This window comes from Roseovarius pacificus, assembly GCF_900142665.1.
In the GTDB taxonomy this organism is placed as follows: Bacteria; Pseudomonadota; Alphaproteobacteria; order Rhodobacterales; family Rhodobacteraceae; genus Roseovarius; species Roseovarius pacificus.
Map to the genome: position 1 here is coordinate 1 of NZ_FRBR01000018.1, position 53,587 is coordinate 53,587.

At 60.9% G+C, this 53,587-nt stretch carries 53 protein-coding genes and 2 pseudogenes; 19 read left to right on the top strand and 36 right to left on the bottom strand.

Translation table 11 applies throughout. The features are described from left to right. The 4 genes and pseudogenes from BUB53_RS19390 to BUB53_RS19405 form a co-directional block, all read left to right on the top strand. Positions 1-231, top strand: a pseudogene (locus BUB53_RS19390) (type II secretion system protein E); the annotation flags it as partial. Next, complete coding sequence (locus BUB53_RS19395) at positions 228-419, top strand: DUF4177 domain-containing protein (RefSeq protein ID WP_073037280.1); 192 nt, start codon at positions 228-230, stop codon at positions 417-419. The pseudogene BUB53_RS19390 and the gene BUB53_RS19395, both read left to right, overlap by 4 nt. Before the next feature lie 143 nt (positions 420-562). Beyond that, positions 563-832 (top strand): hypothetical protein, encoded by a 270-nt coding sequence (locus tag BUB53_RS19400; protein WP_229709600.1) that lies wholly within the window; start codon positions 563-565, stop codon positions 830-832. A gap of 12 nt (positions 833-844) precedes the next feature. Beyond that, on the top strand, positions 845-1,921 hold the full coding sequence (locus BUB53_RS19405; RefSeq protein ID WP_073037283.1) for a TrbL/VirB6 family protein: 1,077 nt from the start codon (positions 845-847) through the stop codon (positions 1,919-1,921). A gap of 291 nt (positions 1,922-2,212) precedes the next feature. Here BUB53_RS19405 and BUB53_RS19410 read toward each other — a convergent pair whose 3' ends face one another. Further along, positions 2,213-3,649, bottom strand: coding sequence for an alkaline phosphatase D family protein (locus BUB53_RS19410; RefSeq protein WP_229709601.1), 1,437 nt, complete (start codon positions 3,647-3,649; stop codon positions 2,213-2,215). 412 nt (positions 3,650-4,061) lie between these two features. Between BUB53_RS19410 and BUB53_RS19415 the strand changes: the two genes are divergently transcribed. Then, entirely contained in the window at positions 4,062-4,703 is a 642-nt protein-coding gene (locus BUB53_RS19415; RefSeq protein WP_073037284.1) for a hypothetical protein, read from the top strand. Between the two features lie 346 nt (positions 4,704-5,049). On the opposite strand, the gene BUB53_RS19420 is transcribed toward BUB53_RS19415, so the two are convergent. Beyond that, positions 5,050-6,015, bottom strand: coding sequence for a calcium/sodium antiporter (locus BUB53_RS19420; RefSeq protein WP_073037285.1), 966 nt, complete (start codon positions 6,013-6,015; stop codon positions 5,050-5,052). 193 nt (positions 6,016-6,208) lie between these two features. On the opposite strand from BUB53_RS19420, the gene BUB53_RS19425 reads away from it, so the two are divergent. Next, positions 6,209-6,829, top strand: a complete 621-nt coding sequence (locus tag BUB53_RS19425) for an exopolysaccharide biosynthesis protein (protein WP_073037286.1) — start codon at positions 6,209-6,211, stop codon at positions 6,827-6,829. Positions 6,830-6,879: 50 nt separating this feature from the next. Here BUB53_RS19425 and BUB53_RS19430 read toward each other — a convergent pair whose 3' ends face one another. The 3 genes from BUB53_RS19430 to BUB53_RS23075 form a co-directional block, all read right to left on the bottom strand. After that, positions 6,880-7,719: an undecaprenyl-diphosphate phosphatase gene (locus BUB53_RS19430; protein ID WP_073037288.1), complete on the bottom strand. Its 840-nt coding sequence runs from the start codon at positions 7,717-7,719 to the stop codon at positions 6,880-6,882. A 109-nt stretch (positions 7,720-7,828) separates the two neighbouring features. Beyond that, the gene (locus tag BUB53_RS23070; protein ID WP_327213561.1) at positions 7,829-8,212 is read right to left on the bottom strand and encodes a CorA family divalent cation transporter; all 384 of its coding nucleotides are present in this window, start codon (positions 8,210-8,212) and stop codon (positions 7,829-7,831) included. A 23-nt stretch (positions 8,213-8,235) separates the two neighbouring features. Beyond that, complete coding sequence (locus BUB53_RS23075; RefSeq protein ID WP_200797827.1) at positions 8,236-8,616, bottom strand: CorA family divalent cation transporter; 381 nt, start codon at positions 8,614-8,616, stop codon at positions 8,236-8,238. Positions 8,617-8,773: 157 nt separating this feature from the next. On the opposite strand from BUB53_RS23075, the gene BUB53_RS19440 reads away from it, so the two are divergent. From BUB53_RS19440 to BUB53_RS19465, 6 genes are all read left to right on the top strand, one after another. Further along, positions 8,774-9,841 (top strand): lysylphosphatidylglycerol synthase transmembrane domain-containing protein, encoded by a 1,068-nt coding sequence (locus tag BUB53_RS19440; RefSeq protein ID WP_073037290.1) that lies wholly within the window; start codon positions 8,774-8,776, stop codon positions 9,839-9,841. Continuing rightward, positions 9,838-12,066 carry a glycosyltransferase gene (locus BUB53_RS19445; RefSeq protein ID WP_073037292.1) on the top strand — a complete coding sequence of 743 codons (2,229 nt, stop codon included), beginning with the start codon at positions 9,838-9,840 and terminating at the stop codon, positions 12,064-12,066. Before BUB53_RS19440 ends, BUB53_RS19445 begins: the two co-directional genes overlap by 4 nt. A gap of 199 nt (positions 12,067-12,265) precedes the next feature. Beyond that, positions 12,266-12,646, top strand: coding sequence for an IS66-like element accessory protein TnpA (gene tnpA / locus BUB53_RS19450; RefSeq protein ID WP_143163288.1), 381 nt, complete (start codon positions 12,266-12,268; stop codon positions 12,644-12,646). Continuing rightward, positions 12,643-12,990 (top strand): IS66 family insertion sequence element accessory protein TnpB, encoded by a 348-nt coding sequence (gene tnpB, locus BUB53_RS19455; RefSeq protein WP_073037294.1) that lies wholly within the window; start codon positions 12,643-12,645, stop codon positions 12,988-12,990. Before tnpA ends, tnpB begins: the two co-directional genes overlap by 4 nt. Before the next feature lie 62 nt (positions 12,991-13,052). Continuing rightward, a complete protein-coding gene (tnpC, locus tag BUB53_RS19460; RefSeq protein ID WP_073037296.1) occupies positions 13,053-14,648 on the top strand; it encodes an IS66 family transposase in 1,596 nt (531 codons plus the stop codon). Further along, positions 14,648-14,986, top strand: coding sequence for a YnfA family protein (locus BUB53_RS19465; protein ID WP_073037356.1), 339 nt, complete (start codon positions 14,648-14,650; stop codon positions 14,984-14,986). The genes tnpC and BUB53_RS19465 overlap by 1 nt, the downstream gene beginning before the upstream one ends. A 39-nt stretch (positions 14,987-15,025) precedes the next feature. Here BUB53_RS19465 and BUB53_RS19470 read toward each other — a convergent pair whose 3' ends face one another. From BUB53_RS19470 to BUB53_RS19615, 30 genes and pseudogenes are all read right to left on the bottom strand, one after another. After that, positions 15,026-15,490: a pentapeptide repeat-containing protein gene (locus BUB53_RS19470; RefSeq protein WP_229709603.1), complete on the bottom strand. Its 465-nt coding sequence runs from the start codon at positions 15,488-15,490 to the stop codon at positions 15,026-15,028. 33 nt (positions 15,491-15,523) lie between these two features. Then, the gene (locus tag BUB53_RS19475) at positions 15,524-15,775 is read right to left on the bottom strand and encodes a TFIIB-type zinc ribbon-containing protein (RefSeq protein ID WP_073037298.1); all 252 of its coding nucleotides are present in this window, start codon (positions 15,773-15,775) and stop codon (positions 15,524-15,526) included. Between the two features lie 96 nt (positions 15,776-15,871). After that, positions 15,872-16,870 carry a S1C family serine protease gene (locus tag BUB53_RS19480; protein WP_444544462.1) on the bottom strand — a complete coding sequence of 333 codons (999 nt, stop codon included), beginning with the start codon at positions 16,868-16,870 and terminating at the stop codon, positions 15,872-15,874. Between the two features lie 468 nt (positions 16,871-17,338). Next, positions 17,339-19,339: a type IV secretory system conjugative DNA transfer family protein gene (locus BUB53_RS19485; protein WP_073037302.1), complete on the bottom strand. Its 2,001-nt coding sequence runs from the start codon at positions 19,337-19,339 to the stop codon at positions 17,339-17,341. Between the two features lie 8 nt (positions 19,340-19,347). After that, the gene (locus BUB53_RS19490) at positions 19,348-21,681 is read right to left on the bottom strand and encodes a relaxase/mobilization nuclease domain-containing protein (protein ID WP_073037304.1); all 2,334 of its coding nucleotides are present in this window, start codon (positions 21,679-21,681) and stop codon (positions 19,348-19,350) included. After that, positions 21,668-22,249, bottom strand: coding sequence for a helix-turn-helix domain-containing protein (locus BUB53_RS19495; protein WP_073037307.1), 582 nt, complete (start codon positions 22,247-22,249; stop codon positions 21,668-21,670). The genes BUB53_RS19490 and BUB53_RS19495 overlap by 14 nt, the downstream gene beginning before the upstream one ends. A gap of 515 nt (positions 22,250-22,764) precedes the next feature. Beyond that, positions 22,765-22,971: a hypothetical protein gene (locus tag BUB53_RS19500; protein WP_064260176.1), complete on the bottom strand. Its 207-nt coding sequence runs from the start codon at positions 22,969-22,971 to the stop codon at positions 22,765-22,767. A 542-nt stretch (positions 22,972-23,513) separates the two neighbouring features. Further along, on the bottom strand, positions 23,514-24,530 hold the full coding sequence (locus tag BUB53_RS19505) for a nucleotidyltransferase family protein (RefSeq protein WP_268238479.1): 1,017 nt from the start codon (positions 24,528-24,530) through the stop codon (positions 23,514-23,516). Between the two features lie 132 nt (positions 24,531-24,662). Next, a complete protein-coding gene (locus BUB53_RS19510; RefSeq protein ID WP_073037309.1) occupies positions 24,663-25,592 on the bottom strand; it encodes a DUF2493 domain-containing protein in 930 nt (309 codons plus the stop codon). Between the two features lie 719 nt (positions 25,593-26,311). After that, a complete protein-coding gene (locus BUB53_RS19515) occupies positions 26,312-28,765 on the bottom strand; it encodes an AAA family ATPase (RefSeq protein ID WP_073037311.1) in 2,454 nt (817 codons plus the stop codon). Between the two features lie 398 nt (positions 28,766-29,163). Beyond that, complete coding sequence (locus BUB53_RS19520; RefSeq protein ID WP_073037362.1) at positions 29,164-29,745, bottom strand: rhomboid family intramembrane serine protease; 582 nt, start codon at positions 29,743-29,745, stop codon at positions 29,164-29,166. A 146-nt stretch (positions 29,746-29,891) separates the two neighbouring features. Next, positions 29,892-30,428 carry a hypothetical protein gene (locus tag BUB53_RS19525; protein WP_229709604.1) on the bottom strand — a complete coding sequence of 179 codons (537 nt, stop codon included), beginning with the start codon at positions 30,426-30,428 and terminating at the stop codon, positions 29,892-29,894. A gap of 156 nt (positions 30,429-30,584) precedes the next feature. Next, on the bottom strand, positions 30,585-31,313 hold the full coding sequence (locus BUB53_RS19530; protein WP_073037313.1) for a DUF736 family protein: 729 nt from the start codon (positions 31,311-31,313) through the stop codon (positions 30,585-30,587). Between the two features lie 125 nt (positions 31,314-31,438). Next, positions 31,439-31,741: pseudogene (locus BUB53_RS19535) on the bottom strand (hypothetical protein). Positions 31,742-31,841: 100 nt separating this feature from the next. Further along, complete coding sequence (locus BUB53_RS19540; protein WP_073037315.1) at positions 31,842-32,303, bottom strand: DUF6915 family protein; 462 nt, start codon at positions 32,301-32,303, stop codon at positions 31,842-31,844. A gap of 1 nt (position 32,304) precedes the next feature. Next, complete coding sequence (locus tag BUB53_RS19545; RefSeq protein WP_073037318.1) at positions 32,305-32,691, bottom strand: DUF6878 family protein; 387 nt, start codon at positions 32,689-32,691, stop codon at positions 32,305-32,307. A gap of 122 nt (positions 32,692-32,813) precedes the next feature. Then, positions 32,814-37,076: a strawberry notch-like NTP hydrolase domain-containing protein gene (locus tag BUB53_RS19550; protein WP_073037320.1), complete on the bottom strand. Its 4,263-nt coding sequence runs from the start codon at positions 37,074-37,076 to the stop codon at positions 32,814-32,816. 106 nt (positions 37,077-37,182) lie between these two features. Then, positions 37,183-37,458: a type II toxin-antitoxin system RelE/ParE family toxin gene (locus BUB53_RS19555; RefSeq protein ID WP_040884151.1), complete on the bottom strand. Its 276-nt coding sequence runs from the start codon at positions 37,456-37,458 to the stop codon at positions 37,183-37,185. Next, positions 37,445-37,744 carry a type II toxin-antitoxin system RelB/DinJ family antitoxin gene (locus tag BUB53_RS19560; protein WP_008327444.1) on the bottom strand — a complete coding sequence of 100 codons (300 nt, stop codon included), beginning with the start codon at positions 37,742-37,744 and terminating at the stop codon, positions 37,445-37,447. Before BUB53_RS19560 ends, BUB53_RS19555 begins: the two co-directional genes overlap by 14 nt. 104 nt (positions 37,745-37,848) lie before the next feature. Then, entirely contained in the window at positions 37,849-38,505 is a 657-nt protein-coding gene (locus BUB53_RS19565; RefSeq protein ID WP_073037322.1) for a DUF6927 domain-containing protein, read from the bottom strand. After that, positions 38,505-39,098: a hypothetical protein gene (locus tag BUB53_RS19570; RefSeq protein WP_025042408.1), complete on the bottom strand. Its 594-nt coding sequence runs from the start codon at positions 39,096-39,098 to the stop codon at positions 38,505-38,507. Before BUB53_RS19570 ends, BUB53_RS19565 begins: the two co-directional genes overlap by 1 nt. A 74-nt stretch (positions 39,099-39,172) precedes the next feature. After that, on the bottom strand, positions 39,173-41,155 hold the full coding sequence (locus tag BUB53_RS19575) for a ParB/RepB/Spo0J family partition protein (RefSeq protein WP_073037324.1): 1,983 nt from the start codon (positions 41,153-41,155) through the stop codon (positions 39,173-39,175). Positions 41,156-41,310: 155 nt separating this feature from the next. Beyond that, a complete protein-coding gene (locus BUB53_RS19580; RefSeq protein WP_073037326.1) occupies positions 41,311-41,700 on the bottom strand; it encodes a DUF3768 domain-containing protein in 390 nt (129 codons plus the stop codon). Positions 41,701-41,787: 87 nt separating this feature from the next. Continuing rightward, positions 41,788-41,997: a DUF6330 family protein gene (locus tag BUB53_RS19585; protein WP_073037328.1), complete on the bottom strand. Its 210-nt coding sequence runs from the start codon at positions 41,995-41,997 to the stop codon at positions 41,788-41,790. Between the two features lie 23 nt (positions 41,998-42,020). Beyond that, positions 42,021-42,959, bottom strand: a complete 939-nt coding sequence (locus BUB53_RS19590) for an ArdC family protein (protein ID WP_073037331.1) — start codon at positions 42,957-42,959, stop codon at positions 42,021-42,023. 40 nt (positions 42,960-42,999) lie between these two features. Continuing rightward, positions 43,000-43,485, bottom strand: coding sequence for a hypothetical protein (locus BUB53_RS19595; protein WP_073037332.1), 486 nt, complete (start codon positions 43,483-43,485; stop codon positions 43,000-43,002). A 1,205-nt stretch (positions 43,486-44,690) separates the two neighbouring features. Further along, positions 44,691-45,902, bottom strand: a complete 1,212-nt coding sequence (repC, locus tag BUB53_RS19600) for a plasmid replication protein RepC (RefSeq protein WP_040884173.1) — start codon at positions 45,900-45,902, stop codon at positions 44,691-44,693. Between the two features lie 213 nt (positions 45,903-46,115). Beyond that, on the bottom strand, positions 46,116-47,045 hold the full coding sequence (gene repB, locus BUB53_RS19605; RefSeq protein ID WP_073037334.1) for a plasmid partitioning protein RepB: 930 nt from the start codon (positions 47,043-47,045) through the stop codon (positions 46,116-46,118). Continuing rightward, a complete protein-coding gene (gene repA / locus BUB53_RS19610; protein WP_073037337.1) occupies positions 47,029-48,222 on the bottom strand; it encodes a plasmid partitioning protein RepA in 1,194 nt (397 codons plus the stop codon). The genes repB and repA overlap by 17 nt, the downstream gene beginning before the upstream one ends. Positions 48,223-48,356: 134 nt before the next feature. After that, on the bottom strand, positions 48,357-49,238 hold the full coding sequence (locus BUB53_RS19615; RefSeq protein WP_009807472.1) for a recombinase family protein: 882 nt from the start codon (positions 49,236-49,238) through the stop codon (positions 48,357-48,359). Between the two features lie 121 nt (positions 49,239-49,359). Here BUB53_RS19615 and BUB53_RS19620 point away from each other — a divergent pair, with 121 nt between their 5' ends. Together BUB53_RS19620 and BUB53_RS19625 are read left to right on the top strand one after the other, a co-directional pair. Then, positions 49,360-49,605 carry a type II toxin-antitoxin system ParD family antitoxin gene (locus BUB53_RS19620; RefSeq protein ID WP_073037339.1) on the top strand — a complete coding sequence of 82 codons (246 nt, stop codon included), beginning with the start codon at positions 49,360-49,362 and terminating at the stop codon, positions 49,603-49,605. Beyond that, positions 49,592-49,900, top strand: a complete 309-nt coding sequence (locus BUB53_RS19625; protein ID WP_073037341.1) for a type II toxin-antitoxin system RelE/ParE family toxin — start codon at positions 49,592-49,594, stop codon at positions 49,898-49,900. Before BUB53_RS19620 ends, BUB53_RS19625 begins: the two co-directional genes overlap by 14 nt. Positions 49,901-49,903: 3 nt before the next feature. Here the strand turns inward: BUB53_RS19625 and BUB53_RS19630 are convergent, their stop codons facing one another. Then, on the bottom strand, positions 49,904-51,001 hold the full coding sequence (locus BUB53_RS19630) for a tyrosine-type recombinase/integrase (RefSeq protein ID WP_073037366.1): 1,098 nt from the start codon (positions 50,999-51,001) through the stop codon (positions 49,904-49,906). A 158-nt stretch (positions 51,002-51,159) separates the two neighbouring features. Between BUB53_RS19630 and BUB53_RS19635 the strand changes: the two genes are divergently transcribed. The 5 genes from BUB53_RS19635 to BUB53_RS22865 all read left to right on the top strand — a co-directional run bounded on the left by BUB53_RS19635 (position 51,160) and on the right by BUB53_RS22865 (position 53,562). Next, positions 51,160-52,044, top strand: coding sequence for a DUF1403 family protein (locus BUB53_RS19635; protein WP_073037343.1), 885 nt, complete (start codon positions 51,160-51,162; stop codon positions 52,042-52,044). 100 nt (positions 52,045-52,144) lie between these two features. Continuing rightward, a complete protein-coding gene (locus tag BUB53_RS19640; RefSeq protein ID WP_073037346.1) occupies positions 52,145-52,411 on the top strand; it encodes a type II toxin-antitoxin system ParD family antitoxin in 267 nt (88 codons plus the stop codon). Further along, positions 52,398-52,691, top strand: coding sequence for a type II toxin-antitoxin system RelE/ParE family toxin (locus BUB53_RS19645; protein ID WP_073037348.1), 294 nt, complete (start codon positions 52,398-52,400; stop codon positions 52,689-52,691). The genes BUB53_RS19640 and BUB53_RS19645 overlap by 14 nt, the downstream gene beginning before the upstream one ends. Positions 52,692-52,751: 60 nt before the next feature. Next, entirely contained in the window at positions 52,752-53,369 is a 618-nt protein-coding gene (gene scpB, locus BUB53_RS19650) for an SMC-Scp complex subunit ScpB (protein ID WP_073037350.1), read from the top strand. Between the two features lie 49 nt (positions 53,370-53,418). Beyond that, positions 53,419-53,562 (top strand): hypothetical protein, encoded by a 144-nt coding sequence (locus BUB53_RS22865; protein WP_159437878.1) that lies wholly within the window; start codon positions 53,419-53,421, stop codon positions 53,560-53,562. The last annotated feature ends 25 nt before the right edge of the window (positions 53,563-53,587 follow it).

Sequence of the window (53,587 nt, forward strand, 5' to 3'; positions counted from 1 at the left end):
ACTGGCCATGGCGGCTCAATGACCACGCTGCACGCAGAAACCCCGCAACTTGCCGTGCAGCGTCTGGCCATCGCCGCACTCAAGACCGAGATCCCCATGACCTATGCTGACATGATCCAGTACATCGAGAACTCCATCGACGTGATCATCCAGGCCGGGCGTCATGACGGCAGGCGCGGCATCACCGAATTCTACCTCCCCGGCGCAGACCAGATCGGAGCTTCCCAATGAAGACCTTTGAGTATGAAATCCTCAGTTTCCCCATGACCCGTAAGACCAGCCTCGCTGACATGCAGGCCAGCCTGAATGCCAAAGGTGCAGAAGGCTGGGAGGTCGTGTCGATCAGCTCCTCGGAATTCGCGAATGTGGGACACACGGTCTTCCTGAAGCGGGAAACGACAGCTGGTGGCACGGTCTGATGATACGTTGCGGGACCGATATCACTATCGTCACTCTGGCTTTGTTGCTGGCGGGGTCACCCTCCTCAGCCGAGCGCAACTTGGTCCCGAGCCTTGAGCGCAGTTTTGATGTTTGCCCAAACAGACCTTCGGAGCCCGAATGGATGCAAAACATACCATTGCGCCAAGCCTATCAGCGCGTTCTGGTGCAGGACATCTACCGCGCGGAGAACCTTGAACGCATCGTTGAGACAGGTGAATGCGCATGCGAAACCCGCTTCCCCTCATGGAATGAGGCCGAGGCTATCTTCAGTGAATACCACGAAAGCGCCGAACGATGGGAAATGCTGCAAGCCTCTGACGGCTACAACCGCCGTGCCAACGCCGCCCGCCCTGCCGCCAAAGCCATCTGTGAAGCCGCGGACAACTGGTGAGGCTGACCCCCGATGAGCGTCGTCACCTACTTCGTTGAAACCTCCCAGGGCTATCTCGACACCGCCGCCGAAACCCAGTTCGGATCGGTTGCGGCAACGGTGGGCACACTTCTGGTACTGGGAACAACGCTCGTGGTGATCCTCGTCTTCCTGAACATGATCTACCAGTACAAGGCGATGGACGGCCGCACGGCCTTTTGGCTCGCGGTCAAGATCGGGCTCATCGGGATATTTGCAACCAACTGGGTGCAGTTCAACGCCCTCTCCTCCGCCATCCTGGCCGGGATCGACAGCATTGCGGGGGCGCTCGTGGCTTCGGTCGGTGGTGGAACTCCTGGCCCTTCTGGCACCTTTGCAGAAGAATTCGACCGATTGATCGCGGAACTAGGGGACTATCTGAACGCCGCAGGTTCAGAGCTGAACTGGATGGCCGGCGCCATGCTCGACATTGTCGGGGTGCTCTTGCTCTCGATACTCGGCGGGCTGGCCGCCTTCATCCTCGTGGCATCCCGCCTGATGATCGCACTTCTAATCGGGATCGCGCCGGTGATGATCTTCCTCACCCTCTTCGAGGTGACTAAAGATTACTTCGCACGCTGGCTGTCGGCACTGGTTTCCTTCGCGCTCTACCCCATCGTCGTGGCCGGCGTATTCGCGACGATTACCGGCGTTTCCTCCGCTCTGATAGGCGAGCTTGGCGACCCGGAAGGGGCTTCCAACATCGGCGCGCTCATCCCCTTCTTCATGATGGTCCTCATGGCCAAGGGCTTCATCATCGCTACACCCTTCATCGTGCGCGCGATCTCCGGCAACATCATGATGCCCGCACTCTCCGGAGGTCTCGGCGGCGGCTACAGCTTCGCCCGCGCCGCCATGGGCAGCCAGCAAGCCTACAACCGCTACTTAATCGGTGGCGCAAGTGGTGCGGAATTTGCCGCCCTTAGGGCGCGACAGTTCTTCGGGGTACAGCAGATGCCAGTAAGGCAAGGCATGGGGCAGACGGGTTCCGCAGGCGGCACAGGGTCGCCAGGGACAGGGTCGCAGATGCTGGCGCAGCTGGCGAGACTAGGGCGGCTTGGGCGGCGGTGACTGGTCTGATGGCCGCAACGGGGGAGAAACAACTATTTCGCTGCTCTTGCGCCAAGGTTTGGTTCATTACGCTTTGCGATCTTTCAGTTCGAATTGCACACGATTTGCGCATCCTCACTGGTTGCAGCCCTGATTTCGTAGGACTGTCTGACCGTTCCTCCATTCCAGAGCCAGCATTCGTTCTCCAGTAGATGCTGAAGGGAACGGGACTGAGCTCCAACGTTCTCCGGGTCCGCTAGCCCGGCTGAGTTCGGTCAAAGGCAAGAATAACAATTCGAATTCAGTAGGTTACTACAGGTGCAGCGCCTCCGTCATGCCGCTCGCTTCCAGATCCCACAGGGCTGTCCAGTTCCCGGCAGTCCGATCGAGAACCAGATAATTCCGCTCGGCGATGTATCTGCCGGGCTGCCCGGGAAGGCGCTCCACGCGGATCGGGTGCTCGGGCAACGGGTCTTCGCCCAACCACGATAAGGCTCCCAAAAATCGTGCCCAGCCCTTGGGCGGCGCGCGATGGGCGATTCCGGAGGCAACAAGCTGGTTCAGGTGCAGGCCGCCGCCGAGGTCCATGACCGCGCGTGTCGCCAGGTGGATTTCGCCCGAGACCGCCGTGATGTCGTGGCCGTCCCGCCGCGCAAGGTTGCGGACCAGTTGAAGCATCCGGCGCCATTCGTCGCGATGAGCACGGCTCTGCCATTGGTCGCGCAAGTCGTCCTCGTATTTCTGCATCCGCGGAATCACCACCATGAGCGCTTCCAAGAGCGACAGGCGAGGGCCGAGGAGTGGCACGCTCGACATCAGCAGGGTGTGGCCCTCGACCTCGTGCTGCGCCTCCGCCTCCATCATTGCCCAGCCGCCTGGGCCCATGATCTGGCGGCGTGTGCGCTCGGAGCGGAGGTCGGGGGCAAGGATTCGGAGGCCAGGACCATGGACTGCCCAACCCAGATGCTGTCCTTCGGGATCGGCGAAGCGCGTCGGCAGATCGTCATCAGTTGTCGCCTGCTGAAACACCAGAAAGCTTTCGCGTGCGACAGCGAAGAGCGTCTGCCCCACCGGGGAATAGGTGCGGGACCGTCGGAGCGAGCCCCAACCGTCGCAGATGTCGTGATCGTCCCATTGCATGAGTGACGGCACACGGGCGCAAAGCCAGGCGAACTGTGGCGCGGCGTAAAGGGCGGCATAGCGTTCCAGGAACCTTTCGCGCAGGTAATGGCGCAGATCGTCCAGCGCTGCGCGCGACGGATCGTGCGGGATACGCTCCGGCCAGTCATGGCTGAGCTCGTGCCCCTCGGTCACCTCATCGGCATAGACCTGATCGCCGCCGTGCAGCATCAGCGCGAAGGGCCGACGTTGGTGTTCGCTCCTAAGTCTTTCCCACATGGCATTCCGCTCGGACCCTTCGCGGTCCATGTCCCCCACTTCCTCGCCGTTGCAGGACACATACGCCAGACGCAGATCGCCGGTCAGGTCGCCCGCGACCGCGTAGGTCGTGCCGTTCCAGCGGTATTCCGACGGGCGGTCGGCCGGCAGCGTGAACCGCGCTCGCCAGACGGTCGCGCGGTCGTAGTGTGCCAGCGATATAGGGGTAGCTGGGCCACCCGGCGCATCGACCGGTGGCACACTCTCGCCCTGTGCGACGATGAAAAGCGCTGACAAGCGAAGCTGCCCATCTTCGATATCGTCCAGAAACAGGATGGGTCCGACGGTGGGGGCTAGTTGTGTACGCATCATCACCAGCTAATTCAGTCTCCTCAATAGAGCAATTCTGCAAAGGGGAACGTTCACCAATGTTTCGGCAGACCAGCATTGCGTGATGCAGATTTCGAGCGTTGCATTCCCGTCAGAACTCGCACCGGAACACCTTCTGGCTCGGCTCGCCGACTTGGCGGATGTCGCGACAGCGCTGTTGCGCATGTTGTGACCCTAACATGATTTTTGCGAATTTCTCGGTGTACCCTGCTCGCGCAGAGAAGACGGCGATCGTAGCAAGACGGGGTTGAAACCTGTTTCCGGGATTCACAGGTCTATCGTGGCTGAGGGCAAACAGCGGGGCGCGGGCCCCGGCAAGAATGCGTTTTCCCTTGCAAGCCTTAGCTCGTCGAACTGGCGGGCGAAAAACATACGAGACGAAAGGAGAAGCAAGATGAAACATCTGCATATCCTTACGATCACCACCGCAATTGCCACCGCATTCGGTTCTGCCGCTGTCGCGCAGGGGTCCGAGGTCGCCACCGCGAACAACGGCGAATGGATCAGTCTGACGGGCAGCGTCGCGTCCATATCGGCCGATCGCTTCACGCTGGACTATGGCGCAAACGAGCTGACCATCGAAATGGACGACTTCGACAGCTATGACGAGAACCTGCTCATTGCGGGGGATCAGGTGACGGTCTCCGGCATGATCGACACTGATTTCGTCGACAACAAGACGCTCGAGGCGAGTTCTGTCTACGTCGACAACCTCAACGAATTTTTCTACGCCAGCTCCGCCGATGAGGAAGACGGCTATTACAGCTATGCCGCCAATGACTACTGGGATGGCGGCGACTGGATTTCGCTGACCGGTGAGGTTGCATCGGTTGACGGTGAGACTTTCACCCTCGACACTGGGGTCGGCGAATATGTGATCGACGCGGACCAGATGGCCTACAACCCGCTGGATAGCGAGGGTGCCGAGCAGATCGAGGTCGGCGAGCGTGTCGTGGTCTCCGGTGAGTTCGACACGTTCGACTTGTACGGTGACGAAGACATCGAGGCGGAAGCGGTCACAACGCTCTCGGGCTGACACGTTGGCCAATCAACTTCTTGCTTGAATCCAGACCGCCCCTGGCAGCAGCCAGGGGCGGTCATCGTACCGAGCACCGCACGCTCGAACTATAGAAACAGCCGTGGGCGACAAATATAGGTACGGTATAGTTTGAAGAGCTGATCGGGCAGAATGCCAAAGACTCTGAAAATTGAAACCTCGAGGTCGCGCGCGGACAGCCATTCTTTGAACGACCTAAAAACGACCGCCGGCCTGACTCTCAAACAGGCCGCTGTGATTTATTTCGGCGGCCTTTCGCTTTTGATATTCGGGCTGGTGGTTGCTGGTTTCGCGACTTAGCAGGTGTGTCCGACTCATCGGAACGTTATGTCGCCATGCCAGTCAAGAACAGGAACACCATGTAGCTGGCGTAGGCGGCCAGCATCAGACCGCCCCATAGCCTGCCGATCGACTTTGCCGCAAACAACAGCGCAAGCAGCAGCAAGGCCGCGCCCAGCATCACCGGCGTGTCGATCTCGCGGAACCGCGCGCTGACCTCGATGGGCTGGATCACCACCGTCACGCCGAGAATCGCGAGGATGTTGAAGATGTTCGAGCCGATGACGTTGCCCAGCACCACGTCTGAATGCCGCCGGATCGCGGCGACGATGGCTGTGGCAAGCTCGGGCAACGAGGTGCCGATGGCTACCAGAGACAGGCCGATCACGGCATCGGGCACGCCGAAGTCGCGCGCGATGTTCACCGCCCCCTCGACCAGCATGTCCGCGCCGAAGACCAGCGCCGCGATACCGCCCAGGGCCAGAACGGGCGCAAGCCAAGGCCGCGTCAGCGGAATGTCCTCGAATTCCTCGGCCTCGTGCTGGAACGTCCTGGCTTCGCGGTCCCGTTTCTCCAGCCAGTAACTGGAGAACAGATAACCCGCGAGAACGACGAGCATCGCGATGCCCTCGATACGGGTGATCACTTCGCCCTGAACCAGCGCGAACGCCGCCAGCGAGACGAGGGTTGCCACCAGCGCCTCGCGCACTGCTGTCCGATCCCAGCTGACTATCGGCGCGATGACAGCCGCCACGCCGACGATTAGCAGGACATTGGCGATGTTGGAGCCAATGACGTTTCCAAGTGCGATCTCCGGCGTGCCGTCGAGCGCTGCGTTCAACGAGACGAGCAGCTCTGGCGTCGATGTCCCGAAGCCAACAATGACAAGACCGATCAGAAGCTTCGAGATGCCGAGGCGCTCGGCGATCGCAACCGAGCCGCGCACGAGCCCTTCGCCGCCAACAAACAGAAGAACAAGGCCCGCGGCCACGAGAAGGAGATCATGAAGCATTTTTATTCTTTTCCGAAAGTTTCTGCAGTGAACGCTCGCGCGTATTCACGATCTAGTGTGGCTCAGGCAAAAAAGGAACCGCAGGCCCTAAATTCTGCCTCGGTTTTGGAAAATTCAACCGATTTCCGGGACTTGCGATTGTAATAATCGGTCTTCCATCCGATATCCCCTACACGCTGTGAACGGGGAACGGATGCAACGAGGGGATGGACAGAGACGAAGACCCTCGTTGTCGTTGCCCATCCTGCGAACATCCCGAAACCAGCACAGGGCCGGAACATTGACCCTTGGAAACCTGCTGTCCGCGCTCGGCGAGGCATCCTTCGGGTGGGCGATCGTGGTGTTCTCGCTGCTGACGCTGCTTCCCCTCCCGCCCGGATCATCCTTGATCACCGCCCTCCCGCTTCTTGTGACCACAGGCCAGATGATGTTGGGCCATCCGCATGTGAGGCTTCCCGGACCCCTCGCGCGTCTGCGGCTTGATCCGGACAAGTTGCGACGCACGGTCTTGCGCCTCAGGCCGGTGACCCGACGCCTCGAACGCATCCTGACCCCGCGCCACGCCGCTCTTTTCGCGCCCCGACACGAACGCCCGCTGGGTCTGTTCCTGTTCATCATCGCCTTCGCGCTTTTCCTGCCGGTGCCCCTGAGCGGCTGGTTTCCGGCGATCTCGCTCTTCATCTTCGGCGTTGGTCTGGTCGAGCGCGACGGGCTGGTCGCGACCTTCGGTCTCGCCTTCGGCGCTGCGTCTGTCCTGTTGACGGCGACGATCCTGATATCGCTTGGCATCGGCGCTGATGCGATGATCAACTGACTTTGGGACGAGCTCCACGCCGGAAGTCGGGTGCCAACCTGACGGGAAGATCAAGCGGCCGGTAGCCAGCCGAGTGCCAGCATGGCAGCCAATACCCCCGCCAGCACGAGGCGATAGATGACGAAGGGCGTGAAGCTTGCCCTGCGGAGCCAGGCCATCAGTCCGGCGATCGCTGCGAGCGCGCTCAGGAAGGCAAGTCCACCGGCGATCAGCGCGTCCGTCCGCAGCGCGGCGTCCTGCGTGCCGACAAGGTCCATCGCCCCGAGAAACCCTGCCGCCGCGGTGGTCGGGATTGACAGGAGCAACGAGAAGCGCGCCGCCTCGGGACGGCGCTGCCCCAACAGCAGGGCGACCGTCATCGTGATGCCGGAACGGCTGACGCCAGGCACCAGCGCCAGCGCCTGTGCCGCCCCGATCAGAGCCACGTCGCGCCAGGTCAACCCGTCGATGGTGCCCTCGGCGCGGTCAGCGCGACGGTCGGCGGTCCACAGCAGCACACCGAACGCCGCCGTCGTGACCATGATCAGGACGGGGCTGCGCCAGTCGCTTTCGATCCGGTCCTTGAGTAGAAACCCTGCCACGACGACCGGCAGTGTCGCCGCGATGATCTGAAGGGTAAGCCGGGCTGCGGGCGTGGACCGGCGGCGGGCAACGTCTACCGCGCCTGTCAGCAGCATCGCCACGTCGCGCCGGAAATAGAGAACCACCGCAACCAGCGTGCCGATGTGCATGGCCACGTCCAGCGAAAGCCCCTGATCCGCCCAGCCGGTGAAGACCGGCACGAGGATCAGATGCGCCGAGGAACTGATCGGCAGGAACTCCGTGATGCCCTGCACGACCGCGAGCACGATGAGGTGAAGAAGTGGCGTGCCGCCCTGAAAGTCTGACATTAATCAGACCCGTCACACTCTTCAGCCGCGATTTTGGCGGTCTCGACCCACGAGGTCTGCGTAGGTCCGCTTACGGACCTGAATTGTTGGCCTTCCGCCTTCCGTCCGCTCACAGCCAGCCTTTCCGCTTGAAGAACAGATAGGGCAGCACCGCTGACAGAATCATCAGGCCGATGGCGAAGGGATAACCGACCAGCCATTCCAACTCGGGCATGTGCTCGAAGTTCATGCCGTAGATCGAGGCGATCAGGGTCGGCGGCAGGAAGACGACGGCCGCCACCGAGAAGATCTTGATGATCGCGTTCTGCTCGATGTTGATCATGCCGAGCGTGGCGTCGAGCAGGAAGGTGACCTTCTGCGACATGAACCCGGAATGGTCGGAGAGCGAACGGATGTCGCGCGACAGCGTCTTGATCCGTTCGTGCGTGTCCTTGCCGCTTTTCTGCTGCAGCGTCGCCTGCCCGAGATACCCGGCCAGCCGTTCCAGGGTCACGAGGCTGTCGCGGACGTTGGAAGTCAGGTCTCCCTTGCGGCCGATCGACTCGATGATGGTCTGAAGGTCCGGAAAGCTTGCGGCTCGTGGTAGCGCACGGTGATCAGATGGGTGGGTGTGAGAACAAACGTGACGGGTTGCATGTCGACGTCGTCGCCATCGGCATTGGCCGGCAAGATCGCCGTCATGAAGGACGCGCCGCCCTCGGTGTAGAGACGCGAGGAAACCTCGATCTCCTCCATCTCCTCTTTGGTCGGCACGTCGATGCCGAGCAGCGACTCGATCTGGGCTTCCTCATCGCCTACTGGGCTGAGAAGATCTATCCAGACAGCGGTCACGTCGGGTTTCGTGAGCCCCTCGTGCCGGACGAGCCTGCCGCCCTCATGCACATATGCTGTAATCATGCGCTACGCCTCCCCTCGGTCCGGCGACTGCTTAGGTGTCGCGCGCACCCCGTTTCTGATTGCCAATAAGCTGTCAGATCGGAGAATTACAAGGGCGCGTTGTTGTTTTGTGCTCCCAGCGGGGATATCTGCCGAAACACTATGCGAGGGGCATCCAGTGCAGGAAGAGAAACAACAGCGCCAGAATGGCCAGGCGACCCTCTGGGGCAAGCCATCGGCCTGGCTCGCTTCGGCGACCTTGTTCATCGGCCTGACAGCGACCGGCTTTGTCTTGGTCTCATCGATGTTCGGAGGCGAACTTCCAAGTTTCGACGCAAGGTTGGTCCAACCGCAGGCTTTGGCCCTGATCCTCGGTTTTCTGGTGGTCTACTTTATGTCTGACGGGCTGAGGCTCTACTTCGTCCTGCGCACGATCGGAGCCGGGGTGAAAATTCGTGAGATCTTCCCCCTTGTGTTCATCAACATCCTTTTCTCGAATGTGACACCCCTTGCGACGGGCGGTGGTTTCGCGCAGGTCTGGTATCTGCAACGGCATGGCGTGCCCGTCGGCAGTTCGGCCGCGGCGACGACGATCCGGACCATTCTCGCAATGCTGGCGATCTTCCTTGTCGCCCCGCTCTTTCAATTTTTGCACCCGGGATCTTCGCCGAACGGATTTGCAAGGATCACCCTGCAGTCGCTGTCAGGGTTCATCGTGCTCTATCTCGTTGGCTTCCTGATTGTCCTGCGCCGCCCACACTGGATCGCAACCCTACTCGGCCGACTTCTCGCGCTTGCGTCTCGCATGGGTATCCTGGGCACAGATAGACGGGACCGCTGGACCAATGCGGTGCAACGCGAGACGGCGGAATTCTCGGCAAGTTTTGCACGCTTCGTCCGGGGATCGCGTCTTTATGCCCTGGCGGCGGTAGCTTGCACGCTCGTGTTTCTACTGACGCTTTTCGCTTTTCCGGCGCTCTTGTTGGAACTTCTCGATTATGACGTGGATTGGTTGACGGTCATCGGGACGTTGTCGGTGGTGACGTTCCTGATGTATTTCGCACCGACCCCGGGCGGTGCTGGATTTGCGGAATTGGCCTTCGCCGGGTTCATGGCAGGCCGCATGGCCCCCGATGATCTTCTGCTTGTCATCTTCGCGTGGCGGTTCCTGACCATTTATCTCGGCATGGCGATCGGAACGATCGTCTCGATCCTCGTCCTTCGGCGGAAAGCGCAGCCAGGATGAACCGTGCCCTACTCTCTCTCTTCTTCTATGCAAACCTTGCAATCGTACTGACAATCGCGGGATACCGCGTCTATCTCTACGCATCGGCGCCGGACGCCAGCGCTCTTCTTGTCGGGCAGATTGAAGCGATCGAGGCGGAGGTCGCGGCGGATCGTCCGCTCAGGTTTGCAGTGGTGGGAGAAGGCAACAACTCGATCGGTGTCCTTGAGCGGCAGATCATCCCTCGGGTCAACTCGTCCGGTCTGGATTTCGTCGTCTCGGCCGGCAATCTCGTGAGCGGGGGCGGTGAGGACAAATACCGGGCGCTCCTGGGGACTCTGTCGCATCTCGATATTCCTTATCTTCTGACATTCGGGGAGAACGAGTACGAGGAGTTCGGAAGCGCTCGGTTTTATCAGCGGTTCGGGCCACACTTCTATTCCTTTGCCCTGCCGCAGGCACGGCTCGTGTTTCTCGATGCCACCGGGCGCACGCCGACAGACTGGCAAGAGCGATGGCTCCGCGACATCCTGCAGGCGGATAGCCCTACACCGGTGCTGGTCTTCGTCGGTCATCCTCTCGTCCCCCCTGCGCAGGAGACGCTTTTCGAACCGGATGTTGGTGCCTGGTCGGAAAGTACGAACCGTGACCGGCTCCTTGCCCTGCTATCGGAGCTCGGCGTCGACATGGTGGTCTCGGCGGGGGCTGCGACATTCTCCGATCAAACCGTTGGCGGGGTCCGACATGTCGTCACCGGAGGAGCTGGCGGATTTGTTCTCAACGACGATGCGAGCTTTTACCACTACCTCGAAGTGTCGATCAGCGAGGGCAACATCAGTGTTGAGATGATGCGGGTCGATACCGCGCCCACCCCCCTCATGCGACAGCTCGAGGGACTCTGGTTCTTCGTGTACTCGCTCTTCTACGTCGGCTGGCTGAATTTCCTACTCATCTTTTCGGCTTTCGTCATCGTCGGTATGTATCTCTACAACCGCCTGTTCCGGGAACGGCACTACTATCCCGATTACGATAGCCATGTCGCCCTCGACCTTGGCCGCCCGCTCAAGGTGGTGATGTTCACCAATACCTATCTGCCCTTCATCGGCGGTGTCGCGATCTCTGTAGATCGCCTGAGAAAAGGTTTGGAGAAGCTCGGACACGAGGTGCTGGTGGTCGCTCCCGCCTACGACCAGCACGTCGAAGAGACCGGAGTGTTGCGCGTTCCGGCACTGATTGAAGCAGGCGGTCTTATCCGTGTTGCCAATCCGCTGCATCCTAGGACGTGGCAGGTGGTCCGGCAGTTCGGGCCGGACGTGATCCATCTTCATCATCCATTCTGGCTCGGCTCTCTGGGGCATCGCATGGCGCGTCGGCTGAACGTCCCGGCGATCTTCACCTACCACACGAGACTGGAACAGTATGGGCATACGATCCCCCTGCCTGGTGTCCTCTTTCGCAACGTGATCGCGCACTGGCTCGTGCGGCGCTTCGCGAACAGCTGTGACGAGATCATCGTTCCGACGCCGGTGACGCGGGATTATGTGCGGCTGATCGGGGTGGACCGGCCCGTGCATGTTCACCCGACAGGAGTAGAGATCGAGCGATTCCTGCCACAGGAACCTTGCCAACTTGCTGCGCTCCGGTCCCGACACAACCCGGACGGTCGGAAAATATTGGTCACCGTGTCGCGGCTTTCGAAGGAAAAGAACCTCGACTTCCTGATCGCGGCGATGCGGGAACTCAAGGACCGCCACGCGCCCCCCTTTCGTCTTCTTGTGATTGGGGATGGCGAGGAGCGGGCGCATCTGACCCGGACCATCCGGGACAAAGATCTGACCTCGGAGGTGAGCCTGGTTGGGTCTGTCCCGGAGCATGATATCCCGGACTATCTCGGTCTAAGCGATCTCTTCGTCTTTGCGTCTACATCAGAGACCCAGGGCATGGTCATCTTGGAGGCCATGGCGGCGGGATTGCCCGTTGTTGCCGTGAATGCCAGTGGCGTGGACGCCTTCGTCCAGAACCGAAGGACCGGGGTGTTGACCGAAGAGAATATCGAGGTTTGGACCGATGTCGTTCATGCGCTTCTCGTGAACCGCTCCGAGCGCCATGCGATGGCGCGGGCTGCATTGGAAGAGGCCCGGCAACACTCCGTCGAACGGTTCTCGACTGACATCGCGCGGGTTTACCAGACCGCGATTGGTGCACGCTCAAAGTCCAAAAGAAACGGGGCCCTGCGTTCCAGTTGAACAGCATCACCTTTGCGCTAGGAGCTGGTGGATCAACGCTCGCAGCGCTCGGCGCCTATTCTCGGGAGTGCGTTAACAGTTTCAAACGTGCAGCATGACTGTAACCACGCCATTGGCACCGCCTGCCTGATCAAGGGGCAATGATCTAAGACACGTCAATAAAGACGTCGTTAACGACGTGGATTATACGGGGTCTGCGATGCGTGGAGAAATTCTCGGGGTAGAGCGGCGGCGCTTTTGGCGCGACGATGACAAGCTGGAGATTGTCGCATCGGTTGGGATTGATGGGGCGACGGTGACGCAGGTGGCACAGCGCCATGAGGTGACCCGGCAGCAGATTTACGCATGGCGGCATGTCCTCAAGAGAAAGGGCCTGTGGTCTCCGGATACGGGGGCGCTGTTCTTTCCGTTGGATTTGCCGGTGTCGACCGGAATGCCTGTGGCGCAGACTCCGGTCGCTGAGGCACCGCCACCTATTGCGGTTGAAGTGCGTCTGCGTGGCGAGCGCAGTTTGCATTTTGAAAGCACGATCGCCCCGGCCACCCTGACAGCCCTGATCCGTGCGGTGGAAGCTGCATGATTGGGCCTGGCACTGGTGTTCGTGTGTATCTGGCCTGCGGCGTCACGGATATGAGGAAGGGGATCGCAGGATTGGCGGCACTGACTCAGGATGTCTTGCGGCAAAAGCCAACAAGTGGTGCGGTGTTTGCGTTTCGAGGCCGCCGGGGTGACCGGATTAAGCTCCTGTTCTGGGATGGGCAGGGCTTTTGCCTCTATTACAAGGTGCTCGAACGGGGCCGCTTCCCTTGGCCGAGCGCCAAGGATGGAGCTATTCGGATGACATCAGCGCAGCTTGCGATGCTCTGGGAGGGGATCGATTGGCGGCGTCCAGATTGGGGCGCTCCGCCCGCGCGGGTGGGGTGATCTTGCGCCGGGATTTGTGTTATTTATATGGTGCTTTAACCTGACTTTTGGTAGTCAGGCGCATGTCTAAACACGCCGAAAACCTCCCCGATGATCCCGCGGAATTGAAGGCGATGATCGCGGCTTTGCAAGCGGAGAATGCCAAGATATCGGCTACGTTGCGCGTTCATGACCAGCTGGTTCAGGCGCTTCGCCTGCGGATCGCCAAATTGCAGAAACTGGCTTTCGGCAAGTCCTCGGAAAAGATCGAGCGCGAGATCGATCAGTTGGAGTTGGCGCTCGAAGACCTGCTGGTCGCGGTTGCCGAGGAAGATGACGCGCCCATCAACGAAGGGCAGAATGAACCGTCACCGGAAGCTGCCGATGCACCCGCTTTGCGCCGCCGACCACGTGTCTCGGATGAGACCCCGCGCGAGCGCCGCGAACTGGACCCCGGTGCTTGCTGCCCCGACTGTGGCGGCGATCTGCGCGTGGTGGGTGAGGATGTCAGCGAACTCCTCGACATGATTGCTGCCCAGATGAAGGTGATCCAGATCGCCCGGATCAAGAAGTCCTGCCGCCGTTGTGAGCGGATGGTGCAGGAACCGGCCCCCAGCCGTCCGATCCCGGGCAGCATGGCAGGGCCGAGCCTGCTCGCACATGTGCTGATCTCGAAGTTTGACGACCATTTGCCTTTGTATCGCCAGCACGAAATCTTCGCTCGCATGAGAGCGGATATCCCCGAAAGCACGCTGGTTGGCTGGTGCGGACGGGCCATGAAGACGCTGCAGCCGCTGATCACACGGATCGAGGCGGACATCATGGTCAGCGATCTGCTGCATGCGGACGACACACCCATCCGGGTGCTGGATCGCTCTTTGCGCGACAAGGGACTGGGCAAAGGTGTCAAACAAGGCCGCATCTGGGCCTATGTGCGTGACCAGCGGCCTTGGGCGGGGGCATCGCCACCGGGTGCAGTCTATCGCTTCGCGCCAGACTGGAAGGAAGAGCATGTTCTCGGCCATCTGGCGAACGCCCGCGGCATCCTTCAGGCTGACGGCTACAAGGGTTATGCCAAGCTCTATGAGCCAGACCCCGATGGCACGCGGCGTTTGCGCGAAGCGGCCTGTTGGGCTCACCTGCGCCGAGACTTCCACGACTTTTGGGCGTCGACCAAGTCCGAGATCGCCCGCGAGGCGCTCGACCGGATCGGTAAGTTCTACGACATCGAGCGCGACATCACCGGTCAGCCCGCTGACGTCCGTTATGCGACGCGTCAAAATCTGAGCAGACCAAAGGTTGAGGCCTTCTTTGCTTGGTCCGAACAACAGCTTCTGCGCATCCCGGGTAAAAGCGACCTGGCCAAAGCCTTCCGCTACGGCCTCAGTCGACAGGAGGCCTTCAGCCTGTTTCTGACCGATGGACGTGTGGCAATCGACAACAACCCTGCTGAACGTGCCCTGCGACCTATTGGAATTGGACGTAAGAATTGGTTATTTGCAGGGGCAGATACCGGTGCGGAAACCCTCGCACGTGCGATGACCGTCATTGAAACCGCCAAGCTGAACGGTCTCGACCCGCTGGCCTATCTCGCCGACATCCTCGACCGTATCCACGATCACAAGATAAACCGGCTGAATGAACTGTTGCCGTGGAATTGGAGCGCACATTGCCCGTAATAAACATCTTCTCCTCTATCGGCATATATGTATTGGCCGCGCTCGCTGAGATCATAGGATGTTTCGCATTCTGGGCCTGGTTGCGTCTTGACCGCACTGCTCTCTGGCTCATCCCCGGTGCCCTATCCCTCGTCTTGTTCGCCTACCTGTTGACGAAGGTTGAGGTTGACTTCGCAGGCCGCGCATATGCGGCCTATGGCGGCATATACATCGCTGCATCCATCGCGTGGCTATGGGCCGTAGAGGGCCAGATCCCGACCCGATGGGATATCATCGGCGCAATCTTCTGCCTCACCGGGATGGCGATAATCTTGATCGCACCCATGCTCCAAAAATAACCTGCGGTCTCAATCGAGCGGTTACGCATGACTGCTGGGTCAATCGCACTCGGTATTGTCGATGGTCTCGTTCGGCATCTGTGTGTTGCAAAGACGTCCAGCCGTTATGTCGGTGCCTTCGAGGATCGCGTCTTCAAAGACAGCGGCCGTAAGATCCGCTCCTTCGAAAGTCACGTTGACCAGACGCGCCCCTCTGAAGCTCGCGCCGCCTAGATTTGCACCGTCAAACGAGACGTTCTCGATCACGGCGAAATCAAATAGCGCGATGCTGAGGTTCGCGCCGGCGAAATCTATTGCCCGCAGGGTCGACTCTTTCAGATCGACCCCTGTCAGCTTGCTTTCGCTGCGATCCAGCCCTTCGAAACTGCACGCCTGGCATTGTCCGAGCATTCTCAGCTGCGACGCGTCGCTCGCCTCTTGAGCCGCGACAGAAGATGCCGAAAGGAACAGAACGAGTGCGGAAATCGCGGGGCTAAACGCCACGTTCTTCTTGTTCTTTTTCAACTCTCGAAACTCGCGATTGAAACACTTCACGCCCTAGAAATCGAACAGATCGCCAAGGAAGGATTCGCGCTTCTTCTTGTAGGGGCGTCCAGCGTGCGAGTCAGTCCCCCGCGTGTCCTGCCGATATTCCTGGGCGGGCACAGAAGAAGGAGGCCCCGCCCGTTCGATGATCTTGTCGAGTTCACCGCGATCCAGCCAGACACCGCGACACTTGGGGCAATAGTCGATTTCGACACCGCTGCGCTCGGCAATCACCAATGTTTCACCATCTACGGGACATTGCATGCGTTCTACTCCTGTGTGACTTCTATCCTCAGAGGACGTAAGCACTTTCAGCAGGATTCCAATGCGCGCAGGCTGATAATTGCGCGAGCGGCAAACTCAGCCCGATTGCGGCGATGCAAGGACAACAGAGGTTTCGAGCTCGGACCCGTCTCGCAGCAGGGAAATGGCCACCCTGTCGCCGGGCGCGTAGGCGTCAAGTGCATCGTTGATGTCTTCCGAGGATCTGATAGCCCGCCCATCTATGGCCGTGATAACATCGCCCGGTACGAGGTGGCCCGAGGGGGCTTGCCGGGCTGCGCGCAGTCCAGCGACAGCAGCGGGTGACCCGGGCTCCACACCAAGGACAAGAACTCCCTCGAGACCCTGTTGCGCGGCCAACTGATTGATCCTGTCACTGTGGCGGATGCCCAACACGGGGGGCCGATACGTGCCGGTTGAGATCAGCTGGGGAACAACGCGGCTCACCGTATCTACCGGCACCGCGAACCCGATCCCGGCACTGGATCCCGATGGGCTGAAAATCGCCGTGTTCACCCCGATCAGACGCCCTGCACTATCGATCAGCGGGCCACCAGAATTGCCGGGGTTGATTGCGGCATCGGTCTGGATCAGGCCTTCGATTGTTGCACCGCCACGTGTCGGGATCTCCCGGTCGAGCGCCGAGACGATGCCGGTCGTCAGCGTCCAATCGAGACCGAAGGGATTGCCGATGGCCAGAACCGACTGGCCGACCTGCAAGCTCCCGCTCTCGCCGATGGTTAGTGGGCGAGGTGCATCGAGCCCCGTGTCGATCCTGAGAACGGCCAGGTCGTGCTGGGGGGCAGTTCCGACAAGTGCTGCGTCGAGAACACGGCCATCCGCCAGCCTGACTCGCGCACCGGACGCACCGGCGATCACATGATTGTTGGTCACGATATGGCCCTGATCGTCCCACACGAAGCCCGATCCAGTTCCCCGTGGTACGTCCATCGCCCGTCGTGACCAGGGATCCAGGACGCGCTCTTCGGTCGTGATAGAGACCACCGACCCGCGCGCCGTCTCGAATAGCGCGATGGTGGTGTTTTCATGCGGCGCAAGGGCGCCTCTCGGCGTCACTATCTGCGCATCAGGTTCGCGCCAAAGGTCTGCAGAGATGAATGCCGCAGCCCCCGCAACAATCAATCCGATAACAAATGCGACGAAAGGCTTCCTGTTGATCAACATGGCTCTATCCAAACAGTGATCTTGGTTCAAACTCGGTCTTCATACGTGAATTAAGGGGCATGGCTTTTCGATTTCAACCATGGCCGGAGGCCACGACACGGTCCTCCAGCGACCCTTAGGCATAGCTATTTTCGGCCCGTCTGGCAAAACACGTCAGGTCTTTGTCTTACGATCTGCCGTCGGCTGTTCTGCGTCGTTGGAATTATTCAATTCGCTGGCCTTTCATTTCTGCATTGATGTAAGTATGTCTTTCTGTGATCAGTTCTTATCGAAAAAATGATTAGGCGGAGACTTTACCTCCTGCGAACCTCAAGCCCTTTGGCGGCCCCTGCTTGACTCGGGGGCGAAAGTTTGCTGCCCTTATCGAGCTATCAATTTTCCACCATTCCCCTCCTGCAGCATCGCTTCCATTTCGTCCAAGCCATCGACGGCGGAGCGCATCTGCGCCTCATCAGCTACGCTCGCAGCTTCAGAATCCACAACGCCGCTGCCAAAATCCATCTCCATCTGGCGCTGTTCCTCGGCGATGACGGCTTGAACGACAGGCGCGGTTTTTTTTGGAACGGCGTCGGCTTGGCCTGACGGTTGACCATCGCCAGCCTGGCTCGCCCTCTCCACATCGGCTTCTGTTCCCCCTGGCCCATCCGACGGCGGCGTCATCGGCATGGCGCGCACACTCAGCGGCAGCGTGCCTTGCGATCCCCCTCCTCCCGGCTTCGGAAACGGCAACTCCCCTGTCTGCGCCGCGTGGATCGCCTTGAACAGCCGATCGTCGAAGTACTGGATCCGCTTCGCACGGACCGGCATCTGGGCATCGATGACCATGACGATTTCATCGAGCGGCAGACGGCGCGCCTCATCTTCGGGCAGGAGAGAGCTTTCTTCGGTCCGTGTCGATTGGCTGCGGCCCTCGAAGGGGTTCTTGCCGATGGACTGGGAGCGCGTGACAACGGTCTTCGTGGTCTTGCCCACTGCTTTGCTGAGCTCCTCGACGGTTTTCTCATCCGAGGGCGTCAGGTAGAGCTTCACGCCGGCGTTGCCCTGCAGCGCGCGGCGGGTGTTTTCGCCGTAGATTTCATCGAGGGCGGGGATGGTTTGCGTGACCACGGCCAAATGCCCGCGATAGGTCCGCAGGGTCTCGATGCTCTCGACCACGATGGGCATCTTGCCGAGACGATTGAACTCGTCGAGCATGATCATTACGGGCCAGGGCTCATCCGGCCCGGGGTCCTTTTCCTGCATGGCTGAGAGGAGATCGGAAAAGAACAGCCGGATCAGGGGTGCGAGGGGCTTCACCATCAGCGGCTGGACCACGAGATAGACCGAAAAGGGCTTCTTGCGGATCGTTCGGAAATCAAAATCCGACACCGCTGTCGCCTCATCGATGGCCGGGTTCTGCCATTGATCGAGCCCCGATGTCATCAGGAGCGAGACGTAAGAGGTCAGCGTATCGTTGTTGGTCGAGGCCAGCCGCGTGAAGATCAGCTTGGCGGCCCTGTTGTCCACCTCATGGCCCCGCGCGAAATACTCCTTCTGCTTGTTCCCGCCCGAGGCGGCGATGCGGTAGATCTCGCCCAAGGTCGGACGCTTGCGCTGGAAGGCCAAGAGCCCTGCTGCCACAAAGAGATCGATCCCGCCCTTGAGCAGCCCCTGCACCCGGTCATTGTCGCTTTGCAGGAAGAGCGTCGCCAGGAGCTGCAATTCCATCTGCTGGCGCGCGGGATCTTTCAACTCATAGATGCGCAGGAGCGGGTTGTAGCGATGCGTGCGCTTGCCCTCCCAATCGGTGGGGGCAAAGCGATAGACCTTGTCGCCTTGGGCTGCGCGGTGCCGGGCCGTGGCCTCGAAACACTCGCCCTTCACATCGAGCGTCACGGCGGAGCCTTGCCAGGTCAGCAGGTTCGGAATGACAAAGCCCGTGGTCTTGCCGCGGCCCGTGGGGGCCACGATCAGCGCATGCGGGAAGACCTTGGAGCAGATGTAGTTGGCGCGGGAGCCCGGCGGCCCCAGCTTGCCGAGGATGAACCCGGTGCCCGGCGCCCCGAAGAAGCCATTGGCCTTCATCTCGCGCGCGGTCTGCCAATGGGTCTGGCCAAACCGTGTCAGAGCGGACCCCGAGAGGGCGAGGCTCAGCATCAGCCCGGCGGCGGCGAAGCTGCCGATGATCAAGTGAATAAGTTGCGCGTCCTCCGGGCGGCGATCGAGGATCGCCATGTAGTTCTGCGCGATATAGGCAAAGTCGATCTCGGCCCCGAACCCGAGATCCTGGTAGGTCAGCACCGCCGAGGCGATGGTATAGCCCATGGCCCCGGTCACCAGCGTTACCAAAAAGACCCCCGTGGCGATCCGCGCTTTTCCCATGGGCGCGCTCAATGGACCTGACCCCGCTCGGTCTCGCCATCCACGTCTGTGGTGCGGTGTTTTTCATATTCGGTGTCGGCAAGATCATCGACCACCTGGCGCAAGGCCTCCGTGTTGGCCGTCGCTGCATCCGATTGCAGGTAGACCTTGGCGACATAGAGCCGGTCGAGGCGGTCCTCGAGAACCTTGTCCAGCGCATCGGCATCGCCAGATGTGAGCCGGTCGAGTTGGCGAACGTCCAGCACCCGCGCGATCTCGCCACGGAAGGCGTCCCGCTCCGCCTCGGTCTCGAAGGGCGCGGACAATTCCCCGGCCCGCTCATGGTCCAGAACACGCGCAATCTCGTCTGCAAGGCGGTCGGCACGGTCAGACTGCGACGCAGTTTCACCGCGGGCTGCGAGGAGTGCGTCGCGCGTGCCAGACCCGAGCCCATCGCGCATCTCGGTTTCGCGGCGGACCTGATTGATGACCTCCGTGTCGCTTATCTCGACGACGGCCGCATAGGTCGCGCCGAGGCCACGGGCAAGGTGGGACGGCATGTCCGGATAGCGCGCGCGCAAGTCATCCGTGACAGCGTCTGCAACGGGCGTGCGGAGGTCGCGTCCCTCCATGATGCGGTCGACCTCGCGGGTGATCTCGCTGGCGCGGGCCGCATCGGTGATGGTCTCCCTGTAGGGCTCAGACCGGTCGATCACATCGCCGGGACGTGCGAGCAAGTCCGGGTGTGCCTCGAGATATGCGCGCTGCTCGGTCTCGATCCGGCGCTCCGCCCTTGAGACAACCTCCCAGTCCCGGTCCTCGATCTGCTGCGCTGTCAGGCCGTCTGCGCGCATTTCCTGACGGATTGTCCCTTCCATCGCCCGGACCGCGTCCCGGTGATAATGGAACCGCTCGCTGACCGCTTCTGCTTCCACGACGCCATCCCGGCGCAGCACGTTCTCCCGTTCCAGCAGCGTGCCGAGCGCGACATGCACATCGTTGAGAATGTCGCGCGCCTGTTCCAGATCGGCGCGCCGTTCGAGGTTCAGATCGCGCGCCTCAGCCACTTTGGAGAGATCATTGGCGATCCATTGATGCTCGAGCGCTGCATTTGAGGCGCCCGTCTCGATCCGGGCCACCACTTCCGATGTGCTGATCCCGGTGCCCCGTAGTGCCGCGTCAATGCGCGATCTCAGATCGGGCTCTGACAGACGCTCGCGCTGGCTGGCGTCGATATTGGCTTCGGAATAGATCCCGCCTTCCGAGGGGGTCTCTGACAGCGTGGATGATCGCAAACCGAGAGGCTGCATGTGCTGGACCTGCGTCTGGATCTCGATGAGGCGTTTTTCCAGCACGGGACGTTCCGCGTCAGACTTCTCGGCGATCATGCCCTGCACCCGCGCGAGCTTTTCCGCATAGAGGCTTCTCAGATCCTCGAAGCTTTGATCCTCGGCCATATACACATCTCCTGTTCGGTCCACCTGCCCGCCATGCGCCAGCACCTCGCCCGCGCGGAAGAGTGCTGCGGCAATATCCTCGCGGGCCTCCCTCGAGGCCTCCGCAGCAAGCGAATGGTAGACGGTTCTGGTGTTGGCGATTTCCGCCAGCGTCCGGGTCAGGTCCTGCCCCACGCGTTCCCGCTCGCGGGGTGCGCGGCCCTCTTCTTTCGCCGCATAGACCTCGCTTGTGCGGGCCGGGTAATGCACGACCCCGCGATCCACCCGGCGCGTCGCTTCCAGCCGCACGCCGTACTTCTCCGCCTCCTCGACCATGGCGAGGCGGAAATCGTCATAGTTGAATCGATGGTTGCGCCCCAGGTAGAAGAACTCGCCCTCCTGCGACCGGCGGTTCAGCACCAGATGCGCATGGGGGTGATCGCGGTCTTCATGCACTGCGATGATGTAATCGAAGTGCCCCTTTTCGGTCTGGAAGAACCGCTCGGCCACATCCGTCGCGATGTCGCGCACATCTTCGCCCCGCGTGCCGATGGGGAAGGACATGAGCATGTGGGTGGTCTGCCCAAGCTTAGGCTTGAAGCCCGCATCCCACCGCTTGGCAAAGCGCTCGGTGAGGTCCTTGATGTCCTTCGCTTCGAGCTTCGCCTTGCCATCAAGGAACCCGCTACTGTCCACGATATGAGTAGACTTGGTGGTGAGGTAATCGAGCTGGTTCATCAGCTGCGATTTGGTATGCGTGCCCCCACCCCGGATCGCCTTGAAGACCGCTGGCCGATGCCCTGCTGCCGCGCGCGAAAGCTGGCTCTGCTTGGCGACATGCAGCCCCTGCATCGAGCCTCGGATTCGGCTCCAGCCGTCCCGGAAGACCTCGCCAGTGACGGTATGGACGGCATCATTCAGCCGCATGGGCAAACTCCCTCAGCGCGGCCGTAGCCTCCAGCTGCATCGCGTCGCGACGACGGCGCAGGAGCAGATCGATCTCGTCAGCAGAATCCAGGATGAACCGCGCCAGCCCGCGCATCTGCGCAAGCCGCAATTCGGTGAACTCCGAGCCGCCCCCCTGCCCCTGCCGATTGGCCTGAGTCATCTGCTTGGCGATCTGCGCGACCCCATTACCGACCTCGTGCAGAGAGGCCCTGTAGCGCGCCATCTCTGCTGCCATCTGCGCATCCGGAACGAACACCCCGCCTGCCGCCTGAATGAGCCGCCGCAGCCCCTCGGCCCGGCTCTCGATCCCGGCGGCGGCCAGCACCTCGTCGAGCGCCGCAAGCTCCGCAGCGGTGACCTTCACACTGACCGCCGAGACCGGGATCGCGGCATCCGTCTGACGCTCGGCATCGGCTTTCAGGACGTAGCGCACGGCCCGCGACGTAACCCCAAAACGCTCCGCAAGCTCAGACGTCGACACACCCTCCGCGGCCTCGTGAACGATCTGCATTTTCTCGATCTCTGTCAGGCGTTTTGTTCGGGACATGCGGAAGAAAGACCCCCTATTTCCTGCCACCTTCCACCAAGGCTGCCCCCACCTTACGATAATATACCAATATGTCAATTATATACTTGCGTCGCATTCAGGCTCAGGCAGCCTTGGTGTCCGCTTCCCCCGCGGCCCGCAGGGACGCGGCTCTGCCGACCTCACCACCGGGCGACACCTGTCCTAGGGGTCCGGTCCGCCAGCCCCGCCCGAGGCTCTGGCCGAACACGCATGTGTTCGGACGGAACCGCGGGCGGGCGCAAACCCCACCGACAGGGCGGACAGGCAGGGTCAAGGAGGGCCAGATTTGGGTTCCCAAATCTCTGCCGCAAAAACCGGGAGGCCCTGGCCGATAGGTTTTTGTGGATGGCCCCCTTGAGGCTGACTGGCCGGTCTGTCGCGGCCTGGTCATTCCGGGCGGAGTGCGTCCGTTGAACGCGCAAGGACCAGCATCCCTGGAACAGGGATCGGGCCGCCCCAAAATCGTCCTGGGGCGGCCATCCTCGTCAGAGGATTTAGTCCTGGGGATCTTTCGCGCTCGGTAGGAACATCACCAGCTCCGAGACCGCGACCGGGAAGTCGAGCTTGAGGCTGAAGAACTCCGATCCATCCCCGTTGCGGGTGTTGCGGAACATCGCGCCCACGCGCTGAAAACGGGTGCGCTCCTGGCCATCGGTATCGGTGAACTTGACGGGAACGGTGGCGACGTAGTGGTTGGTCATTTGGGTTACTCCTTATTGCGATGAGGATCACCCGGCACGGGGGCAAGAGGACCGGTCGCAAGCGCAAATGCGGAGGGTCCGCGGCCCCGCCGTGGAAGCCGTATTTGTACTTGCCGAAGCGTGAGCTGAGGGCACGAACGGGCCGACCCCGTGCGATCCACATCTATGAGCAAAAAGGAGTGATCCGGATGACCCTTGCCATCACGCAGCCACCACCATCCGCGTCCGCGTCCCGCCGAGCCTGGCCGGGGTGCTGACGGAGCCCGCCCGCGTGGATGCGATGTTCCGAAACACCACCCGAGGGACGCGCAAGTCTTCGGCCTCAAGTGCGACGTTTCGAGCCTTCGTGTCTTGCGATGCTGACGATGTGCGTGAGGTGCGCACCATCCCCAACCCGTACCGATGCGGATGGGCCGCACTCTGACGGGCTGGGTAGAGGGATGACGGTGCTGGCCGCCGCGAGTTGCTGAAAAGTGTGACCGATCGCACGCGCCATGAGACATGACGAAAGGGCCGCGCCAAGCGCGACCCCGTTACGGCCATCACGCGCCCAAGCTGTCGAGCAACCCGCTGGTATCAGGCATTCGCTTCAGCGAGTTGCCGATGTGCTCCCGCCAGCGCGGCCCAACCTCCATTGCGGTGGCATAGGCCCGAGCCAGATCATCGGGCCGGTCCTCGGCCATCGCTTCGATAAGGAAAGCCGCCTGCTCGCGGTCCTTCGCGGATTTCAGGCTCCCTGCCCCATCGCGGCGCCGGTCGGCAATGATCAGCTTGTGGATTGCATAGCGCTCCGGGCGCGGGACCTGGACCAAAACGCCGGATCGATAGATCGCCGCCGCGTGGATCGGCTCAGCGATCAGGAAGTTGAGATAGTTCAATCCTTGGGCGTTCACGCCCAATGCTGGCAGATCACGGATGGTCTCATCTCCGAACGCCGGTGTGAGGAACTCGACCAACTGGCCGCTGCCACCCTGGGCCCATCGCCATGTCCGACCTTGGTCAAGAGCTGGCAGAGGATCGAATTTGAGCGCCGAGAACGTCTCGGCAAGACCCGGGTCGACCTGATCCTGCAACGCAACGCTGAGCTTCTCGAACTGCGCGATGTCGATGTCGCCAGTAATGGCCATACCGCCAATTGACAGACGGATACCAAGCTCGCCTTCATAGAGGCGAAATGCATTGGTTCCGACGATGGTGCCACCCAAACGGAAGGTTCCGGCTGCGGCCATGGCCGACAGGATGGAACCGGTCGCCCGGTCGATGGGCGTCATGCCTTCCGCACGCAAGAGCCGGACAAGCCGCGACCGTTCCGCCTGCCGATCCTTGGCCGTTGCGCGCAGCTCTTCGATCCGGTCGATGCGCGCGCGCGTCTCGTCGCTGTCTTCGCCGATATAGATGAACCGCATCTCCGTCCCGACACGGCGAGCGGCATACCAATAAGCCTTATCCCCACGCTCCTTGAGCGTGGGCTTGCCTTCGACACCGGACAAGGCGTCGTCCTTCAGAAGACGCACCAGGTCGGTATAGGCGCTCATCGCGATGCTGCTGAGTGGGGTCATGCCTATCATTTCCAAGTTTTGCTTGGCATTCATATACCTATCAAAACAGGAAATTGCTAGGCAAAGTGATTTGGAGAACGTCCACACCCATAAAAAACGACGAAAGGGCCGCCCGAAGGCGACCCTCTCTCTTCAATCCTGCGACGCCTTCTTCGCCGGGTCCGCAACCCGCATGACCGTCAGGCCTTTCGCTTCCGCCTTCTGCCCGAGGTTCAGCGCGACCCCGTTGCCGCCGAAGAGCACAACCCCCGTCGCCGCGAACTTGTCGTCTAGCATCTCGTCGTTGCACTTGAACGGTGCCGCCCGCCCGTGTGCGGACCAGCGCGGATCGAAGCGCGCTTGCGCTACCCCGCGCGCCCGCGCCCACCGAGCCGCGATCATCTCCGCCCCGTGCTTGCCACCCTTGTGGCAGAGGAATATCTCCTGGTTGCGGTTCTGCTTGATCCGCTCGCGAACCTTGTCGAGCGTGTTGAAGATCACATCGACATCGGTCCAGTCGGTGGCGCCCGAAACGATCAGGGGCACCCCCTCGACTTTCGACTTCTCGGCGGTTTCGCGATCATGCTGTTCGAGCAGCTGCCGGGCCTCGAAGACCGCCCCGGTCTCTTGCGCCCGGACACTCGCCCGCGAGCCTGCCGCCGGGATGAAGGCGTGACCCGTCTCGATCTCGTAGCATTCCGCCGCCGCCTCGCTCATCACCTCGATGGCGCTGACAATCTCGCGCAGCTGCAGAAAGCGCGCCTGCGCCTCTTCGAGTGCGGTCTCGGCGATCTCCGACCCGTCGTGGGACTTTGCCAGCGCGCCGATCTTGTCCGCAGTGCGGTCGACCTCCTTGCCGAGCGCCACCTTGCGCCGCTGCAGGATCGTGGCGAGCCCATGGGCGAGCGGTTCGATTTCTGCTTCGAGCCCGGTCCCGCGCAACTGACCAAGCAGAGCCTCGAAGCTCTCGCGGATGACGCGGTCGGTCAGGATGTGATCTTCCGGGATCGGCAGCTGTGCGTCCTTCTCGGTCAGTCCGAAAAGCTCGATGGTCTCGTAGGTGTTTGCGGTGTCGTAAGCCATGTCTGTTCTCCAGTATTCGGTTGAGGAGCCACCACGTGAGTGTGGGGGCATGGCCGAATGCCTGGTTTCCGAATCTGCCCGGGTCAGGGACGGCGCAGCCGCCGGCTTGCCGGGCGCAAAAGTTTTCTGCGTGCAGCACCCGACACATGCGCGCCCTCACACACGGGACCGCCCCCCGCCACGGGCACCGCCCTCGCTGAAAAGTTTTGCGATCCTTGACGCGGGCTGATTTGGGGGCCATCCGGAGGATATGCTTCCGCACTCATGTGTGTGTGTTTTGACGGTAGGTTTGCCCGACCCGAGCAGGCAAACGGCCCGACCGGACGCGGAAGACGGATGGAGCGGCGGGATCGTTTTGGCCTCGGGCCAAAACAGACCAGAGCGCAATCCGGCGGAGCGGCCGGGGAGGGACGTGCTCGCGAGGCGGGCAAACCGGGATGCCAGGCGCGACGCCGCGGTGAGGCCGCATGGCCGAATGCGCGACGGACCGAAGGGCCGTTCTCCCCTGCGACACGCGAAGCCGAGCTGGGGAGGCCGCAAGGCTTATGCCAAGGTTGACGTGCAGGCGACCACGCCGCCAGTTATACAAAGTATCTACTCCAGCATTCGACGTGATGGGCGGAACGCGGGCTTTCGCTCCAAGTGCCAGATGATTTGGTAGTGTCCTCTTAAGCAGACCTCGCTTCACCGCGCTAACGAGATAAAAGTCCCAAATGCGGCTACTTAGGCTTTTTCTTAAGGTTTAGGTTCACAGAATTACATGAACACCGAAGTCCTTCGGGAGAAGTGCCTTTGGGAGTAATGTACAGCCATGATCCACAGTCATCGCATTGTGCGCATGCCAGCAAATCCTTAAACGCTTTAACAATAGGCATAAAGTCGTTGGGACTAAAATTGGCCCACTCGTTGAAATGTACGGCCTTATTGACGGTCCAGTCTTCTTCGCCCTTGTGAGTATTGGCTTCCTTGAGACGTTGCCTGCGAGCCTGCGCTTTGGACTTTTGGTCCTCGTTGCCCCAGGATTGCGCCGAGTCGACGGCTTTTCCTAGGAGATCTGACAATCTAGAAAAGGCGCTCGGTAATAGCCCCCCTAGATCGTAGCTGTTATCCGCTCTGAAGACCGTTTGCGCCCCCAGTTGATCCGCAAGTAGTCGCGCTACAAACTCCATGTGACGCCGCAAAATCGGAGCCGCAACTTCGACCTTACCCTTAGTCAAAGCTGCATCAATTTCCGCCCAAATCTCTGGATTTGATTCTACCAACGGACCAGTGTCCACAGACCAACTATCAAAAGCCATAGATGTTTTTCGGGTAACTAGATTTGCCGAACGCATCTGCTCTGCCCAAACTTTGTCATGGGTGGCAATTACGAACTGCGTGTTTGGGAATTCTGCCATCAAAAGTTTGCAAAATTGGTAGCGATGGTCTGCATCGACAGACATCACAACATCATCGAGCAGCGCAACGGTAAAACGGTCACCCAATAGCCGCTTCATCAATGCTAGGTATAGGCATACACCCATGCCATCTTGATGACCTTCGCTATGAAAAGCACCTGGTGGGAAAAGTCCCCGCTCGTAGAAATTCACATCAAAATCGAGACGCCCTTCAGTTGCTTTAAAGCGCGCGACAAATTTTTGCTCATCGCCGTCATTTAAAAGCCGATAAAACTTGCTGAAATCATCTTCGACGGCCTCGTAAAGCTCGTCAAGTTCCGACTCCATCGCTGCGCACCAAGCGTCATATGCGACTTTGCTGGCGTCTCGTGCCTTTTGGGAAGCTGTCTCGGTAAGACGTGCTGCTTTGTAGTCCTTGAACCGCTGTTCAGCATTGATCAGATAGCTCTGTGCGGCCAACGAAGCTGATTGATCAGGCTTCGCACGAATAGCGCTCACAAAGTCCGCCAGTTTGGCCCGAAAGCCTTCAGGTATGGCTGGCCATCCATTGGCCAAGCGATCCTTCAACTCCAAGATTGTTGCGAAAGACTTTAGTTGTTCCTGAAAAAACGCCAAGTCTTTGCCCCATGCGACGACGCTGGACAGCATTTCAACTGCGCTCTCAATCTTGGCAATACGGTGAGTTTCGAGCAGCAGCGCCTTCAAGTTCCCCACTTCATTCGAAAGCGATGATGCATGTTCAACGAGCTTTTGCTTGAGCTCTCCTGCCGCTTGCGATTTCCGCTGCTTGGCGTGTAAATGCGAAAGAAGATGTGCTTCATCCGGCCATTCATGATCGCACATCGGACATGACGGGCCGTCCACCAGCTTTAATCCACTTTCCACCAAATCGCGTTGTTGCAACGAAACAAGGAGCTGTGCGTCGTTTTCAAGTTGCTCTATCTGATCGACAAGAGCTTCTGCATCCGGCGACGGAGATTGTCCAAGCTCGACGAGCTTTTTGTTAAGCTTGTCCAGTTCGATCAGTGCTGCGGATTTATTGAGCGATTGTTCACCAGCAGGCTCTGCCAAGCCTTTGTCGATGATTGTATCAGCTGTTATGGTGTCGTGGATTTCTAGTCCTAGCAGCTGGCGCTTTGCATTGACGGCTTTGAGCATCTCAGCTGCAGACAACGACGTGATGCCTAGGTGCTGCAAGAGTGTATTTCTTTTGTCCCGCGTATTCTTTTCCGCCGCAATCGCTGCCCGGTTGAGCTTGCCGTATGCTGTGTTCAGTGCCGAACGGGTCTGACCCAACTCATCGATCTTTAGAATCTCTTGAATCTGTGCAGATCGCTTCGTTGGTTCGACCAAGATGAATTTCAGAATTTCTCTTCTCGCCAAAGTGATTTCGGGATGCTGAGAAACTTCGTCCAGAATCTCCACGATGTCCGGATCGTTCGGTTCGATACTTGGCTTCTTGGGGGCAGAGACTTTGCGAGTGAGCTTGGCTTTTTTGCCAAGCGTCGGGAAGGATACCTCCAGCTCTACAAATGCAGCATCTGGGAATTTGATGTGGTCTACATGTGGACCATGATCTGCTAGTGAGAGCCCTTTGGTTCCGGTTCCGGTCAATCTGCCAATTTGACCAGTTAGTGCAAATTCGATGGCGTCAATGACCCCACTTTTTCCCGAGCCGTTCGGACCGGATATCGCGAAGGTCTTCTCAGCCAAGTTGATGTCCAACTTACGAATTCCACGAAATTCCTCGATGTGCGCTGAAATGATCTTGATCACAGAACTTCCCCTCCGTCTGGAAGAGTGAAAATCTCGGCTAGATCGTCGGCCTTAATTTTTCGACCTTCTTTCAAGAGCGCTTCAAGCTTTTGTGTTTTGGATGCATCAAAATTTTCATTATTCGAAAGTGTCTCGAGGAATTTGTTTGCGACTGAATCCTGAAGCGACGCCATTTTGCACCATATCTAAATAACTGGTTACACTTTAGGCTGAGCACCGCCCTGCGGAAAGAGGTCTCTTGCAGGAAGGTGAGGGATTACTGCCGAAGGTTCAACCAGCGCCGATTTTTGGGGGTTAGGAGCTGGGACATATGCAATGGCCGCTTTGAGGAAACTGCACTGCAGCATCTCGGCGTTTACGAATGACAGCACCGGGTCGACCACGTCGGGCGTACGGCTTCAGTCCAGATCGACACCGCCGAGGCGCGGCACATGGACATGCGTCCGGATTAGGAACGCAGCTGCCGCGCCCGCGATGGCGCTGAAGAGATGCGCCTCCCACGAGACGCCGGGTTGGCCCGGAAGAACGCCCCAGAGAATTGAGCCATAGAGGACACCGACCACCAGTGCCGCGCCCAACGTGATCAATGAGCGATCCACGAAGCCGCGCGCGACGAGGAAGCCAAACCAGCCGAAGACCAACCCTGACGCACCGATATGGATGGCGGAGCTTCCGAACAGCCAGACGAGTCCGCCGCCGAGGCCGATCACCACTGCGTTCACCGGCAGCAAGGCCCTCGTGGTCGTGGCCACCAGCAGCCCACCCATCACCAGGAGCGGCGGCGTATTGGCCATCAGGTGCGCGAAACTTCCATGCAGGAGGGGCATGGCGATGACGCCATCTAACCCGCCGAGATATCGGGGGATCAGCCCGAACGTCGGGTTCAGGCCGTAGCCGGTGATCCAGTTGACGACCTGCACTGCCCAGAGCAGAGCAATAAAGGCGAAAAGCGCCGCGGTGCGCCCCAAGAAAGCGCGCATGTGATACTTGTTCGTCATGGCGACGACAGTAGACAACTCGGCAATGCCTTCAACGGCTTTCGCGCGCTACCGGGGATGCGGCTGCGGGACCGGAGGTCAGGGCGGCCAACGTGACCAAAGCCCAACCCAAGATAGCACCGTCCATTCTACAGTGAGTTCTCAGGCCGTAGGGGCATGATTTCACGCTCGGGGCGCTTCAGGGCTTCGGCGTATTTGTGGGCATTGTCGTCAATCGTGCCGTGCCAAAGCTTCGAGACGAACGCGCGGGCGTCTTGGACTGTTATGTCTTTCAGCGAAGAGGACAGCGCCATGAAAAGCTCATCCTTGCTGATCGCAGCGGCACTGTGCATGGCGTCCGCGTAAAATGAAGGGTCGTTCAGGACCTGCTCGCTTAGCGGCATCAGCGCAAGGTTCTCCTCCGGGATCGCCATGAAGATCGTGTCCTGCAGGTCGGTCAGATACGCACGCCGCGATGTGGACACCGGCTTTCCCACCGCCTTGGCCTCCAGATATGCCTGCCTTGTCCTGTCGAGCTTTGCCCTTGCATGGGTCATGATGACTTCACGCTTTCGGGCGGGTAGCGCGAATCCGGTGCAGCGCTCGATATGGGCGAGGAGATCTTCAACCTCTGCCTCAACATCAAAGCTCTCGAACCATGGAACCGTCCCTGATCTAGCCGCCATGCGCCCGCCCTCGATGTTGCGATAATATATTTATGCATCACATTTACACCTGATCGCAAGCGGGTGGCGTCCTCCACGTAAACGGACATGGAAAAAGGGGAACCGTGGTCCCACGGCTCCCCTTTCGGTTCAGATCGTCTCCCCCTCGCGCGCCGATTAGGCGACCAAGGACAGCCCCGTGCCTGCATCCTGCGGCTGCTCACCGCTGTCGATGAACGGGATGATCGAGAAGGTCTGCCCGCCGCGCTGCTCTTCGTTCTGCACGGCGTTGACGCGCAGGTCGCCATCGGGCGTGTTGATCAGCAGCGACAGGTAGTCATTGCCCGTGCGGCTGCTTTTGGCCATCCAGGCCGAGCCGACGCGGATCGGTGTGCCCCGGGGCGAGCTGACCTCGATGCGGTAATCGGGGTGGGTCTCCTCGGATTTGTAGCTGTTTTCGATCAGCATGAACTCCAGATCGAACATCATGTTGGCGATGTAGCCGGTGAAGGCGTTGTCGGCGTCCATGGCGGTGAGCTCGCCCGAGATCGAGCCGGATTTCATCAGGCCGTTCGAGACCAGTGGGATGATCTCGAACGCGCCGCTTTGGGCCGCACGCGCCTCTTTCGTCTGCACCGCGTTGACCCGGAACGGGCCGAGGCCGACATCGATCTGCATCGAGATGTAGGGGTTGCCGCTGGTGTTGCCGGTCTCGTTCCAGGCCGTGCCGATGCGCACCTTGCGGCCTGATTTGTTAACCGCCGTCACGTCAAAATCCGGGCTGCGTTCGGACATCTTGGCCCGCGCCTCCAACTGGATGGCGATGTCAAAGCGCGTCGAGTGGATCATGCCGGTGTACTGAGCGGCTGCGGTCTCGACATTGCGGGTGAGGGTTCCTGCGAACATGGGATGGTTCCTTTTGGATTGGCCGGTGTCTGACGTCCTTGCCAGCGCATCCGGGTTTGCTTTCTCGACCCCTTGAGGGATCACAAATCAGAAAGCCTGCTTTCCCTTTCAGCCCCGCCCACGGGTCAGAGCTGCTGTCCGAGTGGGAATGCCCCCGCGCCTCCTTGTGCTACGCCCCTGCCCTGCCCGTCTGGTCTTGATTGGCTGCCCTGATTTTCCGCGCTGTCCTCCGATCACGCGATGAAGAACTCCGCCTCTTTTCCGTTCAACCGTTGCCCTTCCCGGTCGGTCAGACCGATGCAGCTACCATTCGGCACATAGGTGATGAGGTACTGACCGAGCCGGTCCTTGTGGACAACGTAGCCGGTATTGGCCCAATGCACGGTCTGGCCGGCATCGACGGCCGCCTTGATGTCTTCGAGTGTCATGCGATCCTCCTCAAGAAGAATGGTGGGGAAACGACGCAAGAAGCCCGATCTTCCAACCGGGCTTCCATGCAGTATTCGTTTGGCAAAAAGCTGGGTCCTGTCAGGCACTTTGCGCCGCTTGCATCGCGCGCGCCGCCATCCAATCCTTCAGGCCAAGAACCGTTCTTCCGGCTGCGACCTCGGAGGCCCAGGCAACCCTTGGGTCGCCGCAGGGCTCATCGCCGGAATGCCGGTAGATGTGGCCATTGGCCATCCATGGCTCAGGCTGTATCCGTCGCAGCCAGTCCGCCATGCTCGGGATACGGCCCTGACAGTCTTCGCGGACATGCTGCTCGCCGATCCAGCGCACGGGGATTTCTCGACCCGCGCTATTGGTCAGGGTCAGGCCGAAGACACGTTCGGCTTCAAACAGGCCAAGGGCGTGATGGCGCAAAGCTCTGTGCGTGAAGAGCGCGAGGTGCTCTTTCGAGGCATCGAACCAGTCATGTATGGACTGATAGTCAGACGGCACCCCGCCGAATTTCCGGGCAGAGCTTTCGGCATGATGAAGCGGATGGGCCATCTCACAGCCCCTCGTCATAGCTGTGCGAGCATTCGACATAGCGGTCGGCATGATCCAAGGTGACACTGTCGGCGGTGATGTCCCAGGTCAGCGTGCCATAGCCGCCCTCGTTGTTCTCGAACCCCGGGTGATGGTGATAGGCGAGCGACCAGGCGAAGTCGCCAACCTCTGTGGCAAGCGGCTCCGGCAGTTGGATCTCTGCAGGCTGCACCGTCACATCCTCGACATTGCCGGAGTCGCCATAGCCTTCGTATTCGGCAGTGACCTCGCTGATGCCTAGCGCACGTAGTTGCGCGAGCAGCTCCGTTCGGGATGCCTTCAAGGTGGTTTCGCGCTCTGCACGCCACTGAGCCGCCATTGCGGCATAGTCGATCTGGGGATTGGTCATGGGTCTGTCCTCTTGTCTGAACTTGGGGGGGCCGGGCCTGGCATTGGTCAGTGCGCGCCCGGAAAGCGCAGATCGGCCAAATCCCGATCCACGCCGCCCGACCGGAAGCTCGCTTTGACTTTTCAGGCGGCTTGTTCTGCCGCTCTAGCGGCTCGCTGCCCCACGATCCGGGCCAGAATGCTTCCCGTGTCGATCCCGTCCCCATGCGGCAGGAACACCCGCAGCTGGAAGGCAATGATCTCGGTGAAACACCCCATGGCCTTGAGGCCTTCGATCATGCCCTTGTCCGCACCGCCCAGCTCAAGGCGCATCTCGCCTGCGACCCGGCGACGGGTCAGGGTCAGACCCCGGCCCAGATCGACAGGCGCGGTGGTGCCAAGGGCGGCGGTCAGCATATCCTCCGGCGTTTGCGGGTTGGAGACGAGGAAGCGGGCGCGCAGCGCTGCCGCGCCTTGCTCGCTCAGCGTCCGCCCGATCATCGCGGTCGCCCCGTCGGGCGTGACCCGGTAGATGCGCTCATTGGTGGTCGGAATGTCCTTCCAGATCGGCAACAGCAGCCCGGTCAAAAGGTAGAGCTTGGTCGTGGTGGTTTTTGGCAGGGACGCAGCCTCGGCATCCCACAGCCGTGCAAACTCAGGCTTGCCGATCTCTTCCCAAGCCGAGGACTCAAACCGTGCCTCTTCGAGATAGCTCGACCCGTTTGGCCGCACCGCCTTGCGCATCAGCGTGACAATGTCCTCGTCATACATCTGCATGGGCCGCGCCGAGATGAGCGCCGCGCGACCGGAGGCGCGATTCACCATCGGCAGCTTGTCGGGATTGCGCGACATGGCCTCTTTGGCGCCCAGGACATGCACTGGGTCGGTCACCTCAAGCCCGATGATCCGCGTCACGGCGCCGGATTTCGGGCAGGTCCAGAGATCTTCCGTGGAGACCTGTTCTATCTTGTCGCCGCGTAGGGTTTCGACGCCGAGATCGAGCGTGCCCGCCGCGCGCGCCCGTTCGGTCTGATCAGCGATCCGGCGCATGAACTCGGCAAAGAGTGCGTTCTGCATGTGGATGGGAAGTGCAAGCACCCGGTTGAGAAACCGCTGGATCGGGGGAAGCTCCTCAAGGAGCACCCCGTCCTTGTCGATCAGCCGCAGGGCCGTCCAGTCGGTGAAGCTCTCATAGCTCATCGCCTCTGCGCGCCCGGCGGCAAGATCGGCGAAATACCCGCGCAGCGCCGCCCGTGCGATTGGGCTTTCGAGATTGTCCTCCTCGCGGAACATGCCCTGCGAGCCGGTCTCGCGCTGGCCCTTCGTCAAGGCCCCCAGCTGGTCGAGGCGTTTGGCTATAGTCGACGTGAAGCGTTTCTCGCCATGCACATCGGAGGTGCAGACCCGGAAGAACGGCGCGCTGACCTGGGCCGAGCGATGCGTGCGGCCCAGCCCCTGAATGGCCGCATCCGCGCGCCAGCCGGGCTCCAACAGGTAGTGCCGGCGCCGTTTCTGGTTCTTCGCCGTTTGCGCCGCGTGATAGGACCGGCCCGTACCGCCTGCATCGGAGAAGATCAGGATATCCTTCTCGCCGTCCATGAAGGCTTGGGTCTCGGAGGAATTGCTGCTGGCGCTGCGCTTTTCGATGAAGAGATGACCATCCTCGGCCTTCAAAGGGCGGATGGACCGGCCCGTGACCTCTGCGACGGCCTCGTCGCCAAAGGCCCAGAGGATCTGGTCGAGCGCCGAGGGGATCGGCGCCAGCGTCATCAACTCCATCATGGCCGCATCGCGCAGCGCGAGCGCCTCGCGCGAGACAACGAGCGTCCCGGTCTCATCCCGCAAAGGTTCCGCCACCATATTGCCGTCAATCTCGACCAGCTTTTGCGCATGGATCGGGAAGGCCTGTTCGAGGTATCCCAGGACGTAGTCGCGCGGCGTTAGCGCGCCCTCGACCAGCTCGTCCTCCGTGTCCATCGTCTCAAGCCGACGCTTCAGCAGGCTCTCGCCGGTCGAAACCACCTGGATGACGCAAGCGTTGCCCGCCGCGAGGTCATCCGCGATGGAGCGGATGATGGTCAGGGCCTTCATGCCCATCAGCAGATGATTGAAGAAGCGCTGCTTCGTGCTCTCGAAGCGAGATTTGGCAGAGGCGCGTGCGGCCGAGGCATTGGTCTCGCCAGAGGCGCCGTTGACGCCGGTGGCGGTCAGTGCCGCTTCGAGATTGTGGTGGATCGTACGAAACGCGCCCGCATAGGCGTCGTAGACCTCGATCTGGGCCGGGGTGAGCGCGTGTTCGAGCACGTCATACTCCACCCCATCAAAGCTGAGGGCGCGGGCCGTGTAGAGCCCGAGCGTCTTTAGATCGCGCGCAACCACCTCCATGGCGGCGACACCGCCAGCTTCCATCGCCGACACAAAGCTCTCGCGGCTTGGGAAGGGGTATTCGGGGCCCTGCCCCCAGAGCCCAAGCCGCGCGGCATAGGCGAGGTTGTGCACGCTCGTGGCACCCGTGGCCGAGATGTAGAAGACGCGGGCGCGGGGTGCTGCCAGTTGCAACCGCAGGCCAGCAAGGCCCTGCTGGGAGGGTTTGACCCCCCTGCCCTGCTCGGACCCCGCCGCATTCTGCATGGCATGGGCCTCATCAAAAGCCAGCACGCCGTCGAACCCCTCGCCCATCCAGTCGAGGATCTGGCTCAGTCGCGTGGTGCCGCATTTGCCCGCGGACCGCAGCGTGGCGTAGGTGACAAAGAGGATGCCGTCGCCCATCGGGACGGGCTGGTCCGGTTTCCATTTGGAGAGCGGCTGGATGTCGGCTGGCGAGCCGCCGAGATCGGTCCAGTCGCGGATGGCGTCCTCGATGAGCGTGGCGGATTTGGAGACCCAGATCGCCTTCCTGCGCCCGGAAAGCCAGTTCACGAGAATGAGCCCTGCGCATTCGCGGCCCTTGCCGCAACCGGTGCCGTCGCCGAGGAAATAGCCAAGGCGATAGGCACGTGCATCCGGGTCATCATCGGCGCGCGTCAGCTTGGTCTGGTCGTCATCGATGGTAAACCGACCGGGCAGATCACGCCCATGGGCATCATGCGCCATGATGATGGTCTCGAGCTGCGCCTCGGAGAGATGTCCCTCCTCGATCAACCGTGCGGGCAAGCGCAAGTCATCACTGCCCGTGTTTGAGGGCATGGGCGGGGCAACCGAGGCCATGGCGATGCTCTCGACCAGCGGCGTGGGATGTTCCTGCGCACCCACGATCTCGATCCGCTGTGGGCGATAGCGCGCATAGATGTCCGAGATCGGCGTGTTGTCGCGCGGGGTCTGAAGGCTCGTGCAGCTGAGCGGACGGACGGCATTGGCCCGAGATTTGGAGGCGGCCACAGGCGCAGCAGCGGTCTTGCGCGGGGCAGAAGATCGAGCGGTCGGCCGCTCGTGAGGGATCGCTTCAACCCGTTGGACGGGGCGCATCTCGGTCCGGGTCGCGGCCACGGCGTCGACATATGCCAAGGCTTCATCCAGATCCCGGACATTTGCGCGGATCATCTCGCCATCCTCCTGCATCTTGTCGAAGATCATGAGCTGGGTTTCGACAGAGGTGCCGAGCTTGCGGTAGACCTGCCCCGGCATCGTCAACGCCAAGCGCGGCGTCAGGAGACCGCAGGCGCGGGACCAATGCGCGGCATCGCGTTCGGGCGTGAACCCCTGCGGCATGACAGCCACCAGCCGCCCGCCGGGTGCCAGGCGCTTGGCAGCCGCGATGAGATGCTTGGCGGCGATGTGCTTGTCTCGGGAGCGATCGACCGAGGCGGCAAAGGGCGGGTTCATCACCACGACGTCGGGTAGAACCGGGGTCTGCAGCAGATCATCGATATGCTCACCGTTATGGCCCGTCACATCGCCGCCAAAGACCGCGCGCAAAAGGCTCTGGCGAAAGGGGTCGATCTCGTTGAGCACAAGCGTGGCACCAGCCCGGGTAGCGAAAGCAGCCAGGGCACCGGTGCCAGCCGAGGGCTCCAGCACGGTCTCGCCCTTGCGAATGGATGCCGCCCGCAAGACCAGCGCCGCGAATGGCAGCGGCGTGGAAAACTGCTGCAGCCGGATCTGCTGCTCGGAGCGGCGGGTTTCCGTCAGGAGCCGCGAGGCAAGCAGCCTTGCAGCGGCGATGTCACCTGAAGCACCTTCCCCACGCAGCAGCACCTGAACAGCCGCGGCCTGCATCAGGTCATATGCCATGCGCCAGTCCCAGGCACCGCCGGCATCGCTGCCATGGAACGTCTCGCGCATGATACGCGCGAGCGCTGAACTGCGCAGGGGTTGGTTGTCGACCTCCGCGCCGATCTGCGCGAGGGCAGAGGCGAGGTTAGCGTCGGATTCAACAGGATTGGGGAGCGTTGAGCGGGGCTTGGACATGTGGGTTTCCTTTGGATCAGGGTCTGAGTTCCAAAGAACAAAAAGCCCGCTCTACACTTTGAAGGCGTAGAGCGGGCAATTTCTTAGCGGGGGGCCTGCACCCCGATCATGGCCACTGCTGCGCAGCATGAAGAACGCGCAAAATGGTCACCATCTCAGGGCCTTCAACATAAACCACGATGTAGTTTGGCCGAACAACCATCTCCCTAGTCCCGTCCACACGGCCCGCGCGGTACATCTGAGGGCGTTCTGGAAGGAGGGACGTCTTGTGTTCAATCTCGTCTTTGAGAACTTGGGCGGCATCCGGGTTGTCGTCAGAGATGTAGTCAATGATTGCCAGCAAGTCGGCTATGGCCGTGGCTTTCCATTCAAGATTTGGCAAGGCGCTTCCCGTCAATCAATGCCTGGGCGTCTTGCATCGCCTTGGCATGGGGCGTTGTGGGCCTAGGATCGTCCAGCGCTTCCTGTACCTTCGCCCGGAACCAGGCGTCATAGGCATCCGGATCAGAAGTCAATCCGGCAGGCAAGCCACCTTCTGCGGCCACGCGGGTCAGAAGAATACGCACCGCGTCGGAGAGCGTCAGACCGACGCCCGCAAGTGCGTCCGAAGCCTGTGCTTTCAGCTGATCGTCAACACGGACATGAAGCATGGATGTTTGGGCAGGCATGGATGGTCCTCCAGTTGATGGGAGTGATGTATCTCATTTGAGATACGAATTCAAGTCGGCAGTATGCGCGCGCGTGGTCCCGTGGTGTTGTCTCAGCGGGAAACTCAGCCACCCTGCCCCGCCAGGAACTCCGCCAGCACAGGACTGGCCGCGCCTTTTGCGGAGCTGAGCAGCTCCGAGCCCGCAAGCGAGGCCTTCGATAGGCGTACGAGCCCGCCGGTTTCCTCGATGCGGTAGCAGCGGCGTTTCTGCCGGCCCCGCCTGTAGTGCGTCGCGGTGACGATCTGGCAGGTGCTGCCATCGGTGAGCGTCACGGGCGCGGCGAGCCTGATCTTGTCGCCTTCCTGGTAGTCCGGGATCGCAGCCCAATCCCGGCAGCGCTGGCGCCAGTCATGGGCGTAGCTGTCGGGATCTTTCAGGTCGGAGAGGAGCTCGATCAGCCCAAGGGGAGCACGCGACTCGTTCGGGCCAGCGCTTTCCTCCATGTCCTTGTAGCCCCAGCAGCCGTCATCGTATCGGGTGAGGAAGACAGCTCCGAAAGTGATGGAGCCATCCGCATCGGTGACATAGGTCGCGTCCTCGACAGGGGTGCCGTCCCGATTGGTGACCCTAGCCGCTGCATACCAGGTGGAGCCGACCTTACAGGCCTTGACCAGTTCGGTTTTGCGCGTGTCGCCCTCAAAGGTGCAGAGCCGGGCAATCTCCGCTTTCTCGTCCGCGTAGGTCCGGACGCGGCGATCGGTGTAGAAGAGCCATCCCATTATGCCGCCCTCCGGTCATCGATTTCCATCAATGCATCGAGCGGCACGCGGTAGGGCTGCATGGCGTCGAAATCCTCGCAATTGCCGCAGTTCTGCACGATCGCGAAGGTGTCGCAGGCATCCTTGAGGATGACCCGGAAGGTGCCGCCGAGGCCCGAGGGCACCTCGTAGGTCCCACCGATGAGATAGTCCGAGGCCCGGCGCACGAAGACGCGGATGCTGTGGCCATCGGTGGCGAGCCGGATCGCCCCCCGCCCCCGGTCGATGAGCACCTGCACGTCATCTAGGATGTCGGTGTAGAACTGGCCAGTCAGATCGCGAAACGCCATGCGGCGCTGCGCCATCCAGTCTGTGTCGCGAAACGGGTTCATGCCATCGGCGAAGGCGAAGGAGGGATCGGCCTGTTCGGTGGTGACGATACGGGTGGTCGTGCCATCGATGCCGTTCGAACGCAGATGCACACCATTGCCGACGATGAGGATCAGGGCCGGCCTGTCCACGGGCCCGTTCCAGTTGGGCAGGAAGGTTTTGCAGGCGCGCGCATGTGCGATTTGCGCCGCGACAGCGGACGCAGAGAACTTGAGAATAGCCATGGGGATGTCTTTCTGTTCGGTTTGGAAGGGTCGACCCGCGCGCTCGGAATGCTCCGCGCGGGTCACTTGATGCGTCAGGCCGCTTGCGCGACCTCGCTGGCAGGCTCCGGAGTTTCCACGGTGGGCTCCGCCTCCTCAAAGGCGACACCGGCGGTCTGCATCATCGGCGGGCACCAGGCGGCCACGGCAGCGCGCTGCGCGTCCGTGAGTGTGGCGAAGGGTTCGGCGAAGAGCTTGTCACAAAAGGCGACGATCTCCTTCTTGCTCGACGAGGCCAGCGTCACCGCCTCCTGGGCGAGACCCAGATCTTCGCCGAGGATCCTCAGGAGCCAGGCCTTCTTGAAGCGGTTGAAGAGCGCCGCATTCGGCGTCCAGTGGGCGCGGATGTCGGGCATGATCTCGATCTCGAACGCATGCATCAGGCTGTCGCGCTGGCGGTCCCGCGCGAAGCAGGACTGCGTGGTGCTGGCGGTTGCAAAGGCGACGAGCTTGGCCTTCTCGCCTGCCTCCAGCGCGCGGAACGCCGCGAACTGATCGGCAGGGGACCGGGTGTCATCGAGCCAGGAGAGGTCCAGCACATCATGCGCCGCCGCCACCTGCTCAAGCGAGGTCTCGTCGATCTCGTCCATCTTGGCATGGCTGCGGTATTCCTTGCGGGCATCGATCTTGATCGCCTGCGTCACGCTCATCCCGGTGCCCAGGACGTCGCTGACCAGCTTGAAGAGCGTCAGATCGAGCGTGGCCTCGGGATGCAGCGCCATCGCGGCGCCAAGGGCCATGGCCCGCTCGGTCTTGAGGTCCTCGGCCAGCGAGGCTGGGTAGGTGATTTCGCCGGCGTCCGGGGCCTCCTCCGCGGTCGGGCTTGCCGAGGAGCCGCGCGCGCCCTCCTCTTTGACGGTGTCCTCCGGGCGAACCAGGCCCACATGGAGCGTCACCTGCCCACTCGACCAGGACGCAATCACACCGGCGCGGGCCAGGTCGTCGGCGCTGTAGGCCTCCTGCAGGTCGCGGGCTTCCTCTTCCAAGGCGTCCACGCGGTCGTAGAGAGCGTTGTAGGCGTCGTCTTCGAGCCCCTCATCCTCCATCTCGAGCTGGAGCTTCTCGAGTTCCGCGGTGATCTCGTCGATGCGCTTTTGGGTGGCTTCATTGGGCTCGATCGGGCCGGGATAGACGCGGCCATAGTCGGCCATGGTCGCGTAATCATAGCGCAGCATTGCATCCGCCCAAGCAAAGCCCAGCTTGATGCGAGCCTCCTCGGCAGCGGCCCCGAGCTTCTCGAGCAGGATAGTCTCAACCAGCGCGGCATCCTCGAGCACGGAATGCTCGTCCAGGAGATCAGCCACGATGGCCCCGCCGCGGGCCTCATAGTCCTCGCGCACGAAAGCCCCGATATCGTCGCTGACCTGCACCCCGCGGGATTTGAGCGCTTGACGCACGGTATAGGCCTGAAGGTAGCTGTCCTCCTTCGTGAGCGCCTCGTAGACCTCATTCTGCACCTCCTGGCTCGGGTGCTCGGCGAAGGCTTTCATCGTGTCGAGCGTGATCACTTTGGCCCGGGCCGCGGCGCGGATGTCGGGGTGGATCAGCCCATAGCGCAACCGGCCTTTGACGGCGGCGATCGTGGTGCCGAAGGTCTTGGCGATGGTCTCGGGCGTCTGACCGTCGACCTCCATCATCCGCGCAAAGGCCTCGAATTCGTCGATCGCGTTCATCGGCGATTGCGTGATGTTCTCGGCGAGCGACAGCGCCGTGGTGACGTCGCAATCCTCGAGCACGAGGCGGCAGTCTACCTTGGTCTTCGCCGTAAAGCCTTTGGCGGCCTTGTCCGCGACCAGTTCCTTCAGGGCTGCATGACGGCGACCGCCTGCGAGTACGGCATATTTGCCGTCGATCTTCTGAACCAGGAGCGGCTGGAGGAGACCCAGTACGGCGATGCTGGCTTTCAGATGCGCGATGTTCTCGGAATCATAAGTTTCCGGCGAGTTGCTGCGCACATTGGCGGGATGCGGGACCAGATCGCCGATGGCGACGGAAGCGGGATTAAGACCTGCGGTCATGGGATATCCTTCTTGGTGAGTTAGATGCGGCCCGCGCCATCACGCGCGTGACCAATCCCCGGCTTCGGGGATCACCACGACAAAAGGCCCGCTTTGCCTTTTAGGGGGCAGCGGGCCTTCATCGTCTGGGGTGTCAGTGGGAGGAGTCCCCTCCCCTACCAGTCGCGCGCCAACATGATGGTCAGCACGCGCATGGTGGTGGCGGGGTTGCCCGGGGTCTCGGCCCCGTAGCGGAAATCGGAATCCGCTTCGTACAAATCCAGTTTCCAGAACACGGTCTCGCCGCGGACCTCGACCGCCCCGAAATCGTGCCATCCCTCGGGGTCATTTTCGGGTTCGAACGTGTCGAACATTCCCGTGGCCTTCACCGCCTCGGCCATGAAGCCGTCACCGGCCTCCATAAGCGAGCGGGTCACATGCATCCGGCCCTGGATGGGCTGCTCGGGCGGCACACCGAGGCAGGCGAGCTTGCGAAACGCGTCGTTCTGCGCTGCGATCACACTTGGATCAGGGCAGTCTGTCTGGGTTTGTGCGGTGATGGTCATGGGGCTCTCCTTTGAGATGTTGAAACACCCTTCTCAAAGCCCGCTTTTCCTTTTCCGCCCGGCGGATGAATCGAGGCCGAAGGCGCCCTACCCTAACAGCCCTTTGGGTCGGTAATTCGGGTTGGGGATGGTTTCGATCCAGCCGCCCTGTTCCTTGATGGTCTCGAGCGCTGCCGAGAGTGGATAGGCACCCTCGGACGCGCTCCACCAATAGGCACTGCGCTTGAAGGTGAAGATCTTGCGGCGGCCGTCAGCGAAGCAGGCCACCCGCAGCGTCTTGGGTTCCTTGCGTGGCATAGGTGTCTCCGTTCTCCCTGTGGTCAGGCGGCCTCGGCGCGGCCCCCTGCCCTGCCCGCCTCCGACCGTGCGATCAAGTAGTCGCAGGCGCGCTGCGCATCAGCGGCGTGCTTGAAGATGGCGCCCTTGTCCGAGCGCAGAACGCGCAGCCAATTGTAGAGGTAAGCGGCATTCATCTCGAGCGTATGCGCTGTGAAGCCGAGCGTCTGGCCAAGGAACACCGAGGTCAGCTCGGCGACGATCTCCTCACGGGCATAGGCCGTGTTGCCGAAGCGCGAAAGGCCGTAGTCGCGGTTCAGCCGATGGCGCGCCTTGGTGGCATGGGCCAGCTCATGGGCCCAGACCCCGTAAAAATTCCGCGGGTTCTCGAACCGCGTGATGGGCGGCATGAAGACCTTGTCCACGGGTGGTAGATAGTAGGCTTCCGTGCCGGTAAAGACGGTTGTGATGTCGATGGCATCGAAAAACGCCTGCATGTGCGGGATGGGTTCGGACGGCGGATGTTCAGGCGCTGGCTCGGGGTCCGGATAGAAGCTGTCCGGCAGACCCTCGATCTGGCAGGCATTGAACACACGGTAGGATTTCTGGAAGCGGAAGATCCGGGCCTCCTCGGAGCGGTCATCCCCATCGCTGCGACCGTCCTCATCAGCGGCGTTCGTCCGGCTTTGTCCGTAGTAGACGACGACAGACGACTTCTCGCCCTTGCGAACCTTTGCGTCCAAAGCATTGGCCTGAGGCAGCGTCATCCAAAAGGGTGAGCTGTGGCCCGCCATCACGGTCCGCATCGTCAGCAGGAAGTTGTTCACGCCTTGGTAGGGTTCACCGCCCACGCGCAGGGGGCGTGAGCTGCCGCCTGCGGTCCAGGGCTTGCGCCACGGCAGGACGCCGCGCTCGATGATGCGGATGATTTCGTTTGTGATGACCTCGGAGGCATCGAATTTGGGCGTGCGGGATCGGGCCATGGCTGGCCTCCTTTCGAGTGTTGGTGAGAGGGAGTGGTGATCAGATTGACTGACGGGGCCGCGGATCGTTGACGATCCTCGCGCCGAGCCGCTCGACCGTGTCGATGTAGGTGGTCAGCGAGACGCACTTGCCGGGACCCGAATGGTCAGGGTCGACCGATCCGTCCCGCGTCACCCGCGGCAGGTTGGCGAAGGCGATGACATCCGTGAGGGGTTGGATATCGATGAACGGGGTCCCTCGTGCGACCGCAAGAGCGGCCAAGGGAAAGCGTTCGATCGCCGCGAAAGTCGACACTGTGGTCCAGCCGAGATGAAGGAACGTCCCACCCTCCCCGCAGATCACATGCGCGTTTGGCAATAACGCCGCCTGCTTCAGATGGCCGAGATCACGCATGACGGTCTCGCTTTCGAGCCGCTTCGCCAGCCCCGTCTGGCCAGTTCGGCGCAGTTCTCTATGCCGCCACCAGGAGGCAGCGGTCGCGCGCAACACGCGCAAGACACCTGTTTGCATCGGAATGCCCTTCATCAGGAAAGACAGACCGGAATCCGGCCCGGACCCATCTGAGGGACCCCAAAGGCCCTCATCCGTCAGTCACAAAACCCGAAGAACACTTTCACTTTTCGTGGACCAAACCCATGAAACACCCAACCGCCACCGAACTGTACTGGTACGACGGGATCAGAACTTCCACAGGGCCCATGGGCTAGACCTGTGGCGGTTCCTTCTTCACGAGATAGCCCAGACCGCTCAATCGGCCCGCAACTGCCAACTTCTTCGTAAAGCGTGCTGATGCTTTGGCTTCCCGTCGATGTAGCGGATCGGCACCCTGGAAAGGGAAATCATGTCGATGAAGGCTGTTATGGGCATGATTTCTCATCGCGAATACCAAAAAACGCAATAACCTATTGTTATTAAATCATTTTCCTCCATCTGACGGATCAGATCATTCCGCAGCCAACATCAATGCACTCTTTTGAAGAGTTCGGGTGTCATGAAATCAAGAGATTGAGTTGCAACCGCTGTTCTGCGATGTCCTCGTCGTCCACTACGACCAAATCAGCGGAACGCGGGACCGCTGGCAACCAGCTGCTGCGCTTGAGGAACCGATTGCCTCGTTGGCCATGTCGCCATTATCGAAGTGACTGAGAAGTTACCGGCTCCCCCTTCCCCGCGCGCGGGAATTCGAGGATCGAGCCCTTGGTCAAACGGTTTTGGCAACCATCGATCATCTGCTCCTTGTGCGCTACGGCCCGTAGCCACGATATCATGCAACAGACATCCACAACCTACCTCTCAGGCATTAGCACCGATGAAGGCCAAGCGAATATCCGAGGCCAGGACCTAAATCGCCGTCAGCAGGCGCCGGATAGCGTAGAGCCAATTGTTGAGGGTATTCATCATCAGATCTCAGACATCGAAAAGGGCAGGGGCCGCAGAGGCGCGCAACTGCTAGGTTGGCTGCAGCGCAACGCTCTGTATGTTCTTCGCTAGCCGCCTTTGCGCTACTAGCAGCGATGGTCACCAGCTGAGGTTTTACCATGATGATCGGGATGCCCTCGTCATCAGAGCTTCGCCGGGACGAAGGCGAAAGCCACTTTCACGATCTCAAATACCGCCACACCTCAACCCCCTAACTTTTCTCTCTCGAACACCGTTTGTGTGCCGAGAGCCTACTTAACAGCTGTTAAGTTATGCCATGCCAGCCGCACGAGATCGGAGTTTAACAGCTGTTAAGCAGCGTTCCGCCGGCCAATCAATGCCATGACCATTGGGCCACAGGAAAACTCGCCTGCCGCAGCTTTGGCAGTCAGAGCTCGCAAGTATCCACCAGGCGATCTTATGTCGGCGAAGCGTTCCAGCATGGCTGCAACGACGATCGACGCTTGCTCCGGACCCATGAACCGCTGTGCTTCTTCCCATGCAGACGCACTGATTCCCATGGCTGGCCGCACATGGCACGCCGCATCGAAGAGCTGATGCCAATGCCGGATCTCACCTTGGTAGAAGGTCTTAAGCGAGGGACATGCCGCGATCACTAGGTGCAGCGGGATCTTTGGCAGGTGTCTTGTGTCCTGTTCATCGACGTCAGCCACAGGCTCATCCGTGTCCACATCTGGCACACCCGCCGCCGCCCCGCTTTTTTCTAAAGCAGGTTCAAGATCTATAGATTCTTTATTTGAATTATGATGGTGACGCTCAGAATGGGCATCATTGGTGTTCATTTCTTCTGTTTCAGGGCCATCAATGATGTTGCGTGCCTGGTCAAGGAGAGCTTCAAGGTCGGCTCGATAGGCCGCGAGGTCCTCAATTGAAAGCTTGCGGCGAAGCGCGCGGGCTGTGAGTGCAGCCTTGTCGCGAAGCTGATCCCAGAAGCCTAGGCCGGGCTGTATCTCGTCTCCGAACTCGGCGAGGGCCGCGAGGTCGCGTCGCATGAGGCTTACGACCTCTCTCAGGCGCCTGACGCGCTCCTCAGCCTCACGTACGGCCTCTGCGGCCCGTGCTATCTCCTCGGACTGACAGTAGAGCGGGGAAAGATCGAAGCCAAAGGCAACGCGATCTTCGCCGTGCTTGCGGACGTAACGCTTCCCATTGGGGCTATCGCGCCGCTGGAGCAAGCCAGCCTCGACAAGACGCGCGAGGTGACGACGCATCGTGGAGCAGGGCATACCATTCAGGCGCTCACAGATCGCCTTGTTCGAGGGGAAGACGACCATCTCGGCGTTCCCGCCAAGCGCATCGTCCGGAAAGAAGCTGAGGAGCCCCTGCAAAACCGTCAGATCACGTTCCGAGACCCCAAAGGCCGCTTGCGCCTTGGAGAGCTCGCGCAGGAGTTCCCACTTGTTAACGGGTCTGGCTGGAACAGATGCCTCGGGTCGCTCAATGACGCGCAAATGGGCGTGCGAAATCGGCCGCATAAACGGCGAGATTGGTGTGTACTCCATGAAAATGTCCACGAAGACAAAAATTCTAGGGCCCGCGAATCGCTTTGCGCTTGCGGGGTAGGGGCCAGAACGCTACATTCAGAAGTGCGAAAACTGAGATTTTGTAGCGGGCTGATCCCGGTGCGAAACCTTACAAAGGTCTCGTGAAGCTAGCTTCTCGGGGCCTTTTTCTTTTTGCCTGTATCGTGCCTCCTTCTTGTTGGTTGCTCTTCCTCAGTCTCCTGAACGCTTCCAGCGCTCATGAAGCTCGGTAATCAGCTTTGGGGCGTTGCCCTCCAACCAGCTGATAAAATCAGGTTCATCCGTAGTTAGATCAAGTTTGAGCTGCTTGCCTTGGCGGCCGGTCTTGACCGTCGCAGCTCCAACACCGGGGATCGCCAAAGCAGGCACACCCTTTCTAGACGGGCTTGCTTTCTTCTCTGCTCTCTTCGCAGCTGCCAGAACTGCGAGAAACGCACGCTCAGAAACCTCATCGACCGAGCCGGAACTTTCGGACTTGGCTGCATGAGCTACGGCTTGCAGTTGGTCTCGATCACCGTCGTAGGCACCCAAAGCCTTTTTGAGCTCTTCCCATCTCGGGCGACCAATCCCGGGAGCCGCACCAATTGCCTGGATGAGTTCCTCGCCGACCATCCGAACGACACTCAAGAGTTGTGAAACCCCAGCTTCGTGGAGGTTAAGGACTTCGGCGACACCTCGATTGGTGCGCTCAGCCCCTTCCAAATGATCACCGTCCAGAAGTGCCGTCGCAACGAGCGCACGCTCAATAAAGCTAAGATCACGACGCTCTTGGTTCTCGAGAAGCTGATCTCGAAGCGCTTGATCACCTTCAACCTCTGTGACGATGGCTCGAACTTTGATACCGAGTTCGCGACATGCTTCCAAGCGTCTGCGGCCATAGATCAGGTTGTAGCGATCGCCTTCCAGTGGGCGGACCAAGACAGGCACACGCTGACCGTTCTTGGAAATAGAGTTCTTCAGGCCCTCAACGTCAATCTGAAGCCTGTCATCCAACCGTCCTTCGGTAACAATCTGCGCCGGATCGATCTCAAAAACACCGCCACGCAGTCGGCGCCCTTCAAGAGCGTCAGGAGCGTTGCGAAGGGTCTGCAGCGGCAGGCCAAGTTTAGGCTTTCTTGCCATTCCACCCCCATGTGTTCTGGATGATTTCAGCGATCTCATCGTTCACTGCGTTCATAGATTCGATCGCACGATCAAACGTCTGACGCGTGAAGTCCTTCTTGTCAGCTTCGTAGAGCGTTTGCTTGGTCAAGCCGGCATCAGAAATTGCGGTCGACTCAACCATGTGATTGGTCAGGACCGACCTCCCAAAGAGCCCGCGAATGAAGGCGATGACTTCGGTCTGTGGCGCGTCGCCGACTTTGTATCGCGTTGGCAAGAAGCGAAGCCAATCGAAGCGCAGATTTGCGCCTGCATCCCTGATTACTCCAAGGAGATCCGCAGTCATTCGCAGGAATTGGGACATCGACATAAGGTCAAGCATCTGCGGGTGAACCGTCACGAGCACACCCGAGGACGCGGAAAGTGCTGACATCGTCAAGAAACCAAGTTGCGGCGGACAGTCGATCACAACAACGTCGTAGTTCGCTTCAACACTATCGAGTGCGTCATGAACTCTCGCGAAGAACGCCTTCGCTCCGCCTCGCTGGATCGCAGCAGGCGTCTCGTGCTCGAACTCCATGAGTTCAAGGTTGCCCGGGATAAGATCAAGGCCGCGGATGTAGGTTTTGCGGATCACTTCGGCGATCGGAACCGGATCGTCATAGCGAACGGCATCATAGAGGGTTCCGCCCTCCATGAGGTCGAGTTCTGGCTGGATTCCGTGAAGAGCCGAAAGAGATGCTTGGGGGTCGAGATCGATCGCAAGAACCCTGTACCCCTTGAGCGCCAAGCGCTGAGCGAGGTGAGCAGACGTCGTCGTTTTGCCCGATCCGCCCTTGAAGTTCACCACTGAAACGACTTGAAGCTCGTCACCGTCGCGACGTCCAGGCACGTAAGTTCCAGACTTCTTTGCATTTCCTTCAAGCGTCTGACGGATTTCCCAGATATCGTCGAGCGTATAGCGACGATGACTTCCAGCCGTCGTCTCGACGTCAACGATCTTTCCTTCTCGATGAAGCTTCCGAAGATAGGTATGGTCGACACCAAGGAGTTCAGCAGCTTCGCCGCTGGTCAAAGTGCGCATCACCTTCTTTGCATCCGGTGGGAAGTGTGCAGCGCGCTGAGCATGCAGGTTCGACGCGAGAAGTTCCGCGTAGTGCCCGATGGCGATATCTAGATCCTGTTCTGCTTCGCTCATGTCTGCCCCGATCCGTGGGCGCGTTTTTTATGTGACCGCGCGTTATTTTTCGAGACTATTGCCCGACCACCCAGATTCGTGCAAGCACTTTCTAGATTTAGTGGCAATCCGTCAGGCCAACACAAGTGTCGTGTTCAGAGGAGCCCCAACTTTTCCGCACGCTCAAGCAGCATTTTGACCGAAGACGGCTGCCAGCTAGTGCGGCCTCGAGGGGTGCGCTCACGCATCGATTCCAGCCGGTCGCAGATCGCCTGCAGTGTGATTTCCGGGTCCGAGCCTTTGATGGCAGCCACGATAGCTGGCAGGCGGTCATCGGTTTCGCGGCGTCCGGCGCGGCCAAGCACTTCATCTAGCAGAAACCCGTCGCGGACATAGGCTTTCACAGCACGGAGTAGGCGGCTTTGGGTCCAGTGCCGGTCGTGGGGCAGGGGGCCATTAATGATTCGCAAGACATCTTCCCAGGCCATATCCGGCCGTAGGCGTCGCACGTGGGGCACCCAATCCTGCGCGGTTTCGTTCAGGCGCTCCATGTAGCCGTCCTGTCGTGCCAGCCGCACCTTGCGCAGCGCGGCGGGGTCCTTGGTGCGAAGCCCAGGATTGCCACCAACGCGACCCTTGGCGCGCGCAGAGGCAAGGCCCGCCTTGGTACGCTCACGTATCAGCGCGCGCTCGAACTCGGCCGCGGCGCCCAGAACCTGCAATGTGAATTTTCCTTGAGGGGAGGCGGTGTCGATTGGATCCTGCAGCGAGCGGAAGAAAGCTCCCTTGGCCTCCAGACGTTCGATCACCTCCAACAAGTGCGACAGAGACCGCGCAAGCCGATCAATTCGCACGACGACCAGCGTATCGCCGCTCTGGACGCGTTCGAGCACCCGCGCGAGCACAGGACGCGCGCGATTGCCGCCTGAGGCGTGCTCTTCGAAGATCTCGACGCATCCCGCAGTTTGCAGGGCCTCAGACTGGGGCAGGGGGGTCTGATCCTCTGTCGATACGCGGGCATAGCCTATCAGGGGCATGAAAACGGGGCCGTTTGCAATTTCATATACCGTTACTAAACGACCGTTTGGCAGTAAGTATATGAGCTGTTCTTGCTTTTTGGCAATCTTTGCCATAGATCTTACAGAGAGGGAGACGACTATGGGCACAATGAATATTTCATTGCCGGACCCGATGAAGAGCTGGGTCGAAGAACAGGCAAAGACCGGACGCTATGCCAATTCCAGCGACTATGTTCGCGACCTGATCCGGCGTGACCGTGCCCGTCGTGAGGCCGTTGCGGAAATTCAGGCTGCTGTCGACGTAGGCCTCGCCAGCGGGCCGGCGGCCCCGCTTGATTGTGGCACGTTCAAGTCCCGGATGCGCGCTGAATATGCCGAAGAATAGCCGTTGGGTCATTCGATCCGCCGCTCAATCCGATTTGTCCGACATCTGGCGTTACGGCGCAGACACCTGGGGCATCGAACAGGCAGATAGCTATGCGGATGGTTTGTTCGCGCTCTTCGATCTACTTTCAGACTTTCCAGAGATGGCCCGGGAACGCGGCGAGTTCATTCCCCCGGTACGCATCCATCCCAGTGGCGTGCACCTGGTGATCTACCGGGCGCAAGGGCAGGGAGTTGAGATCATCCGCATATTGCATGCCCACCAGAACCTGACGGCCTATCTCCTGGAGGGATGAGTGTCACAGCCCCGCGGCCCTCGTCAGGTTCACCCGGAACCGGTCACGGCGGCGTTGGTAGCGACGGGTCATCTCGGCCGAGGCATGCCCGAGCTGCTTCTGGACGTAGCGTTCGTCGACCTCGGCCGAACTGGCGAGACCGGCGCGCAAGCTGTGGCCCGAAAATAGGGCGAGGCGGTCTTTCTCGGGGAGGTCTGACCGGATGCCGGATTTCAGGACGGTGGTCTTGATCAGGCGGGCGACGTGTTTGTCGGAAAGGCGGGTTTCCAGGGCGCGTTTGCCATCGCGGGAGGTGCGCACAAAAACCGGGCCGAAGTCGACCTTCGCGAAGTGCAGCCATTGTTCGAGCGCATGGACGGGGCAGGTCTGGTCGCTTGAGCCACGCCCGACCTCGACCTCGCGCCAGCCGGTCTTGGCACTGAGGGTGAGCAGGGCACCGCCGTCAAAGACCTCGACCCAGCCGCCGGAGTCCGGTGTATCGTCCTTGTGCACATCGAGGCAGACCACCTCCGAACGGCGCAGGCCACCTGCATAGCCCAAGAGCAGGATCGCCCGGTCCCGGAGCCCGCGGAGATCGTAGGGAAGGGCCGCCACCATGGCCTGAATGTCCTCAGGCAGGATCGCTTCCTTCTGGTCCGGCGGACGGCCATGTTTGCGCTTGATCCCGGCCAGCACGGTGGCGATGTGGCGGTTCTTGCGGTCGAGGGTGAAGCCGCGTTGCGCGTAGTTCCAAGCGAGACCGCACAGACGACGGTCGATGGTTGAGACGGTTAGGGCAGGGGCGTCGTTGGCTGGCGCGGCTAAGTCGGTTAGGTAGAGCCCGATCATTTCTGGCGACGGAGGCAGAGGATCGGTTCCCTTGAGCCTGCACCAACGCGCAAAGTGCTTCCAGTCGGCCGCGTAGGCCTTGTTCGTGTTCTGGGCCGTCGAAGCCTTGGCATAACCCCGAGCGGTGTCCACCAACCGGTCGAGCGTGCCGGACCCCGCGACATGGGAGGGCAGGGCGATGCCATCGCATTCTTCTTGATCTCTCTCGTCGAGGGGAGAAACTTCAAACGTGTTGGAGGTCGTTGAGGTTGGTTTCTCGTTGTTTGACGACATCTTTCCCCCGAAAAAGCGGTATTTCTGAGATTGTTCCGCAGCATATCCCTTCATGTCCGATAAGGCAAACTTATTGGACATAGCTGTGAATTGCAAAGTGCGGCGGTTTGTGCGGAAATATCTGGTAAAAAGCGCCGTGGCGGGGTAGCGTCGGAGACATGACATTTGCCCGGCCGGATCACATCAGCGACCTTGATACGTTACCCCGGATGCCCGCTTGGGTCACCTCTGCACGCGCTGAAACCCTTGAAGATGTTGCGTTTTTGTCGGGTGCGGCGCTGGACCACCTGTATCTTGTGTTGAGCCGAGTTGACCTCCCCCATGCCTTGTTGCGGGATCGGTTGGCGCTGCGCGCGGCCGAAGCCTGTGTCGCGTTTTCCGGGCGTCCCGAGAGGGCAGGGGAGCTGCGGGATGCAGTGCACCTTCTGCGGCCCGGCGATCTGCCCGGACCGGCGGGCGAGGTCTACCTCGCCTGGCGGCGCGCGGTGGAGCGGCCGCTGTCGATCAAGGCCCTGGGCCGAGCCTTGCCGACCCTCAGGCCGGACCAGATCGCGACGTGGCTGGATGCGGGGCAGGGGGCACCGGTCAAGCGTGCCGCACTGGTGTTGGAAGCAGTGCTGCGCGAGGCGCCGCGGGCCGATGTGCCCGCGTTGATCCTCGCGGATATAGCCCTCGCCCAAGCCCTCGGTTGGGGTCATCTTGTGCCGCTGCTGGCCCCGGGCCTGAAACGCGCCGACCTGCGCAAGCGTGGGGAAGACTTGCGGCTGGTCTGTCATCGCGCGCTCACCTCGTCGGTGGTCGAGGCCGTGCGCCTTGCTGCCGATCTCGCGCGTCGGGCGGCGCATCTGAAAGCGGTCGCTCCGAAACTTCGGGCCAAGCGGGCCGGCGACGCGGTCGAGATGTTCCTGACCCGCGATGCCGTGGCGCCGTCGGCTTTGCCCTTGCCGGATCGCGCCGCGCGGCGGCTCTGTGACCGGCTGGTCGATCTGGGCGCGGTGCGCGAGCTGACCGGGCGCGACACCTTCCGGCTGTATGGGGTGTAGGGATGGCGAGTGGATCGGTGATAGCGGGCGGTTGTGGGTTGGATGTTCAAGTAGTATGATTAGATATGAACAGGTATGACAATCAAGGCGGAGGCATATCATGTCCAGACTGACGATTTCGATGCCCGATCAGATGAACGATTGGGTCGAGGCGCAGGTCAGCGCAGGCCGTTACGGCAATGTGAGCGAGTATTTCCGCGATCTGGTGCGGCGCGATCAGGAACGCCGGGAGGCGGCGTTTGATGATCTGCGCAACATGCTGGAGCGGGCCGAGGCCGGGGGCGTCAGCACGCGTGGCTTGAGCGACATCATGGCCGCCGCACGCGAGGAAGCGCGGCAAAAGGGCCTGCTACGTGGCGAGGATTGAAATTTCCCGTGATGCCGAGCGCGACCTGATCGACATCTACCTGTATGGTATCGAAGAGTTTGGCCTGCATCAGGCCGAACAGTATAGCGAGGTTCTTCATGGCCGGATCGAAATCGTGGCGGAAAACCCGAGTTTCGGCTCGGATTATGGATATGTGAGCGAAGGGGTGCGGCGCTATGAGAGCGTCTCTCACGCTGTTTACTATCGGCAGATTGCGGGCGGTATTCGTGTCCTGCGGGTTCTGCACGGGCATATGGACCCCGGGCGGCATCTTGGGTGACCGGGGGTATGTGCCCATTGCGGAGGAGGCTGGGCATGACCCGCTGTCCTGGAGCCTGAGATGGCCATAGACCGACCCGACCCCGATCTTGACCGCGAGTTGCCCGACCTGCCGCCGGAGTTGCGCTGGCGCGAATGGATGCGGCGGATCGAGGCGGTGCTGTTTGCGTCGGCCTCGCCGCTGCCGCGCGAAGACCTGGCGCGGGTGGTGGGGCAGGGGGCCTCGGTCGATCTGCTGGTCGAGGACCTTGCCGCCGATCTGGAGGGGCGGGCCTTCGAGGTCGCCAAGGTCGCCGGTGGCTGGATGCTGCGGACCCGGCCGGCCTATGCGGCGGCGATCCGGACGGCGGCGGATCTGGGCGACCAGGATCTCGATCTTCGCGAGTACGACGTCGCGGTGCTGGCCGCCATCGCCTATCACCAGCCGATTACCCGTGATGGGCTCAAGGACATCTTCGGCAAGGAGATCAGCCGTGATCTCATCGGACGCCTGCATGCCCACGGTCTGATCGGGACCGGCCCCCGGTCGCCGCGGCGCGGAGCGCCCTATACATTCGTGACGACCGAGCGGTTCTTGACGGTGTTCGGGATGGAGAGCCTGCAGGACCTGCCTGATCGGGAGGGGCTGGAGGATGCGGGGCTGGATCATCACAAAGCTGAATCGGTCAGGGTGGATTGATTCAGATTTGTCATTGGACGGATGAGGCCCGACAGGCGAGACTCTGGCCATGCAAAGCGGCGTACACGACCCTGTCGATCTCGAACGCATCGATCCGGCGCAGAACATGGCGCGGTTCTATCGGGTCGTGTCGCGAATGCTGTGGAAATTCCCTGGCGGCGCGCTCCGGGCATATGAAGAGTCGGTGTTTTAGGCTGCGAGGTCAAGGGGCATGGGTT

Excerpts from the sequence above, each read along its gene's own strand:
- BUB53_RS19395 (WP_073037280.1), top strand. The coding sequence starts at position 228 with ATGAAGACCTTTGAGTATGAAATCCTCAGTTTCCCCATGACCCGTAAG.
- BUB53_RS19400 (WP_229709600.1), top strand. The coding sequence starts at position 563 with ATGCAAAACATACCATTGCGCCAAGCCTATCAGCGCGTTCTGGTGCAG.
- BUB53_RS19405 (WP_073037283.1), top strand. The coding sequence starts at position 845 with ATGAGCGTCGTCACCTACTTCGTTGAAACCTCCCAGGGCTATCTCGAC.
- BUB53_RS19410 (WP_229709601.1), bottom strand. The coding sequence starts at position 3,649 with ATGATGCGTACACAACTAGCCCCCACCGTCGGACCCATCCTGTTTCTG.
- BUB53_RS19415 (WP_073037284.1), top strand. The coding sequence starts at position 4,062 with ATGAAACATCTGCATATCCTTACGATCACCACCGCAATTGCCACCGCA.
- BUB53_RS19420 (WP_073037285.1), bottom strand. The coding sequence starts at position 6,015 with ATGCTTCATGATCTCCTTCTCGTGGCCGCGGGCCTTGTTCTTCTGTTT.
- BUB53_RS19425 (WP_073037286.1), top strand. The coding sequence starts at position 6,209 with ATGCAACGAGGGGATGGACAGAGACGAAGACCCTCGTTGTCGTTGCCC.
- BUB53_RS19430 (WP_073037288.1), bottom strand. The coding sequence starts at position 7,719 with ATGTCAGACTTTCAGGGCGGCACGCCACTTCTTCACCTCATCGTGCTC.
- BUB53_RS23075 (WP_200797827.1), bottom strand. The coding sequence starts at position 8,616 with ATGATTACAGCATATGTGCATGAGGGCGGCAGGCTCGTCCGGCACGAG.
- BUB53_RS19445 (WP_073037292.1), top strand. The coding sequence starts at position 9,838 with ATGAACCGTGCCCTACTCTCTCTCTTCTTCTATGCAAACCTTGCAATC.
- tnpA (WP_143163288.1), top strand. The coding sequence starts at position 12,266 with ATGCGTGGAGAAATTCTCGGGGTAGAGCGGCGGCGCTTTTGGCGCGAC.
- tnpB (WP_073037294.1), top strand. The coding sequence starts at position 12,643 with ATGATTGGGCCTGGCACTGGTGTTCGTGTGTATCTGGCCTGCGGCGTC.
- tnpC (WP_073037296.1), top strand. The coding sequence starts at position 13,053 with ATGTCTAAACACGCCGAAAACCTCCCCGATGATCCCGCGGAATTGAAG.
- BUB53_RS19475 (WP_073037298.1), bottom strand. The coding sequence starts at position 15,775 with ATGCAATGTCCCGTAGATGGTGAAACATTGGTGATTGCCGAGCGCAGC.
- BUB53_RS19485 (WP_073037302.1), bottom strand. The coding sequence starts at position 19,339 with ATGGGAAAAGCGCGGATCGCCACGGGGGTCTTTTTGGTAACGCTGGTG.
- BUB53_RS19490 (WP_073037304.1), bottom strand. The coding sequence starts at position 21,681 with ATGCGGCTGAATGATGCCGTCCATACCGTCACTGGCGAGGTCTTCCGG.
- BUB53_RS19495 (WP_073037307.1), bottom strand. The coding sequence starts at position 22,249 with ATGTCCCGAACAAAACGCCTGACAGAGATCGAGAAAATGCAGATCGTT.
- BUB53_RS19500 (WP_064260176.1), bottom strand. The coding sequence starts at position 22,971 with ATGACCAACCACTACGTCGCCACCGTTCCCGTCAAGTTCACCGATACC.
- BUB53_RS19505 (WP_268238479.1), bottom strand. The coding sequence starts at position 24,530 with ATGACCCCACTCAGCAGCATCGCGATGAGCGCCTATACCGACCTGGTG.
- BUB53_RS19510 (WP_073037309.1), bottom strand. The coding sequence starts at position 25,592 with ATGGCTTACGACACCGCAAACACCTACGAGACCATCGAGCTTTTCGGA.
- BUB53_RS19520 (WP_073037362.1), bottom strand. The coding sequence starts at position 29,745 with ATGCGCGCTTTCTTGGGGCGCACCGCGGCGCTTTTCGCCTTTATTGCT.
- BUB53_RS19525 (WP_229709604.1), bottom strand. The coding sequence starts at position 30,428 with ATGGCGGCTAGATCAGGGACGGTTCCATGGTTCGAGAGCTTTGATGTT.
- BUB53_RS19530 (WP_073037313.1), bottom strand. The coding sequence starts at position 31,313 with ATGTTCGCAGGAACCCTCACCCGCAATGTCGAGACCGCAGCCGCTCAG.
- BUB53_RS19540 (WP_073037315.1), bottom strand. The coding sequence starts at position 32,303 with ATGGCCCATCCGCTTCATCATGCCGAAAGCTCTGCCCGGAAATTCGGC.
- BUB53_RS19545 (WP_073037318.1), bottom strand. The coding sequence starts at position 32,691 with ATGACCAATCCCCAGATCGACTATGCCGCAATGGCGGCTCAGTGGCGT.
- BUB53_RS19550 (WP_073037320.1), bottom strand. The coding sequence starts at position 37,076 with ATGTCCAAGCCCCGCTCAACGCTCCCCAATCCTGTTGAATCCGACGCT.
- BUB53_RS19560 (WP_008327444.1), bottom strand. The coding sequence starts at position 37,744 with ATGCCTGCCCAAACATCCATGCTTCATGTCCGTGTTGACGATCAGCTG.
- BUB53_RS19565 (WP_073037322.1), bottom strand. The coding sequence starts at position 38,505 with ATGGGATGGCTCTTCTACACCGATCGCCGCGTCCGGACCTACGCGGAC.
- BUB53_RS19570 (WP_025042408.1), bottom strand. The coding sequence starts at position 39,098 with ATGGCTATTCTCAAGTTCTCTGCGTCCGCTGTCGCGGCGCAAATCGCA.
- BUB53_RS19575 (WP_073037324.1), bottom strand. The coding sequence starts at position 41,155 with ATGACCGCAGGTCTTAATCCCGCTTCCGTCGCCATCGGCGATCTGGTC.
- BUB53_RS19580 (WP_073037326.1), bottom strand. The coding sequence starts at position 41,700 with ATGACCATCACCGCACAAACCCAGACAGACTGCCCTGATCCAAGTGTG.
- BUB53_RS19585 (WP_073037328.1), bottom strand. The coding sequence starts at position 41,997 with ATGCCACGCAAGGAACCCAAGACGCTGCGGGTGGCCTGCTTCGCTGAC.
- BUB53_RS19590 (WP_073037331.1), bottom strand. The coding sequence starts at position 42,959 with ATGGCCCGATCCCGCACGCCCAAATTCGATGCCTCCGAGGTCATCACA.
- BUB53_RS19595 (WP_073037332.1), bottom strand. The coding sequence starts at position 43,485 with ATGAAGGGCATTCCGATGCAAACAGGTGTCTTGCGCGTGTTGCGCGCG.
- repC (WP_040884173.1), bottom strand. The coding sequence starts at position 45,902 with ATGGAGTACACACCAATCTCGCCGTTTATGCGGCCGATTTCGCACGCC.
- repB (WP_073037334.1), bottom strand. The coding sequence starts at position 47,045 with ATGGCAAGAAAGCCTAAACTTGGCCTGCCGCTGCAGACCCTTCGCAAC.
- repA (WP_073037337.1), bottom strand. The coding sequence starts at position 48,222 with ATGAGCGAAGCAGAACAGGATCTAGATATCGCCATCGGGCACTACGCG.
- BUB53_RS19615 (WP_009807472.1), bottom strand. The coding sequence starts at position 49,238 with ATGCCCCTGATAGGCTATGCCCGCGTATCGACAGAGGATCAGACCCCC.
- BUB53_RS19620 (WP_073037339.1), top strand. The coding sequence starts at position 49,360 with ATGGGCACAATGAATATTTCATTGCCGGACCCGATGAAGAGCTGGGTC.
- BUB53_RS19625 (WP_073037341.1), top strand. The coding sequence starts at position 49,592 with ATGCCGAAGAATAGCCGTTGGGTCATTCGATCCGCCGCTCAATCCGAT.
- BUB53_RS19630 (WP_073037366.1), bottom strand. The coding sequence starts at position 51,001 with ATGTCGTCAAACAACGAGAAACCAACCTCAACGACCTCCAACACGTTT.
- BUB53_RS19635 (WP_073037343.1), top strand. The coding sequence starts at position 51,160 with ATGACATTTGCCCGGCCGGATCACATCAGCGACCTTGATACGTTACCC.
- BUB53_RS19640 (WP_073037346.1), top strand. The coding sequence starts at position 52,145 with ATGTCCAGACTGACGATTTCGATGCCCGATCAGATGAACGATTGGGTC.
- scpB (WP_073037350.1), top strand. The coding sequence starts at position 52,752 with ATGGCCATAGACCGACCCGACCCCGATCTTGACCGCGAGTTGCCCGAC.
- BUB53_RS22865 (WP_159437878.1), top strand. The coding sequence starts at position 53,419 with ATGCAAAGCGGCGTACACGACCCTGTCGATCTCGAACGCATCGATCCG.